Below are 55,459 nucleotides of genomic sequence, written 5' to 3' on the forward strand. Positions count from 1 at the left end.
AACAGAAGTTCGCCGGCGTCGTATTTAGGCCTTCGCGCCCTGGCGGGCGCCGAGCTCGGCGTCGAGGCTCAGCAATCCGTTGCCGTCCTCGCCGATCAGTCGTACGCGGCCAATGATCGCGTTGACCGTCGCCTCCTCCTCAAGCTGCTCCGACACGAACCAGCTGAGCATGGGTAGCGCGTCGATGTCGCCCTGCTGCTGCGCCGTGCGGTACAGGTTGCGAATGGCGTCCGACACCCGCTGCTCGTGCGTCAGCGACGATTCGAAAGCCTCCAGGACCGAAGTCGCGCTGACCGACGGCGCGTGCATCGCCCCGATGCGCGGGTGGGCCTCGCGATCCACCATGTGTGCGATGAACTTCTCCGCGTGCGCAATCTCTTCCTGTGCCTGCGTGCGGAACCATCCGGCGATGCCGGGCAGGTCCAGGAGCTCCATTTCGACGGCGAGCTGGCGGTAGACCATCGACGCCTCGAGCTCGAGGGTCACTTGGTCGTTGAATGCTGCTTCGAGCTGTCCGTTGAGGTTCATTCCATCAATCTACGGCGAATGTCCCCGAGGTTCACCGCAGTCTGGCCTTACTCACCGGGGCATCGATATTTCGGGCACACCGGCCTATCGCACCCTTTGAATGCTTGGCTAACCAAACACCGCTCACCCGTAGGATTGGTGGATGGGTCATATTGACGTCGCCGGGATTGACTACTTCCTCTCCGACGGAACACAACTGCTGAACGGTGTCTCCTTCAAGGTCGGAGACGGGAGCAAGACGGCGCTGATCGGCCCCAACGGAACCGGCAAGACGACCCTCTTCAAGGTCATCTCCGGCGACCTCGTCGCGGACGGCGGCACGGTGGGACGGTCCGGGAGCATGGGCATCATGCGCCAGTTCGTGGGCCAGGTCCGGGACGAGTCCACGGTCAGGGACCTGCTGGTCTCCGCCGCCCCGAAGTCGATTGCCGACGCGGCCGCCGAGCTCGCCGCCGCGGAGGACGCGATGCTCGCCGACCACGCGACGCCGGAGGCGGAGGAGAAGACCCAGATGCGGTACGCCCAGGCGATCGTGGACTGGGGAGACGCCGGCGGCTACGAACAGGAGACCGTCTGGGACGAGGTGTGCATGGCATCCCTCGGTATCCCCTACGAGCGCGCGCAGTACCGCGCGGCGTCCACCTTGTCCGGCGGCGAACAGAAGCGGCTGGTCCTCGAGGCGCTCTTCTCCGGCCCGGACCAGGTCCTGCTGCTCGACGAGCCGGACAACTACCTCGACGTCCCCGGCAAGCGCTGGCTCGAGGCCAAGCTCAACGATTCCAAGAAGGCCGTGCTGTTCATCAGCCACGACCGCGAGCTCCTGAACATCGCGGCGGAGCGCATCGTCACCTTGGAGCCCGGCGTCAACGGGGCCGGTGCCTGGATCCACGGCGGCGGATTCGGCACCTACGTCGAGGCCCGCGCCGACCGCAACGCCCGGTTTGAGGAACTGCGCAAGCGCTGGGACGAGGAGCACCTCAAGCTCAAGGAACTCGTCAACATGTACAAGAACAAGGCGGCGTTCCGGTCGGACATGGCCAACCGGTACCACGCCGCCCAGACCCGGCTGGCGAAGTTCCTGGAGATCGGACCGCCCGAGGCGCTGCCCATCGAACAGAACGTCAAGATGCGCCTGCGCGGCGGCCGGACCGCGAAGCGGGCCGTGGTCGCCGAGAAGCTGGAGCTCACGGGTCTGATGAAGCCGTTCTCGACCGAGATCTGGTTCGGCGACCGCGTCGGCGTCCTGGGCTCCAACGGTTCCGGCAAGTCGCACTTCCTGCGTCTGCTCGCCTCCGGGGGCACCGATCCGGAGCGCGAGCACGTTCCGGTGTCCGACGTCGTCATCGCGGAGGTTCCGCACGAGGGCTCCGTGAAACTCGGCGCCCGGATCCGCCCCGGCTACTTCGCGCAGACGCATGTGCGCCCCGACCTCGCCTCGCGGAGCCTGCTGGACATCCTGCACCGCGGCGACGAGCACCGCTCGGGCATGGCCCGGGAGGCGGCATCCGGCGCCCTGGACGGCTACGGGTTGGCGGCGCAGGCGGAGCAGTCCTTCGATTCGCTCTCCGGTGGCCAGCAGGCGCGGTTCCAGATCCTGCTGCTGCAGCTCTCCGGCGCGACGCTCCTGCTGCTCGACGAGCCCACCGACAACCTCGACCTGCACTCCGGCGAGGCACTGGAGCGAGCGATCGACGCGTTCGAGGGCACAGTCCTCGCGGTGACCCACGACCGCTGGTTCGCGAAGTCCTTCGACCGGTTCCTGGTCTTCGGGTCCAACGGCAAGGTCTACGAGTCCGAGGAACCGGTCTGGGACGAGGCGCGGGTACAGCGCGAGCGGTAGGGCACTCAGGCCAGCCCGGCGCGTTTGAGGGCCTCGGCCAGCGCCGTGTCGGCCGTCGGGGTCGCCGGCTTGCCAGGAACGGCCCGGGGACGTCCACGCACGACGTCGGCGCGCGGCACCTTCGTCCTCGGGCCCGCTTTCTCGATGGGCACGCCACCGACGTCGTTCCCCGGCGCCTTCGCGCCCGCCCCGCGTCCGGCGTCGTGCCGGGTTTTCCGTGCGTCGCCCACCTCGTCGTCGAGGCGCAGCGTGAGGGAAATGCGCTTGCGGGCCGCGTCGACCTCGAGCACCTTGACCTTGACGACCTGGCCGGACCGGACGACCTCCCGCGGATCAGAGACGAAGCCGTTGCTGAGCGCCGAGACGTGGACCAATCCGTCCTGGTGGACGCCGATGTCGACGAACGCGCCGAAAGCCGCCACGTTGGAGACCGTTCCCTCCAACACCATCCCGGGCGCCAGGTCGCCGATCTTCTCGACGCCCTCCTTCAGGGACGCGGTGGCGAAGTCGGGGCGAGGGTCCCGGCCGGGCCGGGAAAGTTCCGCCATGACGTCGCGGACGGTCGGAAGGCCGAACCTGTCGTCCACGAATCCGGCCGGGTCCAACCGCGCCAGCGCTTCGGAGGCCGTTCCCGGCGTGGCCCGGGCCACGGTCAGTCCGGCAGTGTCCAGGATCCGCTGGGCCAGGCCGTAGGCCTCGGGGTGGACGGCAGAGGCGTCGAGGCGGTTGCGCCCGCCGGCGACCCGCAGAAAGCCCGCGCACTGTTCAAGCGCCTTCGCGCCGAGCCGCGGCACCTTCTTCAGCTCCGCCCGCGAGGCGAAGGGGCCGTTGGCGTCCCGGTATTCCACGATGTTCCGGCTCAGCGTCCCGCCGACCCCGGCGACGCGCGCCAACAGCGCGGGCGACGCGGTGTTGACGTCCACCCCGACCGCGTTGACGCAGTCCTCGACGACGGCGTCCAGGGAGCGGTCCAGCTTGGCCGGCGAGAGGTCGTGCTGATACTGGCCGACGCCGATCGCCTTGGGCTCGATCTTCACCAGCTCGGCCAGCGGGTCCTGGAGCCTGCGCGCTATCGAGACGGCGCCGCGCAGCGACACGTCCAGGTCCGGGAGTTCCGCGCTCGCAAGTGCGGACGCGGAGTAGACGGAGGCCCCCGCCTCGGACACGATCACCTTCGCGGGCGCCGCACCCGCGGACGGGTCGGCGGCCGCCGGGCCGACGAAGGCCGGATTCTTGGCCAGCCGGGCCAGCAGCTCGCCGGCGAGCTTGTCGGTTTCGCGGCTGGCGGTGCCGTTGCCGACCGCCACCAAAGCCGTGGCGTGGCGGACGGCCAGTGCCTCGAGCGTCGCCAGGGACTCGTCCCACCTTTTCGCGGGAGCATGCGGGTAGATCGTCGCGGTGTCCACGACCTTGCCGGTTCCGTCGACGACGGCGACCTTCACGCCCGTGCGCAGCCCCGGATCCAGCCCGAGCACCGCACGGTTTCCCGCCGGGGCGGCGAGCAGCACGTCGCGCAGGTTCGCGGCGAAGACGCGGATCGCCTCGTCCTGGGCGGCGTCGAACAGCCGTGTGCGGAGGTCGGATTCGATCCGGGACAGCAACGTCCGCTTCCAGGCCAGCTTCACCGTCTGCGCCAGCCACTCGCCCGCGGGGCCGTCTGCCGGCCCGCGGATGCCCAGGGACCGCGCGACCGCGCCCTCACACCGCTGCCGGGCGGCGGCCAGCGACGCGTCGTCCCGGGGGTCGGCCTCGGCGATCTCGAGGGACAGCGCGCCGTCGCGCTCGCCGCGAAGCAGCGCCAACACGCGGTGGCTGGGCAGCTTGTCGGGCGCCTGGGCGAAATCGACATAGTCGGAGAACTTCGCGGCGTCCGCCCCGGCCTTGGGCGAGGCCTTGGGCGAGGCCTTCGAACGCAGCCGTCCCCGCGTCCATACCCGCTCGCGGAGTTCCGAGACCAGCGCGGCGTCCTGCCCTGCGCGTTCCGTGAGGATCGCACGGGCGCCCGCCAGCGCATCCGCCGGCGCCTCGAACCCGGGCGCCAGGTGGCGCGCCGCCGTCGTCTCCGGATCCAACCGCGCATTGTTGAGCAGCGCGTCGGCCAGCGACTCCAGGCCGGCCTCGCGGGCGAGCTGCGCCTTGGTGCGCCGCTTCGACTTGTAGGGGAGGTAGAGGTCCTCGAGTTCGGCCTTCGTGACGGCCCGTACGACGGCGTTGCGCAGGTCCGCGGTCAACGCACCCTGCTCTTCGATTGCCTGCAGGACGGTGGCGCGCCGGTCCTCCAGCTCGCGGAGATAGCGCAGGCGCTCCTCAAGGTCGCGCAGCTGGGCGTCGTCCAGCGTGCCCGTGGCTTCCTTGCGGTAGCGGGCGACGAACGGGACGGTGGCCCCGCCGTCGAGCAGCTCGACGGCGGCCCGGACGCGCCATAGCTCGACGCCGAGTTCGTCGGCAATGGTCTGTTCGATGCTGGCGGGACGCCCGGTGGCGGCTCGGTGCTGGGATTTCTCGGCGGTACTCACCCGGTCTAGTTTGCCGGAAGTATGGCTGGCAGACCGGAAACGGCGGTACGTCACCGGATCTGGCCGTACGAAGGCCGCCACAGGAATTGATGCACTTGCCCCTCAAACCTGTGGATAAGTCGATGTTCGTGTGGGATGGCCTGCCAGCATGGATCCATCGAAGGGAGATGGACATGGAGTTATATCGGGAAGGCACAGCCCCCGTACCGCCGCCCACTGACGATCGGAACGGCCAGCCGTGGACGGAAGAGGAGCATCTGCGGCTGTTGGGCCGTGTGCGCCAGGGAGCGGATATGGCTGACCTCGCCGAGGCGGTCCACCGGAAGCAGGTGGCGGTGACGCGGCGGCTTCGCCTCATGTTGCCACTCGAGCACCGCGGCTGCCCCGCCGACCAGGTGCTGGATGCGGCCAGACGGGCCTTGGCATCGGAGGACTACGACTGGCGGACGGCGCTGTTGCTCAGTCCTCCGCCGCGCCCCGTGGTCAATCCACCGCAGATTGTCCGGTCCGGGATCGCGGGACTCGAGGATGAAGACCTGGTGACCACCGCATTCGCTCTACTACGAACCCCGGGCCTGAGGTGCGGGCGCCTCCTGGGGGAAGTCGGCGCCGAGGTTGTCCGGCGCAGAGGCACCTTCCGCCAGTTGGTCGACATCGTCGAGGACCACCTCTGTCTCATGGGCGTGGGCGGCGCGGAGAACCTCGACCGCGCGGCCGTAGCGTGGATCCGGGCGGCGGAGGGTTGGACGGCGGAGACGCGTTGGGCCGACCCGTGGGGCAACGGCCACGACGAAACGGGGTGGGAGCGTGCCTCCGGTTGGTGACCGCCGTTCGCCGCGTCGCCGCCACCGCCTACGATTGATGCATGCTCCACATTTCGAAAAGCCTCGCACTGCCCATCCTTCTCGCCGCGGCCGGACTCGGGTTGGTTGGATGCGCCCAGGCCGAGGATGCCGTGCGCGATGCGGCAAGCGGAGCGGTGGACCAGGCCAGCGAAGCGGCATCGGAGGCAGCCGGCTCGGGGCGCGAGGCCTTGATCGCGCAATTGTGCAAGCCGGTCGAGGACGGCAAGGTCAGCGCCGAGGACGTCAGGCTGCTGGGTGGCCTGCTGGACGCCGGCCGGGCCGCGGGTCTGCCCGATGAGATCCTCGATCCGGCCCAGGGGCTGGCCGACTCCGGGGACCAGGCGGGTGGCGAGACCACCGCCGACCTGGAACAGTCGCTCAAGGACGCCTGCGCGAAGGCCACCGGCGGAGAAACAACAAACTAAGGCAGCCCCGCCTGACGACCAGGCAAACGCGAGCGGCCGCTACCTCGTGTCGAAACCGGACAAGTCGCCCTTGGGTTCCACCCAAAGAACCTCCACGGAACCGACCCGTCCAGGAGTCCGGTCCGATTCCAACCACTCTAGGAGCGCATCGAGTGCGCGCCGGGATCCCTCGGCCACCACGCGTACGGAACCGTTCCGCAGGTTGACCGCCTCGCCAACCAGCCCGAGGCCGACGGCCGTTTCCCTTGCCGTGTAGCGGAAACCTACACCTTGGACCCGCCCGGTCACGGTCGCCTCGAGGCGGATGTCCGCGTCGCCGTCCCGGCTGATCGATCCCTCGGATGTGTTCGCCATGCGACCAGTGTCGCACCGGGATTCGGGCCGATCGAGCGCGCCGAACACCGGATCCGTGCCGCGGCGCCGCTTGTTGCCGCGCGTCCGCTGGTGAAGAATGCACGCATGCCTACCTATGCGGTGTTTCTCCGGGGCGTCAACGTCGGCGGGATCCGCATCGCCATGCCGGATCTGCGGCGCGTCCTCACCGATGCGGGTTTCCACAACGTCTCCACGCTCCGCGCCACGGGCAACGTGGTCCTGGACGCCTCGATGCCAGACGCAAGCACGGTCAAGAAGGACGTGGAGGCGGCCCTCCGGACGGGACTCGACTACGACGCCTGGGTAATCGTGAAGACACCCGGACAGGTCGCCGAGATCGTCGACGGCTACCCGTTCACGGCTCCGGACGACGGCGTCGCCCGCCACGCGTACGCCATCCTGACCACGAGCGCGGAGACGGTCCGCGAGGCCGTCGCCGCCTGTCCCGAACCGTCGCCCGAGGAGCGCTTCAAGGGTGTCGGGGATGTCCTGTATTGGGAGGTTCCCCGGGGCAACACGCTCGATTCGAAGCTGGCCAGGCAGCTCGGCCGCGTCCGCTACAAACCGCTGGCCACGACGCGCAACCTGAACACGATGCGCAAGGTTTTGGCCAGATGCGAGCCCGCCGGTTCCTGACGCGCCGCCGGATCACCGATTCGGGTGTTCCCTACGTTCCGTGCCCACCGTGCCGCGCGGGCGGCGCGTCCTCGATCCGGCGCGGGCCGTTGATCATCGCCGCCCCGATCAGCAACACCACGATGCAGACGCCGAGCATCGAGAAGGAGGCGCCCCAACCGCCCGTTGCGTCGCGGACGACACCGAAAACCAGCGGGACGAGGGCGGCCCCGGCGTAGCCCAACCCCTGGCTGAACCCGGACAGCACGCCGGAACCGTAGGTGGTGCGCGACCGGAGATTCATCATCAACAGTGCCATCGCAAACGTTCCCTGGCCGAGCCCCGCGAAGGTCACCCAGACCCAGGTTCCCGATGTCGGCGAGAAGAAGTTTCCCGTGTGTCCCACGATCCAGCACGCCACGAAAAGTCCGACGGCGACGATCGGGTGGCGCATCCGCGGTACCCACAGCGGCACCAAGAGACTGACGGGCAACCCGAGGATGGCGAAATAGGCCAGCGCGCTGCCCGCCGTCGCCGGGTCCAGCCCCTGGGAGATCAGGTAGGGCGGGAGCCACGTGAAGTAGACGTACGTCTGGGCCGAATTGCCGGCCAGGAAGATGGCCAGGCCCCACGCCACCGGCGAGCGCCATGGGTTCAACTGGTCCTCCCGGGCGACGCGGACGGCCGCGGGCCGCGCCGGCGTGCCGCCACTTTGGTGCCGCCGGCGGTCGCCGAGGAGTTGGACGGCCCACGGCACGAGCACCACTCCGCTCGCCAGGGACCAGAAGGCGATCGAGAACCTCCAGTCGACGGCGTCGGCGAGGGGCACGGCGAACTGCGGACTCATGGCCGTTCCGATGGCCAGCATCGTGACGTATCCGGCCGTGACGACGGCCATGCGGTCCGGGAAATAGCGCTTCACCAGCGGCGGAAGCACCACGTTGCCGATCCCGTAGCCGGCCATCGTGACCGCCGATAGTCCCAGGAAAGGAACCACCCCGCCCACCATGGAGCGGCCAAGCTGTCCGAAGACGGCGAGCACCACGGCCCCGAGCAGGACGCGTTCCAGTCCCCACCGCGTGATCATCCGCGGCGTCGCCAACCCGAAGGCCGCGAAGACGATCGGGGCCAGCATGGCCAGCATCCCAATGCTGAAGGAGTCGAACCCCAACTCCGGGCCCAGCCGACCGAGCAACGGCGGCACGGCGACGACGGCGGCGCGCAGGCTCAGCGCCATCGCCAGGATGCCGAACAACGCCGCGATCCGCCCGCGCCATGGCTGGCGTGGCAGTCTGAACGCCACGTCAGATGCCCGACTTCAGGCGATCGACCTGATGCAGCAGGTCCTCCAGCGAACCGGTGGCCCTCCCGAAGTAGGGGGTCCCCGGCATGGTCGAGTGATAGTAGAGTCCCTCGCCGATCAGCATGATGGCCTCCGCCGCGTGCGGGTCGCCCACCTCGTGGCGAATCAGGTCGAACCACCCCCCGTGGACGGTGTCCAGCGCATCGGTGGCGGCTTGGAAGGAACCGGCGGCAAGCCGGAGCGCGGCGGCGTAGCTGGTGTCCAGCGTCGACCCCGTCTGCACGGAGGTCCTGACGAAGTACCGGGAAGCGCCTTCCTCGGCCGCGGCCATCGTCCGAACATCGTCGGCGGCGGCCTGAAGGAGTCGCTCGACGACGGCGTCGGCCAGCGAGTCCTTGGACTTGAAATGGTAGAGGAGCCCGCCCTTGGAAACCCCGGCGAGCGCGGCGGTGGCGTCCAGTGTGGCAGCCCGCTCGCCGTCGCTGCGCAGCAGTTCGCAGTAGGCGTCGAGGACCTTCTCCTTGGCCGCAGGTGGTCGAGACATGCCTGAAACTCTAGCCCGGCGGCACGTGTTCAACGTCATCGTCGGACATCTTGAACCATACCGTCTAGACGGTATAGTTATAGAGGGGCGCCCGCCCCGACTCCGCCACTTCGCACAGGACGCCTCGATGACCATCCGCCAGCCACCGCTCCGGCACGACGCTCCCCGGCACCCCCAACCGGGCCGGGTCCGCCGCTGGGCCGCGCTTGCCGTGCTGATGTTTCCCGTCCTTCTCGTCTCGGTCGACAACACGGTGCTCAGCTTCGCCGTACCCGCCCTCACGGCCGCGCTGAGCCCCACCGGCCCGCAGCTGCTCTGGATCATCGACGTCTACCCGCTGGTGCTCGCCGGCCTGCTGGTGCCCATGGGCGCGCTCGGCGACCGCTTCGGCCGCCGTCGGCTGCTGCTGATCGGCGGCACCGGCTTCGCCGCCGTTTCGGCTTTGGCCGCCTACGCGCCGGGCGCCGAAGAGTTGATCGCCGCCCGTGCCCTGCTCGGCTTCTTCGGAGCCATGCTGATGCCGGCCACGCTCTCGCTGATCCGCAACATCTTCGTCGACGCCCACGAACGGCGCATCGCGATCGCCGTTTGGGCTGCCGGCTTCTCCGGCGGCGCCGCCCTGGGACCGCTGCTCGGCGGATCCCTACTCGAACACTTCTGGTGGGGATCGGTATTCCTGCTGGCCGTGCCGATGCTGCTTCCGCTGCTGGTCGCCGGCCCGCTGCTGGTGCCCGAATCCCGCGACCCGCGGCCGGCCCCCGTGGATCCGGCGGGCATCCTGCTGGCCGTCGGAACCCTGGCCCCGATCGTCTTCGGCATCAAGGAGGCGACCACGGCCCATTCCGCACTGGTCCCGGTGCTGGCCATCACCGTCGGCGTGTCCTCCGGCACGCTGTTCGTCCGGCGCCAACTCGCCCGGCCCAACCCGATGCTGGACGTGCGGCTGTTCCGCAACCCCGTTTTCACCGGCGCACTCTCGGTGAACCTGCTGAGTGTGTTCGCGCTCGTCGGGTTCATCTACTTCCTCTCGCAGCACCTCCAACTGATCGCCGGCCACTCCCCCATCGAGGCCGGACTGCTGATGCTGCCCGGACTGGCGCTGACCGTCGCGTTCGGCTTCCTCGCCGTGCCGCTGGTGCGCCGTTTCCGCACGTCTTGCGTCGTCGTCGCCGGGTTGGGGCTGAACGCCACCGCCTACGCGATCGTTTTCGCGTTCGGTCAGTCCGGTTCCGTGCCGGCCCTGATGCTGGCCTTCAGCGTGCTCGGTGCGGGCGTCGGGATGGCTGAGACGATCTCCAACGACCTGGTCCTGTCGGCGGTTCCCCCCGCCAAGGCAGGGGCCGCCTCCGCGATTTCCGAAACCGCCTACGAGGTCGGCTCGGTCATGGGAACCGCGGTGCTCGGTTCGATCCTGAACGCCGTGTACACCGCCCGACTCGTGCTGCCCGGGGACCTCGCCGCCGCCCAGGCCGAGGCGGCCCGCCAGACGCTCGGCGGCGCCCACCGCGTGGCGGACGGGCTCGGTCCCACCCAGCCCGCCGTGGCCGAGCAGCTGCGCGACGCCGCCGCGCTGGCCTTCGACACCGGCGTCGTGTTCACCGCTGCGATCGCCGTGGTGCTGACGCTGCTGGCAGCGGTGATCGTTCACCGCTCATTGCGCGGGCAGCGACTCGCCGGGGACGAACTCGACGCCGGTCTTTGACGGGTCCGGAAAACCGTGTCATGGTGATGGCGGCGCGACCCGGCGCCGAGCCGTCGCGGTGTCCCCAGCACCCGCGTGACGGCAAAGGGGAGAGCATCCTCGGGTCGGACCCGCCCCTTGTTGTTCCATGTCGGGCTGTCGTAGCGCGCTGGGGGCGGATGCGCGGCCCCGAGGTGGAAAATGACAAGAGACCGCGACTTCAAGAATCTGGTCCGACGGCGCATGGCCGAGACCGGCGAGACCTACGCCGCCGCCCGGGCCAACCTCCGCCCCGACCGCGGTGCGGCGCCGGCCAACGACCCGGTGAAACTGCCCGGCGACGCCATCGACCATGCGCTTCTGGCCGCCCGAACCGAGCAGGACCGACTGGTCCGCCCCTACTTCGACGGCCCTCTCCTGCGCTCGATCCCCGCGCGCCGCAAAGCACGCGCCGCCGTCCTGTTGGACCTGCTCGCGGGTTTCCGACCCGGCCGAACCTACTCCGAAACCGAGGTCAACACGGTGCTGGGGCGCGCGCACAACGACGTCGCCTTCCTCCGCCGCGAACTCGTGAACTACCGATATCTCGCGCGCGACGGACGCGGCAGCTATTGGGTGTGCCGGCAGGTGCCCGAACGCGACTCCCAGGAAGCCCAGGAGACGAGCGGCTGGGAGAAGCTGTGGCTGCCCCGGTTCCTCGCCGGCCAGACAGCGGCACCGGCCGCGGAAACGGCAACAACGCCGGCACCGGCTACACGTTCAACCGGTACCCCCGCTTGATCACGGTGGCGACGAGCTTGCCCTCGGGGAGCGCCTGCCGCAGGCGGCTGACCGCCATATCCAGCGCGTGGTCGCCCTGCCCCTCGGGCAGGATCCCGACCAGCTCGCTGCGCGGCAGGACGGCGCCCTGCGCGTCGGCCAGCGCCCGGAACAACGCCAGCTGGGACGCGCTGAGTTCGCTCCGGACGCCGCCGAGCTCCACCGCGTTGCCGCGCACGCTGCACTGGCCCAGCGCGGTATCGATGCGGTGGGTCCCGCGCCCGGACAGGTGCTCGACGATCTGCCGGATCATCGCGCCCATCCGGTAGCGTTCGGGCACCAACGGCTCGATGCCCGCATCCAGCAGCGGCTGCGCCGTCACCGGGCCCACGGCGGCCGCGGTCAGCGTGGACTGGAACGCCTCCACCAACGGCCAGTAGCGGTCGCGTGCCTGGGCCGCGCTCCACAGCGCGTCGACGGCCGGCGCGGACGTGAACGTCATGACGTCGAGCCCGCCGCTGCACGCGGCGTCGATCAACCGGTCGACCTTCTCCTCGCTGTCCTCCGGGGCGACCCAGCGGTACGGCGACACCGTCAGCACCGTGGCGCCGGCCGCACGGAGACGCTCCAGCCCCTCGAGGTCGGCGTAGCCGTGGAGCTGGACCGCGACGGTCTTGCCGGAGACACCGGCGTCGATGACGTTCCGCACCAGCGTGGCGGTGCGTTCGTCCTCGCTGATCCCCTCGTCGTTGAAACCCGCCGCGCGCACCGCGCCGCGGGCCTTGGGCCCACGCACGTGGATCCTGGCCGTCTCCAGGACGTCCGCCAGCTCCTCCCCCATCCCATGGGCGTCCGCCGCCTCGATCCAGCGCCGCATCCCGTAGGCGGTGGTGACCAGCAGGAACTCCGGCTCCGCCGCGATGATCGCCTGGGTCTCGGCGACCAGCTCGGCATCCTCCGCCACGGGCTCGATCCGGAGCACGGGCGCGTGCAGCACGCAGGCTCCGCGGCGCACCAGAGCGTCGATCAGGTCCTCGGAGCGCCGATCGGACGTGACCCCGATCCGGAAGCCCTCCAGGCTTTGCTCACCGGGCACCCCCGGAACCACGCTCATCGCCGCGCCCCGACGGGAAACCCGGCAACCTCGGCGGCCTCCGCCGCGCCGCCGACGGCGACGACATCGCCGATCACCACGACGGCCGGGGACGAGCAGCCCGCAAGTGCCGCGGCGACGACCAGCCTGTCCAGGCGGGCCACCGTGCTGCGCTGCGTGTCGCTGAACCCGCGCTCGACGACGGCGGCAGGCGTCGCCGGGTCCAGCCCGTGCCGCAGCAGCCCGCCGACGGTCTGCGGCAGGGTGCCCACGCCCATGAGGATGACGATGGTGCTGCGCAGCCCCGCGAGGTGCTCCAGCTCCGACTCGCCGAACGGTTCGTGCCCCGAGGCGACCGTGAACATGCGGCTCACGCCGCGATGTGTCACGGGGATGCCGGACGCGCCCGGCACGGACACCGCGCTGGTGATGCCGGGAACCACGGTGACGGGGATCCCCGCCGCGACGCACGCCGCGACCTCCTCGCCTCCGCGCCCGAAGACGAACGGGTCCCCGCCCTTGAGCCGGACCACGGCCTTGCCGGTGAGCGCCGCCTCCACGATCATCGACTCGATCCGCGCCTGCGGCACCTTGTGGTGCCCCGGGAGCTTCCCGACGTCGACCAACTCGGCGCCGGGCGCCAGCGAGGCGACCGTGCCGTATGGTCCCAACCGGTCGTAGAACACGACGTCGGCGCGGCCGAGCGCCTCGGCGCCGCGCACGGTGACCAGGTCCGCGGCTCCCGGTCCCCCGCCGACCAAGGCCACGGTGCCGGTGGTGGCCGCCGCGGGTTCGCGGACCAGCATCAGGCGGCGTTCGCGGCACAGCGCCGGCAGGACGTCCCAGCCGGGCCGGCCGTCGTCGACCGCTACCAGCAGGCTGGCGCGCCCCAGGGTCGGCGACAGCGAGGCGAGGTCGGACGGGGCGACGGCGCTGCGCACGTCCGCGCCCATGGCCCGGTAGCGTGCGGTCGCGCGGCGGGCCGCCTCCAGGCGTCCGCAGACGACGACGGTGTGGCCGGTCAGTTCCAGCGTGCCGGCGATCACGGGGTCGCCCCGACGCCGGCGCCCTGCGGGCCCACCGGGATGGTGTCCCCGAGCGGCACGGGGCCGGCCGGCCGGCGCTGCCCGCGCTCTTCGACGTAGTCCAGCGAGTCGTCCTTCTGGTCCGGCGCGTTCACGAAGGAGCGGAAGCGGCGGAGCCGGTCGGGGTCCGCCAGGGTGGCCGCCCACTCGTCCTCGTAGGCGTCGACGTGGCGGGCCATGGCCGCCTCGAGGTCCGCGCCCAGGCCGAGCGAGTCCTCGACGACGACGGAGCGGACGTGGTCGATCCCGCCGTCGAGGTCCTCCATCCAGCGTGCGGTGCGCTGCAGCCGGTCCGCCGTGCGGATGTAGTACATCAGGTAGCGGTCGACGTACTTCAGCAACGTGTCGTCGTCGAGGTCCTTGGCGAGCAGCTGGGCGTGGGCCGGGTTGGCCCCGCCGTTGCCCCCGACGTAGAGGTTCCAGCCGTCGGCCGTGGCGATCACGCCCACGTCCTTGCCACGGGCCTCGGCGCACTCTCGGGCACAGCCGGAGACGCCCATCTTGAACTTGTGCGGCGCCCGCAGGCCGCGGTAGCGCAGCTCCATGGCGATGCCCATGGCGACCGAGTCCTGCACGCCGAAACGGCACCACGTGGATCCGACGCACGTCTTCACGTTGCGCAGCGACTTGCCGTAGGCCTGGCCGGATTCGAAGCCGGCCTCGACGAGTTCCTTCCAGATCTCCGGCAGCTGCTCCAGGCGGGCGCCGAACATGTCGATCCTGAGCGCGCCGGTGAGCTTCGTGTAGAGGTTGTACTTCCCGGCGACGCGGGCGATCACGCCCAGCTTCTCCGGGGTGATCTCGCCGCCGGGGATGCGCGGGACCACGGAGTACGTGCCGTTCTTCTGCATGTTGGCCAGCGCGCGGTCGTTGGTGTCCTGCAGTCCGCCGAGCCCGCCGTCGAGCGGGTAGCCGGAGTGCTGCGACGCGAGGATGGAGGCGATTGCGGGCTTGCAGATGTCGCAGCCCAGCCCGGTGCCGAAGCGCTCCATGACGGCGTCGAAGGACGCGAGGCCGGCCAGCTGGACGGCTTCGAAGAGCTCCGCGCGGGACAGTTCGACGTGTTCGCACATGGACTTGGAGACCTCGACGCCGCCCTTGACGAGCTCCTTTTCCAGAAGCTTCTTGAGCATCGGCACGCAGGACCCGCACTGGGTACCGGCGCGGGTGCAGGCCTTCAGCCCGCCGAGGTCCTGAACGGGGTCGTTTTCCTCGCAGGTCCCGCAGCCTCCCACGGCGTCGCGGATGGAGCCGGCGGAGACGTTGTTGCAGGAGCAGAGGATGGCGTCGTCGGGCAGTTCGGTGTCCGGGGCGTCCCCGCCTCCGGCGGCGGAGAGGTAGGCGCCGGGTTCGGCGGGGAGTTCCCGGCCCAGGAGCGGCCGCAGCGATGTGTACGGGGCGGCGTCGCCGACGAAGATGCCGCCGAGAAGGGTCTTCGCGTCGTCGGTGACGACGATCTTCTGGTAGACGCCGCGCGCCGGGTCGGCGTAGACGACCTCCAGCGCGCCGTCCGCCTTGGCGAACGCGTCGCCGAAGCTGGCCACGTCGACGCCGGAGAGCTTCAGCTTGGTGGCGGTGTCGAATCCGCCGAAGGAGGCGTCGCCGCCGGAGAGCCGGTCCGCGACGATCTCCGCCATCGTGTTGGCGGGGGCGACCAGGCCGATGCACAGGCCCCCGAAGTTCGCGACCTCGCCGACGGCCCAGACGTGCTCGACGTCGGTGGCGCAGGTTTCGTCGATGACGATGCCGCCGCGGGCACCCATGCGGAACACGGGGACGAAGTCCTCGTCGCCGAGTTCGTCCGCCGGCTTCCCGGCCGCCGCGGCGGCCTCTTCCTTGGCGCGGGCGTTGAGCGTGCGGGCGATCTCGTCGCGGGGCCGGACGCCGATCGAGACGACCACCATGTCGGCGTCGATGATGCGTCCGTCGGCCATTTCGACGCCGACAACGCGGGTTTCGCCGTCGTGTTCCTCGGTGAGCACCGCCTTCGGGAAGACGCCGCCGTGGACCTCCAGGCCCTTGCCGGCGACGAGCCTGCCCATGGCCTGACCGGCGCCCTCGTCCAGCTGCGTGCCCATGAGCCAGTTGCCGCCGTCGATGACGATGGGTTTCGCGCCGAGGGACTGCAACCCGGCGGCCGCCTCCAGCCCCAGCAGTCCGCCGCCGATCGTCACGGCGTTGATCGCGCGCCCGAGCTTTTCGGTGAGTTCGGCGACCTGCCCGTTGATGGACCAGACGTCCTCCAGCGTGCGGTAGACGTGGGTGTGCTCGTTGCCCGGGATCGGGAGCGTCGCCGCGTTGGAGCCGGTGGCGAGGACCAGCTCGTCGTAGGCGTGGCGCCCACCGTCGGCCGTGACGACCTCCCGCGCCGCGAGGTCCATGTCGACGGCGCGGGCACCGGTGACGAGCGTGACGGCGTCGTTGTCCCACAGGCTCCCGCCCAGGGTGAGGTCGACGCCCGGTTCGGTGAGGGCCTTGCTGAGTGCGACGCGGTCGTACGGGAGGTGGGTTTCCTCGGTCAGGACGGTGACCCTGGTTCCGTCGAGGCCGCGCGCCGCGATGGCCTCGGTGAAGCGGTGCGCCGCGGGGCCGCCGCCGATCACCACGATCCGGCGCTCGCCGTCCGTGCTGCCGAAGGTGCTCGTCTTGCCGGATGCTGTGCTCATGGTGTCCTCGCTCGTGGTGGTCCGTCTGGGGACAAGCCTAGGAAGCGGCGTTTGCCCCCCAATTACCCCCGCGTTTCATTCGCAATACATTGTTTTCCGGGATCCGCGGGTTTCCGGTGAACCGCCGGAAACAAGGCCGAAACAAGGGCGCCAAGCCGCCGCCGGAAGCCCTCACGGGCAGATTCGCCGGTGCGTGAGAGTGGATTTACCGGGCCGAAACGCCGGCCGGACGAACGCGTAACACCGCCTTCCTAGGCTCGGTGCAACGCCCAACGAAGAGGCAACGACCAACAAAGGAGACACGCCATGACCATCCTGATCGAGGAACACGCACCCGCCACGGCCGCAGGCACCCAGGACTGGCACGACGTCTGCTGGTTCGACGACCTGGAGACGGGCTGGGGCGAGGCCGCCTGGATCGACGGCAGGCAGGTGGCCCTGTTCCGGTTCGCCGACGGGTCGGTCCACGCCGCCGACCAGCGCTGCCCGGCGACCGGGTCCCAGGTGATGGCCCGCGGCATCATGGGCGGCCGTTCCACCGACGCGGGCCTGGTGCACACCATCGCCAGTCCGCTGCACAAGGAGACCTATCGCCTCGACACGGGCGAATGCCTCACCTCGCCGGGGCTCTCGCTTCCGGTGCACAGGGTCCGCGTGGAGGACGGCCGGCTCTGGGTCGGGTTCGGACTGTGACGGCCGCGATGCTGGAGAAGAACATGCTCGGGGAGGCCGCCGCCCCACTCGCCCCGGCGTTCAATTCCGCGTGGGGCGGCTGGGAGCCGCTCGTCCGGGCGACCACCCTCGTTGCGGCGTCGCACGGAACCAAGAGCCCGGCGGGCCGTGCCGCGATCACCGAGCTGGTCGACGCTGTGGCCGCCGCACGTCCCGACGTTCCCGTCGCGGCGGCGTACGTCGACGTGCAGACTCCCGGCGTCGATGTGGTGCTGGACGCCTGCGGGGGCAGCCCACGGATCGTGCCCCTGCTGCTGTCCACGGGGTTCCACACGCGCCACGACCTCGCCGGGTCCGCGGCGTCCGCGCCCGGGACGACGCTCTCCCGCGCGCTGGGCCCGGATCCGCGACTCGCGACCGTGCTGCAACGCCGGCTCGTGGAAGCCGGGCTGCGCCGCGGCGACCAGGTGATCCTGGCGTGCGCCGGGTCCACGGATCCGCAGGGCATCGCGGACTGCCACGCGATGGGACGCCTGCTGTCGGACCGGTTGGGAACGGGGGTGGAGACCGCGTTCGTCTCGGCGGCCGGACCCTCCGTCCCCGAAGCCGTCGAGCGGGCCTCGAGCCGGTCCCGCCGGCGCTGGTTCGCCCGCGGGCGCGTCGTCGTCGCCACGTACCTCATGGCGCCGGGGCATTTCGCCGCGATGGTGGCGGGCTGCGGGGCCGACGTCGTCTCCGCGCCCCTGCTGGTTCCCGGGACGGAAGTTCCGGCGGAACTCGTGGAGCTGGTTCTCGAACGATTCGACCGGCTGTAGGGCGATGCGGCGGGGTCCGTCCGCCGCGAATTGGTTCTGCGCGGGTCCTCCGGTATCGTTGGGCATGTAGTCGTAGTTTTCTCGTAGTAGTTTCAGTGCCAAGTCCCCGTTCGCGGGGCGTGTCTCTTTTTGACTCGCGGTAAATCTCGTAGCTGCATGGGGCCACCAAGTCCGGTGGTCGCAACCCCTACGTCCCCTGCGGACAGTCTGAAAGGACACATCATGGCAATTGGTACCGTTAAGTGGTTCAACGCTGAAAAGGGCTTCGGCTTCATCGCTCCGGACGACAACTCGGACGACGTGTTCGCGCACTACTCCGCGATCCAGTCCAACGGATTCCGCTCCCTCGAAGAGGGCCAGCGCGTTGAGTTCGAGGTGACCCAGGGCCAGAAGGGCCTGCAGGCCACCGACATCCGCGCTGTCTAAGTAGCGGATCAGTCCGAATCATCGGGCTCTTTCAACACCGCGAAGGCGGCACCCGCTGAGGGTGCCGCCTTCGTTCGTTAACCTCGCCCCCTGGCGGAGGTCGCCTTTTGGCCGGCTAGAGGTCGATGACGACCCTGGCGGGGCTCATGGTCCGGCCATCATCTCGGCATGTGTCGCTTGCCTCCGTGCCGGGCATCGCAACGCGGGAAACGCAGACGCACATCCTGTCAGCGGCGCGCTGTTGGCGTTCGCTGTAGAACACGTCGCGGTGGTCGATGCTGCCCCGCAGGTCCCGGACCTTGACTTCGCACAGTCCGCATTCCCCCTTGCGGCAGTCGAACATCACATCGACACCGGCATCCTCGAGGGCCTCCAGCATCGAGCGTTCCCTCCCGACCAGGATTTCGACGTCGCGGCTCGGAACCCGGACGATGAACTCCTCGGGATCGAACCAGCCCGAATTGCCGAATGTCTCGTAGCGCAGGCTCGGCACCGAACGTCCACTGGCTCCCCATGCCCGCCGCACGGCGTCCATCAGGCGAATGGGTCCGCACATGTACACCTCGGCGTCGGCGCGCATCCCCGCGACCAACGCGTCAACGTCGAGCCCCGTTCCCTCCGCGTCGACATGCGTGACGAGCCGGTCGCCGTGGGCCGTCTCGAGGGCCGCGAGGTACGCCATGGCTGCCCTGTTGCGGCCGGCGTAGACCACGCGATAGTCGGCTTTCACGCGCTTGAGCACGCTGGCCATGTTGGTGATTGCCGTGATGCCTATGCCGCCGGCGATAAGGACGTAGCTGGCGGCACCGACCCTCAGCGGAAAATTCTGCAGGGGCGCGGTGATGCGCAGCGTGTCGCCCACACGAACCGAGTGCATATGGATCGAGCCACCGCGCGAAGTACCCGAGAGGAAGACGCTGATGGCCAGGCGCCTGCCGCCGTCGATGGATTCGACGACTGAGTAGGAGCGCCGTTGACGCTGCCCGTCGATGTCGATGTCCAGGTCGATGTGCGATCCCGGCTCCGCGGCACGGACCAGCTCGGGCTCGATCACAATGCGGCGGATGCCCGTGGCGATGTCGGCGGTCTCCACGACGACGGCGTCCTGCCAGGTTTCCGTGGTGCTTGCTGCCATGTTGTTGTCCTTCGGATGCTCGGGCGGACGGATCAAACCCGCTCGCTCCCGCGGCCTTCGGCGGCGAGCATGCTCTCCAGTATGCGCCGGACCCACATGCCGCCGGCATCGATGTTCAGGCTGTAGAACTCATGGTCCGGGTTGGCGTCGATGGCTTCCTGCTGAGCCGTGAGCATCGCCTCGTCCTCCCCGAAGACTCCGTGGACGCCACTACGCAGTTGGGTGGTGATCAGCTGGCTGTCCAGACGGTAATTGCGCATGAAAGCCCAGAAGTAGAGGGACGACCGGTCGGTTTCCGGGGTAATGGTGTTCATGACGTAGCCGTTCACACCCTGACTACGGTCGCCCTTCTCGGCTCCGGTCCCGGCCTTCGCAACGCCGACATCGATGCGGATCGTGGAAGGTGCCTCGAAGTGGATGATCTGCCAACGGTCCACCCTTCCCTCGAAACCGGGGAACTTGTCGCGCATGTTTTTCAGCCAAAAAGGCGGGGCATCGATATCGAACATCCAACGGGCCACCGTGACAAGGTTGCCGTCACGCTTGGTCTCGAACTCGGACTCGCTGAGCTCCTCCTGGCCGATCGAGGACGCGTGGACGAATTCTTCGTGCGTCAAGTCCATGAGGTTGTCGAGGATCAGTTGGTAATTGCAGGCCGTACGGATGGTCTCGCCGTCCCCCGCCCACTCTTCCGAGGTCATTTGGGACATGTCCGGGACCAGCCCGGGGTCCGCGAGCGTGGGATCCCCCAGCCACACCCACACGTAGCGGTACCGCTCCACCACGGGAAAGGAGGGCACGGTGGCGCTCGGATTGAGCGTCTCCTGGGCCGGCATGGAAACGCACCGTCCGGCAGAGTTGTAAACGATCCCGTGATAGGGGCACTGAATGCCGTCCCTGCCCGCCGTCCTGCCCATCGACAGTGGCGCAAGCCTGTGCCAGCACGCGTCGGCGAGGGCAACGGCCCGCCCGTCTTCGGTGCGGTACATCGCGAGCGGACGGTTGGCTATGCGCCGCGCCATCGGCTTGCGTGTGACCTCGTGATCCCAGGCCGCTGCATACCAGGCGTTGAGCGGGTAGCCGAGTACCTTTGCGGCGCCGGCGCTTCTCGTCGCGGCTGTGGTCATGGTTGGTCCCTTCCGAAAGTGGGCTGCCGTGGCGGCAAGGACGGCTGCCAATCCCGTTGGACTGTGGTCCAGAACATAGAATACCTATGTACATAGTTAGTTGGCAAGCGACCGCTCTCCTTCCGAGAGTCGCGGCCAACCGAAGCGCGACATCCCATGGGGGCCACGTCGCTCGGCGTAGACATGCCACTATGTCGGTAGGTAGCCTAGGCGTGCCCCGGGTGGAGGTCGCGCCACCGTCGCGGCTACAGCACGTGCGCCGCGGCAGTGCGCGCACCCGGAACCGAAGGGCCCCAATGATGCTGTCCGATCAGCCTCCGCCAGACGAGACCGTCACCGGCTCCACGCAGCCGAAACCGCGCTCCGGCACTCCGACGCAGAACCTTCTCGCGGATTTCTCCTTGGAGATGACCGGGAAGGACATCCGCGCGCTTGAAGCCGCACGCGATGCCATCCCCGGGGGAACGCGCATCAACGTAACGTTCCTCGGCAACGAGGACCCGCCGATGCGCGTCGCCGCGGCCAGCGCGGTGAGGGCAGCGGGCTTCATTCCTGTTCCCCATCTTTCCGCTCGCCGCTTGGCTACCGCCGGAGAGTTGGAGGATTTCATCGCGGCGCTCGCAACGCGCGCACGTGCGAAACACATCTTCGTGGTGGGCGGGGATCCCGCCGAACCCATGGGGCCGTATCCCGACTCGCTGTCCGTCATCCGAAGCGGGGCCTTGTCCGGGCACGGGTTCGCCCACATCTCCGTCAGCGGCTACCCCGAGGGACACCCGAACATCGACGCGGACACTTTGTGGAGGGCGCTGGAGGACAAGGCGGCCGCCATTCGGGCCCAGGGACTCGACGGCACCATCATCACCCAGTTCGGCTTCGACACGGAGCCCGTGCTGCAATGGCTGGCCGAAGTCCGGCGACGGGGCATAGACCTACCCGTGCGCATTGGCGTTCCCGGACCGGCAGGCATCAGGCGTCTGCTTGCCTTCGCCCGCCGCTTTGGCATCGCGTCGTCTGCCGGCATAGCCCAGAAGTACGGATTCTCCATCACCAACCTCTTGGGCACGGCGGGGCCGGACCGCTTCATTCGGGACCTGGTCGATGGCTACGACCCGAAAACACACGGCACGGTGGGACTGCACTTTTATACCTTCGGCGGGCTCAAGGCGACCGCCGAGTGGATCGCGGACTTCCGGGAACGCATCGCATAGCGGCCAGGACGATCCCGCCCCGGCCGCAACCGCTCGAGCGGGTCTGCACCCGCGGCTGGGGCCGGACGCCCAGCGGCCGCCCGGCCCCATTGGGGTCCGCCCCCAGCTATTCGGCCGGAAGCAACGCCGTCATGTCCGGCACCTCGTCGATCAGTCCCCGATCCAGGGAGATCTGCGCGACCTCCTCGATCGAATCGGCATTGACCTCGGTCGGGAACTTCGGAAGGGTGAGCTTTTCGACGACGTTCGGCTCGAGCGAAGTGTAAGTCGGGAGAATCTCACGCACCCGATCCGGATTCGCATCGGCGAATTCCAGCGACGCCTTCATCGCCCGCACAAACTTTTCCGTGGTCTCCGGGTTTTGCTGCACGTACTGGTCGGACGTGAAGTACACGGCGACCGTGAGGTCTTCCACGGGTGCGGCATAGTTGGAGAACACCCGCTCGTTCCCGTCTCCCTCGGCGATCGTGACGAAGGGCTCGACAGCGGCGATCGCATCGACGTTTCCCTTGGCCAACTGCCCGACCATGTCGGGGAAGGGCATCTCCACGAAGTCGACGCCGGCCGGATCGCCACCGGCCTGCTTGACGGCCTCGGAAACGGTCGAGTCGGAGATGTTGTTCAGCGTGTTCACGCCAACCTTCTTGCCCACCAAATCGGCGACCTCCTTGATCCCGCTGTCCGGTTTGGTCATCACCGCTGCGAAGTCGTCTTCGACGTTGCCCGTCGTATTGGCTCCCGCTGCGACCATCTTCAGAGGCAATCCCTTGGAACGGGCGACGATCATCGAGGTGACATTCGAGAATCCAAAGTCCATCTGACCCGAGGTGATCGCGGGGACGATCGCGGCTCCGCCCTGCGCCAGCGTCAGGGTGAGCTCGAGCCCCTCCTTTTCGAAGAGCCCCTCCTCGACGCCGAGGTAGATGGGAGCCACGTCAACGATGGGAATCACGCCCACCTCTATCTGCTCCAGCTCCGACCCGCCGTCGGCTGTCCCGCTGGGGCTGGATGACGGCGATGCGCCTCCACAGGCCGCCAACCCCAGAATCGCCGCGCACGCGAGCGCTGCCTTAAGTGATTTCATGTGCTCTCCTGATGATCGGGGAGCATTTTTGGTGCCCCGTGTGATTCACCTCACACAATAACTACCCACATCGTTATTTCATAGGCCCTCCTGTCCATGCGTCCCGCGACCGGACCCCCTTCAGGCCAACTCCTCCGCGCCAACCCGGTCGCCCGGAACCCATGGCCGCCGACCAAAGCCACAGTGCATCCGGGCGAGCCGCGACCTCGCACCCCCGTGCTTGGCATCGACAACATCTCGACATGTCTACCCGCATAGTCATATGGTCAGGGTGCCGAGGTGAGCCAAATCACCATCGAGTCCCTGTCGCGTCTCGGTCCGCTGGCGTATTCGGGACAACCCATCAAAGGAAAGGGCCCACCGTGGAACCCACAAACCTCCAGGAAGTCCTCGACGCCGCGCCAAGCACCGTGGAACTTCTGCGCAATTCCCAGATCGGCGCGTATATCTACCCCGTCGTTGCGCCCGAGTACTCCAACTGGCGCAGCGAACAGCGCGCTTGGCGCGAAACGGCCGTGCTCTACGACCAGTCGCACCACATGGACAATCTGTTCATCAAGGGGCCCGACGCCCTCAAGCTGATTTCGGACACGGCCATCAACAGCACCGCGACCTTTCCGGTCAACAAGGCCAAGCAATACGTACCGACCACGCCCTCCGGTCATGTGATTGGCGACGGGATCCTCTTCCACGAGGCCGATGACGAGTTCGTCTACGTGGGACGGGCGCCCGCCGCGAACTGGCTACTGTTCCATGCCGAGACGGGCGGTTACGACGTCGAGGTGGTCGCGGACCGGCGTTCTCCCTCCCGCCCCATGGGCAAGCCGGTGCAGCGCAAGTACTGGCGGTTCCAGATCCAAGGCCCCAATGCGTGGCAGATCATCGAAAAGCTCAACGGCGGACCCGTGGAGCAGCTGAAGTTCTTCAACATGGACGAGATGGCGATTGCCGGCGAGACCGTGCGCACCCTGCGCCATGGCATGGCCGGCGCGCCGGGACTTGAGGTCTGGGGCGCGTACGACTCCTACGACAAGGTACGGGACGCCATCGTGGAGGCCGGCGCCGAGTTCGGAATGCTCCCGGTCGGCGCCCGCGCGTACCCGTCCAATACCTTGGAGTCAGGATGGATCCCGTCGCCGTTGCCGGCGATCTACACGGGGGACGAGTTGGGTGCTTACCGCCGATGGCTCGGCGCCGACAGCTATGAGGCGACCAACGCCGTCGCCGGAAGTTTCGTGTCCGAGAAGATCGAGGACTACTACCTCACGCCGTGGGAGCTTGGCTATGGTTCGTTTGTGAAGTTCGACCACGACTTCATCGGCCGGGACGCATTGGAGGGAATGGATCCGGCCTCTCAGCGCAAGAAGGTCACCTTGGCCTGGAACGCGGAAGACCTGGGCAGGATCCTCACCTCGGTTGTGGACACCAACGAGCGTCCCTACAAGTACTTCGATCTGCCCCTGGCGAACTACGGATCGTCGAATTACGACAAGGTTGTCGACGCCGGGGGGAACACCATTGGCCTCTCGATGTTCACCGGCTACAGCTCGAACGAACGGCGTGGGCTCTCGCTCGCCACCATCGATCCCGACGTTCCGGAGGGAACCGAATTGAAAGTCGTGTGGGGCGAACCGGGCGGCGGGACTCGTAAGACCACGGTCGAGCCGCACCGCCAGATGGAAGTCCGCGTGGTCGTCAGCCCGATTCCGTACTCCACGGTGGCGCGCCAAGACTACCGGGGCGGCTGGCGCACGTCCGCGGCGAGGTAGGCGGTCCCGGTTGCCTGCCCGCATAGGATGGGCAAACCGCCGACCCGTGTGGGCAGGCAACCGATGATTGAAAGGAGCCCGTTGAGCCTCCGCTATGCGCTGTTGGCCCTGCTGAACGTCGAACCGATGACCGGCTACGACCTGTACAAGGTCTTCGAATCCTCAGTCGGCCACGTTTGGTACGCCCCGGATTCCCAGATCTACCCGGAGCTGCGAAAGATGGAGCGCGACGGACTGGTCGTCGGCGAAGACGTCCCGTGGGGCAAGTCCGGCACCAAACGCCGCTACCACATCACTGCAGAAGGCAACGGCGCATTCACCGAGTGGATCAACGCGCCAATGGAGTTTTCGCGGGTCCGGGATCCGGCGCACCTCCGCGCGGCCTATCTGGAATGGGCCAGCCCCACCGCGGCCAGGAGGCAAATGCGGGCGCACATCCAACACAACACCGCCTTGCTGCGCCAGTGGGAACAGAAGGTCCGCGAGATCGACACCGGAACCAGCTCCATGCTGACCCGCCGGCTAAGCAAGACCGCCGAGCAGGACAAGGAACGAACGACGGCGTTCAAACGCTTTGCCTACGAAGGGCTTATCGCCCGGGCAGAAGCCGAAATCGCTTGGGCCAACCGCGGACTTCGCCTGGCGGATGAGCTCTACGGCGCGGAGGAGGCTTAGGGCGACGCGGGAATCACCCACGTTGCCGGCCTCCGCGGGAATGAACGCGTCGCCGAACGGGTTGCCGCCCTTGTGAGCATTCCACTTTCGGTCCTCGACCTCGCGCCCATCGCCCCCGGCGGCAGCGCCGCCCAGACCTTCGTCGAGTCGGTGAAACTCGCGCAGGCCGCGGAGGCATGCGGCTACACGCGCGTCTGGTACGCCGAACACCACAACATGCCGACCATCGCCTCCAGCGCCACGTCGGTCCTGATCGGCCACGTCGCGCACCACACCTCCACGATCCGTCTGGGCGCGGGCGGGATCATGCTGCCCAACCACTCTCCGTTGGTCATCGCCGAGCAGTTCGGGACTTTGGAGACGCTGTTTCCCGGCCGGATCGATCTCGGCCTGGGCCGCGCCCCGGGCAGCGACCAGGCGACCTTCCGCGCGCTGCGGCGCGATCCGGCGTCGGCCGATGCCTTCCCCCACGATGTCCTGGAGCTGAAGTCGTTCCTCGGCGCGGCCTCGCGCATTCCGGGCGTGAACGCCTACCCCGGACGCGGAACGCAGGTGCCGCTGTACATCCTCGGCTCGAGCCTGTTCGGCGCGCGCCTCGCCGCGCAGCTGGGCCTGCCGTACTCGTTCGCCTCGCACTTCGCGCCGGATTCCCTCGAACAGGCCGTCGCGCTCTACCGCGCCGAGTTCCGGCCGTCGGAGCAGCTGGCCGAACCCCATGTGGTGGCCGGTGTCGGCGTCGTGGCCGCGGAAACCAACGAGGAGGCGCAGCGGATCATGGAGGACGTCCGGCGCAGCCGCATCCGGATGATGCTGGGGCGCGGTCGCGAGCAGCCGTTCACCGACGACGAGGTGGACATGCTGCTCACCTCGCCCGCCGGGGAATCGGTGCTGCGGATGCTCGCCTACACGGCGGTCGGAACGCCGGACGCCGTGCGCGAGTACCTCGAGGGATTCGCCGACCACGCGCGGGCCGACGAGCTGATCACGGTCCACAACGCGCCGTTGCCGGAAGACCGGCTGGTCTCCCTGAGGCTCACCGCCGGGGCGATGGGTCTGGTGCCCTAGGGGGCTGTCGTCGCCGCCGGCATCGTCCTAGGCTGTGACTGAACGGAACACCGCTGGGCGACCAGTCCGGCCGGCCACGAGGAGGAACCCATGAGCGACGCATTCGACGACACCGTCTTCGACGAGCGTGCCGACGACGACCTGAACGGACCGGAGGACGGACGCGACGGCCAGCCCTACGAGGGATCCTCCGACGCCCCCGAATCCATGGATGGGGTCGACCCCCTGCACAAGCACAACTACCTGCTCGACGACGACCTCGAAACCGCGGCGGACCTCGACGACGAGGACGCCGAGGAGGAATGGGACGACGAGGAGCCGCGCGGGGAACGGGCGGACGCGGACGCCGAGTAGTCCGGGGGCACTAGGATGAATTAGCGTAAGCGCCCCTCACAGCGTCCAGCGCAAGGAGTCCTGATGGTCAACCCGGTGCACCTGCGCACCCTCCTCGAGGTCATACAGCAGGGTTCCTTCGCCTCCGCGGCCGCGCGGCTGGGATACACGGCCTCCGCGGTGTCCCAGCAGATGTCGGCACTCGAGCGCGACGCGGGCGTCTCGCTGTTCCGTCGTTCCGCGCGCGCGATCGAACCGACGGACGCCGCCACGACGATGGCCCGACACGCGAAAAAGGTCCTCACGGACATCGACGCCCTCCTCGCCGCAAGCCACACCGCCGGGGCCGGCCAGGACGGGGCGGGCGTCCGCGAACTGCGCCTCGGCATCTTCCCCTCCCTGGCCACATTCGCCCTGCCCAAGCTCCTCGGGTCACCCGACTGGCAGTCCCTGGGCATCAGCCTCCGCGTCAGCGTCGGCGAACCGCACCAGACGATCCAAGGTCTCCATGCGGGCGGGGAGCTGGACTTGGCGCTGGTGTTCCAAGTGGGACAGGCGGGTCTTGCGTGGCCCAACACCATCGACCGCCAGTGGATCGGGGACGACAACTTCCGGGTGGTCCTCCCCCGCTCGTGGCGGATCGCGGACGGGTCCGAGGTCACCGCCGAGCAGCTGGCGCACATGCCGTGGATCATGCACCACCCCGGGACGTCGGACGCGACCGTCATCTCCCGGCTGTTCGCCTCCTGCGACCTGCATCCGCGGGTGGTGGCCTACTGCGACGACTTCAACGCCTCGCTGCAGCTCGCCGCCGCCGGCCTTGGCGCGGCCCTGGTGCCTGACCTCGCCATGCAGGACCGGCCCGACGGCGTCGTGGTGGTCGACGTGCCCGAGATCCGGCTCGCGCGCAGCATCTTCGCGCTCCAGCTCAATGACCGGCGCAGCGCGCAGGTCGACGTGTTCATGGACCGTCTGGCCGCCGAGCTGCGGCGGATCAGCATCGGTCCCCGCCTGCGCTAGGGCTACCGCGCGACGAACGTGTCCACGTGGATGTGGTCGTAGTGCAGCGTGGTCGCGTTCCAGCCCCTCGGGCTCAGGTGCCGGCCCCACCCACCCATGGAATACGGGCCCCACTGCCGGTCCTGGCTCAACCAGATCCTGTCGCGCCAGATGATGTAGTCGATGGCCAGCGCCTTCTGGTTCCGGATCATGTAGTCCACGATCCTGTTGCCGTTGTCGATGCCGGATGCCGCGCTCCAGTTCGTGATCATGAGGTCCGCGCCCAGCCCGAGCCGGTGTCCCACCGACCCCTCCCGCACGGTCCCGACGGACGAGTATGCGGTCGGGAAGTTGCGCTTCACGGCGCCCAGCATGCGGCTGGTCACCGGCTGGAGGTGCGGCGGCGCCTTGGTGGCGAGGTTCGTCAGCAGCGTGCCCTTGACCCAGCCGGTCCCCCTCGAGGACTTGACCCTGGACCAGCCGTTCCGGGACTCAATCAGCGGCATCATCTCCCCGGCCGGGAGTACCCCCAGGCTGCGGTGGCCCGTGGACGGACCAGTCCTGATGTTGGACCGGTACATCGTCCACCGGTGGGACGACGACGGATAGATGGTGGCTCCGGTGTAGCGGGTGACGGACTTCGACAGCCCTCCCGTGCGGACCCAACCCGTGCCGCTGGGCGCGCGGACCTCGCTCCAGGTGCCCGAAGTCCGCAACACGGTGACCTTGGTTCCCCGGGAGTGTGCCATGAGGCGCTTCGACGAGTACGCGGGCCGCGTATATAGGGCCTGCGAGCCGGAGAACCAGCGGGTGGACGAGGCGCTCGGGGCCGGCGCGGGCGCTGAAGACGACGACACGACGGCCCGCAGGTAGGCGGAGCTGGACCAGCCCGTCTTGCCCCCGTACATGACCTCCCACCACGTCCCCGCGGTCCGGCCCGTCCGGGCGACGACGGTTCCCCGCGGTATCAGCGCCAGCGACGCGTACTGCGTTCCGGCACGCTGCCGCAGGTGCAGGTTGGCCGTGGTCCGCGCCGACTTCGTGGCGACCGCGGCCGGCAGGGGCTGCGCGGCGGCGAGGACGGGCTGCGCAAGCACGATGGCGGCGGCGGGCGCCTGGCGGTGCTGGGTCCCGGCGGCCGGGAGCGCGGAACCGGAGACGACGACGCCCAGTGCGAGCCCGACGGCCAAGCCGCGGAGCCCAAGGTGTTTCCAAGCCATTATTCAGATCCCCCGATGCGAAAGAGACTCCGGCTGGCATGGGCCGGACCCGCTACCTGCGCGGGCCGGGAGCCGCCGCCGAACTCAAGGTACGCAGACTCTATACCCGCGTCCGGGCGTCCGGCGGGTTTCGTCGCCTACGTTTGCGTAACGCCTACCGCTGCGAGCGCAGCGCCTCCTCGACCCGGTCCGCGGCCGCCCGGAGCGCGGGCAGCAGTTCCATGGCCGCCTCCAGCGGAGAGGCCGCGCCCGCGGCGCCGGACAGGACACCCATGGAGACGTTCAGCGCCGCCGCGACCGTCCCGTCCGGAGCGAAGACCGGCACCGCGAGGGACCGAAGCCCCAACTCGAGTTCCTGGTCGACGAGGCACCAGCCCCGTTCGCGGACCGCGGCCAGCTCCGCGCGCAGGAGCACCGGATCCGTCACCGTGTTGGGCGTCAGCGCGTCCAGGGGTCCCGTCGCCAGGGCCCGCTCCAGCGCGCCGGGTTCCAGATACGCCAGGAGGACGCGCCCCATCGACGTCGCGTAGGCGGGAAACCGGGTGCCGACGGCGATGCCGACGCGCATGATCCGGCGCGTGTGCACCCGGGCGATGTAGACGACGTCGGTTCCGTCCAGCACGGAGGCCGACGCCGACTGGTTGAGCTCGGCGGAGAGCTCCTCCAGCACGGGCTCGATCAGCTGCGGCAGCGAATGGCTGGAGAGGTAGGCGTAGCCCAACTGCAGGACCTGCGCCGTGAGCTCGAAGCGCTTGCCGTCCGTGCGCACGTAGCCCAGGTCCGCAAGGGTCAGCAGGAACCGGCGCGCGGTCGCGCGCGAGAGTCCCGTCAGCTTGGCGACCTCGGTCAGGGTCATGGAGTGGTGCTCGGCGTCGAAGGCCCTGATGACGTCCAGCCCCCGCGCGAGGGACTGGACGAACTTGCCGGCGGCGGCGCCGTCGGCCGGGACGCCTGGCGAGCCGTCGCCGTCGTACTCCATGAGGTCCCTTCCCGTGGTGCGCGGCCGGTGGGCCGCGCACTACATCCTAGGTCAGCGCGACGAGGCCTTCTTCACGGGGACCGGCAGCCGCTCGGCCAGTTCCTCGAACGTGGTGCCGTGGACCGAGCGGACCGTGACGCCGTCTTCGCCGATGAGGAAGACCGCGGACTCGGTGTAGATGCGCGAGACGCATCCGAGGCCGGTCGCCGGGTACGTGAGCGCCTCGACGATCTTGGACTCGCCGCCCTTGGTGAACAGGCTCATCATGACCCACGTGGCCTTGGCGCCGATGGCCAGGTCCATGGCTCCGCCGACGGCCGGGATGGCGTCCGGCGCGCCCGTGTGCCAGTTGGCCAGGTCGCCCTCCCGGGACACCTGGAACGCGCCCAGGACGCAGACGTCCAGGTGGCCGCCGCGCATCATCGCGAACGAGTCGGCGTGGTGGAAGTAGGACGCCCCGGGCAGCTCGGTGACCGGGATCTTGCCGGCGTTGATGAGGTCCCCGTCGACGTCGTCGCCCGTGGCGACCGGGCCCATGCCCAGCATGCCGTTCTCGGTGTGCAGGGTGACGCCCTGTTCCGCGGTGAGGAAGTTGGAGACGTTGGTCGGCTGGCCGATGCCGAGGTTCACGAAGGCGCCCCCGGGGATGTCGGCGGCGACGATCCGCGCCAGCTCGTCGCGGGTCAGTGCTGCCTCGGTGGAGGTGAATTCGCTCATTATTTCTCTCCTGGGATGGCTACGACGGTGTCCACGTAAATGCCGGGCGTGACGACGTTCTCGGGGTCGATCGCGCCGGTTTCGACGACCTCGTCCACCTGGACGATGGCCTGCTTCGCGGCGGCGGCCATGATCGGACCGAAATTGCGGGCGGTCTTGCGGTAGGTCAGGTTGCCCAGGCCGTCGGAGCGCAGCGCCTTGATCAGCGCGACGTCCCCGCGGATCGGCGACTCCAGGACGTAGCCCTTGCCGTCGATGACGCGGGTTTCCTTGCCCTCGGCCAGCATGGTCCCGTAGCCGGTCGGCGTGAAGAAGCCGCCGATTCCGGCCCCCGCGGCGCGGATGCGCTCGGCGAGGTTGCCCTGCGGGACCAGTTCCAGCTCGATCTCCCCGGCGCGGTAGGCCGTGTCGAAGTGCCAGGAATCGGACTGCCGCGGGAACGAGCAGATGATCTTCCCGACGCGGCGTTCCTTGATCAACAGGGCCAGCCCGGCGTCGGCCTGTCCGGCGTTGTTGTTGACGACGGTCAGGCCGCTCGCGCCGCAGTCCAGCAGCGCGTCGATGAGTTCCATCGGCTGGCCGGCGTTGCCGAACCCGCCGATCAGTACGGTTGCCCCGTCGTGGATGCCGGCAACGGCGTCCGCGGCGGAAGTGGCGATGCGTGGTGCCATGGGTGGCTCCTGCTTCCTAGTGTGTGGTTCGGGTGGGATCAGCGGTTGGATGCGGTGTTTTCGAGGACGACGGCGAGGCCCTGTCCGACGCCGATGCACAGGCTGGCGACGCCGTAGCGGGCGCCGGACTGCTGCAGGCGGCGGGCCAGCGTCCCGAGCACGCGCAGGCCGGAGGCGCCGAGTGGGTGGCCGATGGCGATCGCGCCTCCCCAGGTGTTGACGATGGCCTCGTCGATGTCCCACTGCCTGATGCAGGCGAGGGACTGGGCGGCAAACGCCTCGTTGAGTTCGACCGCGGCGACGTCGCCCCAGCCGATTCCGGCGCGCTTGAGCGCGAGGTTCGCAGCCTCGACGGGAGCCTCCCCGAAGTACTGCGGCTCGTTCGCGGCGGCCCCGCGGCCGGCGATGCGGGCGAGGGGCTCCAGACCGAGCAGGCCGGACGCCTTCTCGGAACCCAGCCACGCGGCGGAGGCTCCGTCGCTCATGGGGGACGCGTTGCCGGCGGTGACGGTGGCGTGCTCGCCGGTGCGGAAGACCGTGCGCAGGCCGCCGAGGGTCTCGGCGGTGGAGTCGGCGCGGACCGTCTCGTCGCGGGCGAGCTCGATGCCGCGCTTGGAGTTCGGCGGCACCGGGACCACGAGGTCCGCGTACTTGCCTTCGCCCCAGGCCTTGGCGGCCAACTGGTGGGAGTTGGCGGCGAACCCGTCCTGCTCCTCGCGGGAGATGCCGTGCTTCTCCCGCAACTGCTCCGTGGCCTCACCGAGGGAGACCGTCCATTCGGCGGGCATCTGCGGGTTCACGAGGCGCCAGCCGAGCGTCGTGTTGGCCAGTTCGAGGTTGCTCATGGGGAAGGGGCGCTCGGTCTTGGGCAGGACCCACGGCGCGCGGCTCATGGACTCGACGCCGCCGATGAGCATCAGGTCGGCCTCGCCGACCTCGATCTGCCGGGAGGCCATCATGGCGGCGTCCAGCGAGGAACCGCAGAGGCGGTTGACCGTGGTCCCCGGGAGCGACGTTGGGAGTCCGGCGAGCAGCGTGGCCATGCGGGCCACGTTGCGGTTCTCCTCGCCGGCGCCGTTCGCGTTGCCGAACACCACCTCGTCGATCGTTCCGGCGTCGAGGCCGGGCGCGCGCTTCACGATTTCGCGGACCACGTGGGCCGCGAGGTCGTCCGGGCGGTGGCCGGCGAGCGATCCGCCGATCTTTCCGAAGGGCGTGCGTACGGCGTCGTACACATAGGCCTGCTGCATGAACTTCTCCTGCTCCGTGGCGTAAAAGTGCACTATATGAACTTCTGTGCGTCCAATGAACTTTACCAGCGCGGTCCGGAGGCGACAAGGGCCCTTCCGGCATCCGTGTCGGGATACATGCGGGAATGGGCGCGGCTTTCCTACATGTATCCCGACACGGATGGGGGCTGGCGGGCAGGGTGTTCGGGTAGCGTCGAAAGCAGCATCCGTAGATGGAGGAACAAGTGGCAGAACACGTCATCGCGGCGGCCGGCGACGGACTCGGCGTCATCACGCTGAACCGGCCGGAGAAGATCAACGCGCTCACCCGCGAGATGGTCGCCGACATCGACGCGGCCTTCGAGGCGTGGCGGGCGGATCCGGCGATCGGGATCGTGGTCCTCCGCGGGGCCGGCGAGCGCGGATTCTGCGCAGGCGGCGACATCAAGGGCTTCTACGAATCGATCCGGTCCAACCGCCACCAGGACTTCCTCGACTTCCTGTCCGAGGAGTTCGAGGTGGACCGCAAGATCGCCACCTACCCCAAGCCGGTGGTCGCCCTGATGGACGGCCTGTGCATGGGCGGCGGGGTGGGCCTCGCCGGCCACGCCGCGGTCCGGATCGTGACGCCGCGCTCGAGGATCGGCATGCCGGAAACCCGCATCGGCTACTCCCCCGACGTCGGCGGCACCCACCTCCTCGGCCGGGCGCCCGGCCGCCTCGGGGAGCACTTCGGACTGACCGCCGCCGAGATGGGCGCCGGCGACGCCATCCTGGCCGGCTTCGCCGACTTCTGCGTCGCCGTGGACACGCTCGACGACGTCGTGGCCACCCTCCCGGACCTCGCGGGGCTCTCCGCGGCGGACGTCGGGGCCGCGCTCGAGGTGCTCCACGCCTCGCCGGCGCCCGCCGCCACCTTGGCCATCGCAGCGGACCGGCCGTGGATCGACGCGGCGTATGCGGCCGAGACGGTGGACGCGATCCTGGACCGCCTCGACGAGCTCCCCCATGCCGGCGCCGCCCGGGCCGCCGCCTCCATCAGGGCAAACTCCCCGCTCGCCACGGAGGCCGCGCTTCAGGCGATCCGCGCCGCCCGCGCCGATGACCACCTGGAAGAGGCCATGCGGCGCGAGCACCGGGTCGCCGCCTACCTGATGGCCCACCCGGACCTGCCGGAGGGCATCCGTGCGCAGGTCATCGACAAGGACCGCAATCCCGCCTGGTCGCCGGAGACCGCGGCCGGGGTCGACACCGCTGCGGTCGCCGCCATCATGCCGCACCCGGCGTAGGCCCCGGCCGTGGCCAACTCCCCGTCCGGAGACGCGATGTTGGACCGGCTGGTCCGCATCCTCGACGCGTTCGGCCCGGACCTGCGGTCGCTGACCGTCGGCGCACTGGCCCGCCGGGCGAACGTTCCCCGCGCCACCGCCTATCGGCTGGTCGAGGACCTGGTCGCGCACGGGCTCCTGGCCCGCGGCGCGAACGGCGAGATCCGGCTCGGCGTGAGGTTGTGGGAAATCGCCAACCGCTCCTCGGCCACCCGCGACCTGCGGCAGGTGGCCCTGCCGTTCATGGAGGACGTCAACCAACTGGTCCGCCAGAACACGCAGCTGGCCGTGCTCCACGAGGACGAGGTGCTCATCGTCGAACGCCTGTCCCGGCCGGATTCCGTGGTCAACCAGGCACACGTCGCCGGGCGCATGCCGGTCCACCTCACGTCGATGGGGATGGCGTTGCTGGCCTTCTCGTCGGGGCCAGTGCTGGAGGGGTACCTCGAACGGCATGCAGCGGCGGTCGCCGAGCGGCACGCGGACATCCGTCGCGAGCTCGCGCACATCAGGCTCCGGGGTTACGCGACCTTCGACGGCTTCATCGACGAGGAAACAACCGGCGCGGCCGTCCCGATCCTGGACGCGAGGGGACGGGCGGCGGCGGCGTTGGCCATCGTGGTTCCACGTGGTTCGGACCAGCTCCCGGCGGCGGTCATGGCCTTGCGGACGGCGGCCCGGGGCATTGCGCGCGGACTCGACGCGGGTGCCGAAAAGTAAAGACGGGATGTGCGCTGGTCACACTTTGCGGCGAAATGCCCCACGCTCTGGGGGTCTGGCGGCAACATGCTGTTCGACGGCGAGGACATCACCTCGGCGCCGGAGAAACGAATGATCGAATTGCGCGGGTCCCCCGATTGGCATGGCTCCGAAGGATCCGACCTCCAAGCTGAATCCGATGTCGCTGATCGGGTTCCAAGTGCGCGAGACCCTGCGCGCCAACGGGCTGCCGCCCGGTCACGTACCTGTTCATCACCCACGACCTCGCCGTGGTGCGGCAGATAGCGGACCACGTGTGCGTGATGGAGAAGGGCAAGCTGGTGGAGGTCGGGACCACGGACGACGTCTTCGACAATCCACAAACGTCCTACACGCGGGCGCTTCTGGACGCCATCCCGGGCGCAGGGCTGATGCTGCCCCCTGCGGTCGCCTAAGGCCGTTGCCGGCCCCGGGAGCCGCGGCTCCCGGGGCCGGCCGCGTCCCTACTTCGCGTCCCGGACGACCGAGGTGATGGCCTGCTCCGGGCGGTGCCCCTTCTTCGCGAGCTGAATCTGCTCGTAGACGTGGTGGCGCAGCTCGGTGAAGCGCGCCGCGGAGCGGGTCTCGAGCTGGTCGCGCTCCGCCGGCAGGTCGATTTCGATGTCCTCCTGCACCACGGTCGGCGAGGAGGACAGGATGATGACCCGTTCACCGAGGTACACGGACTCGTCGATGTCGTGGGTGACGAACAGGACGGTCATGCCCAGGTCCTTCCACAAACGGCGGACCAGGTCCTCCAGGTCCGCGCGGGTCTGCGCGTCCACGGCCGCGAACGGCTCGTCCATGAGCAGGACCTCGGGCTGGTAGGCGACGGCGCGGGCGATCGCCACGCGCTGCTGCATCCCGCCGGAGAGCTGCCACGGGTAGGACTTGGGGACGTGGTCCAACCCCACGGCCTCCAGCGCCTCGGCGACCCGGCGGGCACGCTCGGCCTTGGGGACCCCGGCGTTCTTCAGCGGCAGTTCGACGTTGGCGGCCACCCGCAGCCAGGGGAAGAGCGAGCGCCCGTACTCCTGGAACACCACCGCCATCTTCTTCGGCGGACCGGTGACCTTCTGCCCGTCCAGCAGCACCTCCCCCTCGGTGGCGCCGAGCAGGCCGGCGATGCACTTGAGCAGCGTGGTCTTGCCGGACCCGGACGGTCCGACCAGACAGGCCAGCTCTCCGCGTCCCAGATCGAACGTCAGGTTCCGGACGGCCTCGATGTCGCCGCCGTCGGTCTTGTAGACCTTCTTCAGGTTCCGGACCGAGAGCAACGCCGTCCCGGCGGGCATGGTGCGTCCCGACGGCGCAGGCGTCGCCGACGCTCCCGAGGGCTGGGCGATGTGGTCCGGCTGCGGTTTCTGGGTCTCAGGCTGCATTTTCTACCTCTTTCAGTCCGTGGTACCAGCGCAGGACGCGCCGTTCGGCCCACTGGAAGATGAACGACATGACGACGCCGATCAGTCCGAGCACGATGATGCCGGACCACATTTCGGGGATCGCGAAGGAACGTTGGAACTGCACGATGGTGAATCCGAGCCCCGAGGAGGAGGCGAACATCTCCGAGATCACCATCAGGATCAACCCGATGGACAGGCACTGCCGGATGCCGGCCATGATGGTCGGCATCGCCGAGGGCAGCACCTGGTAGCGGATGCGGGAGAATCCGCTGATGCCGTAGGAGCGGGTCGTCTCGTTCTGCACCGGATCGATCGAGCGCACTCCCTCGATCGTGTTCAGCAGCACCGGCCACACCGCCCCGGAGACGATGACCGCGACCTTCATCGAGTCGTTGACCCCGATCAGCAGCATCAGCACCGGAATCAACACCGGCGGCGGCAACGCGCGGAAGAACTCGAAGACCGGTTCCGTGATCGCGCGCAGCGTCCGGTTCAACCCGACCAGCAACCCCACGACCACACCCAGGACGATGGCGAGCAGGACGCCGACCACGAGCCGGCCCAGGCTGGGCACCACGTCCGAGACGATCCTGCCCTGGAACCACGTCGGACCGAAGGTTTCCACGAGCTGCGGCGGGGTGGGAACGAAGAAGTTCGGCTCCCCCGAGGTCCCGGCCCACCACAGCGCGAGCAGCAGAACCGGAAGGGCGAGGACATAACCGATGGACTTGAGCGTTTTCATGCGATGACCTCCCCGCGGACGGACGGGTGCCAGCCCAGCACCCGCTTCTCGACCACGCGCATGCCCGAGTTGATCAGCACCCCGAGCAAGCCCGTGGCGAGGATCAGCGCGTACATCCCCGAGATCGCTCCGCCGGACTGGGCCAGGGCGATCTCATGTCCCAGCCCGGGGGAACCGATGATCAGTTCGGCGGTGATCGCCAGGATCAGCGCGACGGCCGCCCCGAGCCGGACACCGGTCATCAGGTACGGCAGCACGGTCGGAAAGACGACGTCCTTGATCCGCTGCCAGCGGGTGAAGCCGTAGGACTGCGCGGTCTGCATGGCGACGTTGTCGACGTCCGCGACCCCGTAGAGGACCTGGATGAGGACCTGCCAGAAGCACGCGTAGACGATCAGCATCAGCGATGACTCGATCTTCACCCCGTACAGCAGCACGGCCAACGGAATCAGGGCAACCGACGGGATCGGCCGCAGGAACTCGATGGAGGAGTTGGTGAAGCGCCGCAGGAACGGCGACATCCCGATCACCAGTCCCAGCACCAGGGCCAGGGCGACCGCCATCGCCAGGCCGAGGGACCAGGCCAACAGGGTCTCGCCCACGGCCACCCAGAAGGCGGTGAGCCCGAAGTCGAGCACCAGCGCCACGATCACCTCCGACGCCGGCGGCAGGTACCTCGCCTCCACGACGCCGAGCGCCGGCAGGAGTTCCCACACCCCCAGGAAGACCACCACACCCGCCAGGCCGAGCAGCCATTTCGGCAGGGCCTTGGCCGGTCCCGCCTTCTTCCCGGCGCTCTGCCGCGCCGGCGCTTCCAGGGCGTGGGTCATGGCAGCAGCGCGTCGAGGTCGGGCGCCTCTTCCAGCGTCCCGTACTTCACGGCGGCGTCGCCGAGCTTCTGCGCCGCCTCGCGGCTCATCTCGACCTGGTAGCGGGGCAGCACGATCTCGGCACGGGTCGCCTCGTCGATCTTCGTGTAGGTGCCGACGATGTCGCGGACCTTGTCCGGGTTCTCCTGCGCGAACTCCAGTGACTTGTTCATGGCGCGCTGGAACTTCTCGGTCAGTTCCGGATCCTCGTCGAAGGTCGTCTGGCTGGTGAAGTAGGCGGCGATGTCCAGGTTCGGATCGAAGTCGGTGAAGTTCGCGCTGATGACCTTGGCCCCGTCGCCGACCGCCTGGCTCAGGAACGGGTCGAGGATCCAGGCCGCGTCCACGACGCCGTTCTCCAGCGCCGCCGGAGCGTCCGGGAAGCCGACCTCGACGAATTCGACGCCGTCCGGGTCCCCGCCGTCCTCCTCGACCACGGTCTTAATGGTCGTGTCTCCGATGTTGGAGAGGTTGTTCACCGATACCTTCTTGCCTGCCAAGTCCTTCGGCGAGGCGATGTCGGAATCGGCACCCACCACGACGGCGCCGAAGTCCTCCTGCGTTCCGGTGGTGGTGGCGCCGTTGGCGACGATCTTCATGTTCAGGCCCTTGTCGTTGGCGACCATGAGCGAGATGAGGTTCGAAAACGCGAAGTCGTAGCTGCCGGACTGGATGCCCGGGACGATGGCGGCACCGCCGGTCGCCGTCTGGATGTCCAGTTTCAGGCCCTCCTCGGCGAAGATCCCCTCGGCCTCCCCCAGCCAGATCGGGGCGGTGTCGACGATGGGGATGACACCCACCGTGACCGTCGTCAGATCGCCGGCTCCCGTGGACTCGCCGCCGCCGTCGGAACCGCTCGGGGATCCTCCCCCGCATGCGGCCAGCGCCAATACCGTAGCGGCCAATGCCGCGGACTTCGTGAGCTTTTTCATGGTTGACTTCCTTGTCGTGCATGGTGAACGGGTGTTGGCTGATGGGTCAAAGGTAGTGCGGTCCGGTGTGATTCAGAACACCGGACCGGTCTCGTTTCGAACATACGCTAGCCGTTGAATTGCCGCCTGACTTCGATCTTGCGAATTTTCCCGGATGCCGTGCGCGGCAGTTCATCGACGAACCGCACGGATTTGGGGATCTTGTATCTCGCCAGCCGCCCCTCCAGATGCGCGCGGATTTCCTGCTCCGACGGTTCCCGCCCCTCGGCGGGAACCACTACCGCCAGCGGAACCTCGCCCCAAGTGTCGTCCGGCGCCCCGACCACGGCGACCGCCGCGACCGAATCGAGTTCCATGACCAACTGCTCCACCTCGGCCGGGTAGATGTTTTCGCCGCCCGAAATGATCATGTCCTTGAGCCGGTCGGAAATGTAGAGGAAGCCTTCGTCGTCGACGTAGCCCATGTCGCCGGACTTGAACCATCCGCCTTCCGCAAAGGCCTCAGCGGTCGCCTCGGACCGGTTCCAGTAGCCGGGGACGACGTTGGGTCCCGAGACCAGGATCTCCCCCACGGCGCCTGCCGGCACGTCCGTACCCAGCGGATCCACGATCCGAATGTCGGTGAAGAAGTGCGGCAGTCCGGCCGATCCCGCCTTTCCGCGCGAACGTTCCGGCTGCAGGGACGTGGCGCCAGGAGCGGTCTCCGTCATTCCGTAGCCGCCCGAGAAGGACAGGCCCCGCTCCTCGTAGGCGTCAAGGACCCGCGCCGGAACGGCCGACCCGCCGCAGGTGAGCTTCGCCAGCGACGTCAGGTCCGCGCCGGCCCACGCCGGATGCTCGGCGAGCATCTGGAACGTGGTCGGGACTCCGGACAGCGATGTGACGCCGTGCCGCTCGATCGCCGCCAGCGCCGCTCCGGGATCGAAGCGGTCCTGCAGCACGAGCGTCCCGCCCTTGAGCAGCGTGGGCAGCGCCCCCATGCCGAGCGACGCCACGTGGAACATCGGCGCGATCATGAGCGCCACCTCGCGGCCGGTCACGTCGTAGTCGACCAGGACGTTGATGGCGTTCCACGTCAGGTTCCCGTGGGTCAGCACGGCCCCCTTGGGCTTGCCGGTGGTCCCCGAGGTGTAGAGGATGATCGCCGGGTCCTCCATGGCCACCGGGACATCCGGGTGCGCGTCGGCGCCGAGGGCCACCAACTCCTCGAACGGGCTCGATGGGCCGCCCACGCTCCAGCGGCGCGACACCGGGGCGCCCCCGACGCTGGCGGCGGCCAAGTCGTCGAACTCGGCGGCGTGGATGAGCATGCCGCTGCCGGAGTCCTCCAGTGCGTAGGTCAGCTCGCGTGGAGCCAGCCGCGTGTTCAACGGCACGAAAACGGCGCCGAGGAGGCCGCAGGCGAACAGCGTTTCGAGGAAGGCCGGGTGGTTGTTGCCCAGGTAGGCGACCCGGCTCCCGCGTTCCGCCCCGGCGTCGGCCAGCGCGTTGGCCAACCGGTCGATTCGGCCGGCCATCTCGGCGTAGCCGAGCGACCCGTCGGCTGATACGACCGCGATCCCCTGTGCGGACTTGACGCGGCGCTTGTGGATCCACGCGCCGATTCCGTTGTTGAGCACTCCGCGCCTCCGTTCCTCCGCGTCGCGGCTACTTGACCAGGATCGATTCGACGTCCGGCGCCTTGTCCACGAAACCGTATTTGAGCATCAGTTCGCCCATGGCGTTCATCTCCTCCGTGCGGATCTCAGCCGCGAACTCCTCCATGTTGATCTTCTGGGCCGCTTCTTCTTCGATCTTGAGGAAGCCCGCAACCGAGGTCTTCACGCCTTCGGCGTCGGCCTCCGCCGCTTCGAGGGTCTCGGCAAGGGCCGCCTGGAAGTCGGACACGGTCTGGGCATTCTCCTCGGCGTAGGCGCCCGAGGTGAACGCGACCATGGTCGGCAGTCCGGGGACGACGTCCTGGTAGTTGTATCCGAGCAACTCGTTCTCCCCGTCCGCCAGCGCGTTGGCCAGGAAGGGCTCCGGCAGCCAGGCCGCGTCGATGTTGCCGCGTTCGAGCTGCGCCGGCTGGTCCGGGAAGCTGATCTCGCTGAACTTGACGGCCGTCGCATCGGCTCCGTCCTGGGCGGCGGCCTCCATGATGGTGAGGTCGCCCTGGGTGTTCACCGCGTTCACGGCCACGGTCTTGCCGGCAAGGTCCTTCCAGCCTGCGATGCCCGAGTCCTTGCGCACCACGACGCCGGTGATGTCATCACCCTCGGCCTTGGAATTGGAGTAACCGGAGACGATCTTCATGTCCAGCCCCTTGTCCGCCGCGACGAGCACCGAGAGCGGGTTGCCGATGGCGAAGTTCATGGTGCCCGTGGAAACTGCCGGGAGCATGGCCGCCCCGCCCTGCCCGGTCTGGAAGTCGATCTCCAATCCATGCTCCTCGAAGATTCCCTCGTCGATGCCGTACTGCACCGCGGCGGACGGGGCGATGGACAGCACGCCGACACTGACCTTGGTCAACTCGCCATTCGCGTCGTCCCCGTCCCCGCCGCCGCTCCCGGAGGGCGAGCCCTGCCCGCAGCCGGTCAGCGCCAGGGCCACGACCGCTGCGCCCGCGAACATCGTGCCGAAGTGATTCCTCATGACTTGCTCCTTGTGTCCGGCGGGATTGGCAACCCCGGCCCGTTGGTTGATGTGATCCGCATCACGCCCGAATCGAATGTAAGTTCAATAGTTGAGAAAATCAAGACTTTTACGTCGATTGTGACAATCTTTTGACCGTCGGGGAGCGCGCTGCGGCTCGGTAGGCGTAGATGGCGAGTTAGGCGTAGAAGCGGTAGATCCCGCGTGAGACCACTGACGGCTTGGCGGCGCCCTCGACCTCGACGACTTGGTCGACGGCAATCTGGTAGCCGCCCTTGACCTCCTCGACCGCGGCGATGGTCGCCTTCATCCGGACCTGCGACCCGACGGGAACCGGCGCCGGAAAGCGAACCTTCTCCAGCCCGTAGTTGACCTTCGTCTTGACCCCGGACACCTGGAAGAGTTCGGTCCAGAACGCGATCTGCAGGGAAAGTGTCAGGTAGCCGTGGGCGATGGGTCCCCCGAACGGCCCCTCCTTGGCCTTCTCGGGGTCGGTGTGGATCCACTGGTGGTCGTCTGCCGCGTCGGCGAACGTGTTGACCTGTTCCTGGGTGATCGTGCGGTATTCGCTGTAGCCGAGATCGGTTCCGGCGGCGTTGGCGAGTTCCTCGTAGCTGATGACGGTCTGGCCCATGACGGGTTCCTCCTGTGGTGTTGGGTCGGTGGGAAAATCCAGGGTGTGCGGCCTAGGTGAAGGCGCCGACGCCGGTGACGGCGCGCCCGACGACGAGCGCGCAAATCTCGTGTGTGCCCTCGTAGGAGTAAATGGCCTCGGCGTCCGCGTGGAAGCGGGCGACGTCGTACTCGAGCAGAATGCCGTTGCCGCCGACGACCTCGCGTGCGAGCGCCGCCGTTTCCCGCAGGCTCTGCGCGGTGAACATCTTGGCCAGCGCGGAGTTCTCGTCCCGGTAGACCCCGGCCTCCTGCTGCTGGGTCTGCCGGACCACCATGCCGAGGCAGGCGGTCACGTTGGCCAGCATGCGGGCCAGCTTCTCCTGGATGAGCTGAAATCCGGCCAGGGGGCGTCCGAACTGCTCGCGCGTGGTGACATAGCGCAGGGCGGCTTCGTAGGCCCCGGCGGCCACGCCGGTGGCGATCCAGGCGACGTCCGAGCGCATGTTGCGCAGGCACGCGGCAACGTCCTTGAAGGAGTTGATGTTCGCGAGCCGCGCGGAAGCGGGCACCCTGACGCCATCGAACGTGATGTCGGCGTTTTGCATGATGCGCAGGGACGTCTTGCCGTGCATTTTCTCGATGGCCACACCGGGCGCACCGGCGGGAACCAGGAAACACTTGACCTGCGAGTCGGCCTCGTCGCGCGCGAACACGGCCAGCACGTCCGCGGTGGCGGCCCCGCCGATCCAGCGTTTGGCGCCGTCGATGACCCACGAGCCGCCGTCCTCGTCCGCCTCGAAGCGCGCGCGGGTCCGCAGCCCGCCGGCGATGTCGGAACCGTGCTCCGGCTCGGTCAGCGCGAAAACACCCGTGAGCCCGAAGGAGCGGATCAGCGGATCGAGCTCCGCGGCCTGCCCGGGGCTTCCGCCGAGGTTGACCGTGGTGCGGAACAAACCCGACTGCGCGTTGTAGAGCGTGGCCATGGACGCATCGGTGCGGCCCAGCTCGAAGTTGCGAAATCCGCCGTAGAGCGCCGAGGGGCGCCCGCCCTCCGCGCGGACCTCGGCCGGGTCCATGAGGTCCAGGTCGATCAGCGGCTTCAGCGTGTGGAACGGGAACTCGCCCCGTTCCCAGCTCTCGGCGAGCACGGGGCGGACGTCGCGGTCCAGGACCCCGCGGAGGCGCCCGAGCGCGGACAGTTCCCCGGGGGTGAGCAGCTCGGAGAAGCCGTAGCGGTCGCTCGGGTAGAAACCGGTCACCGCTGTCCCAGCCCCAGGAGGGCCGCCGCGTTGCCCTTGAGGATCCCCGGACGGACCTCGTCCCTCAGCGGCAGGGCCTCGAACGCGGACAGCCACTTCTCGGGGGTGATGAGGGGGAAGTCGGTGCCGAAGAGGAGCTTGCGCGAAAGGACGTTGTTTCCCAGCCGCACCAGCGACTCGGGGAAGTACTTAGGGCTCCAGCCGGAGAGGTCGATGAACACATTGGCCTTGTGCGTGGCGATCGAATTGGCCTCCTCCTGCCAGGGGACGGAGGGGTGCGCCATGATGATCGTCAGTCCCGGGTGCTCCGCGGCGACGTCGTCCAGCAGCAGCGGGTTGGAATAGCGCAGCTTGATGCCCCTCCCGCCCGGAAGCCCCGCGCCCATCCCGTTCTGTCCGGTGTGGAAGACGCACGGCAGACCGAGCCCCTCCAGCACGTCCCACAACGGGGTGAACTGGGCGGCCGAGGGGTCGAAGCCCTGCAGCGACGGATGGAACTTGAAGCCGCGCACGCCGAGCTCGCCTGCCTGGCGGCGGGCCTCGGCGATCGCTTCCTCGCCGGTCCGGGGATCGACGGTTCCGAAAGGGATGAGGACGTCGTTGTGGCGGGCTGCCCCGGCGACGAGGTCGTCGATGGAGTTCGGCAGGTGCCCGAACGCCGTCCGCGCGTCCACTGTGAACACGACCGCCGCCATGTTCAGCCCGCGGTAGATCCCGGCGATCCGGTCCATGGAGGGCGTGCGCTCCTCGGCCTTGAAGTACTTGGCCGACGCGTCGAAAAGGTCCTGCGGCATGGCCTGGTGCCCGTGCCCGTCGACCTCAAGATGGACGTGCATGTCGATCGCCGAGACCGCCTCGACGTCGATGGCCGATTCGTAGCGCATGACCGCCACCCCTACTTGCCGGCTTGCTCGGGGCGCAGCTCGGCGGGAAGCTCGGGAAAGTCCTCGCCAACGGTCTGCAGGTTCCCGGAAAACGGGAAGCCCGCCCGCAGCGATTCGTAGTCCCAGCCGCCGTCACGGAGTTCGCTGGCGATGGCCTCCGGGTGGCTCCAGAGCTGCAGCCGGTCGCCACCGACGCCGATGGCCTGGCCGGTGATGCCCGCCGCCTCGTCCGAGGCGAGGTAGGCGACGAGACCGGAAACGTCGTCGGCCGTCCCGAAACCGAGGTCCTTGCGGAAGAAGGCGGGCATCGGCTCGCCGTTGTCCTCGGCCTCGACCGCCTTGGCGAAGAACGGGACGGAGCGGGTCATGTCCGTCACGGCGACCGGAATGACGACGTTCGCGGTGACTCCGGCGCGCTTCATCTCCAGCGCCCAGGTGCGCACCATGCCGACGATGCCGGCCTTGGCGGCGGCGTAGTTCGTCTGGCCGAAGTTTCCGCGCTGGCCCGTGGGCGAGCCGATCGCGATGATCCGCCCCGCCACACCGTACTCCTTGAAATGGCCGAAGGCCTCGCGGACGCAGGTGAACGTGCCCCGGAGGTGGACGTTCACCACGAGGTCGAAATCCTCGTCGCTCATCTTCAGCAACGACTTGTCGCGCAGCACCCCGGCGTTGGTCACCAGGATGTCCAGGCCCCCGAAGTGCTGAATGGCGGCTCCGACGAGCACCCTGGCCGTCTCCGCGCTGCCCACCGGTGCCACGACGGCCACCGCTCGCCCGCCGTCGGCGGCGATGGAGGCGACGGCCGCCTCGGCGACCGCGGCGTCGACGTCGTTCACGACGACGGCCGCTCCCCGACGCGCCAGTTCCCGGGCGTAGGCGAGGCCGAGGCCCCGGCCGCTGCCGGTGACGATCGCCGTTTTTCCTGCGAGTGACATGTTGGCTCCTTTGCCTGCGTCCGCGTATTGCCGAGCGGCGCGCTTCCGTGGGATTCTTATCTCAAATACATGACAACTTATATTCTTGAGAAAGTCAACGAATATTCGACCCGCAGGACGGGTCGGCACCCCGACACGATCGGAGGGCTCATGGCCCCCAGTAATCCGGCCACCACCACCGGCGCCCCGCGCCTCATGGATTCCGACCTGGCCAGGGAGCCGAGCTTCCTCGTGGCGCGCACCCGCTCCCTCGGCTCCGCCCTGGCGAACGGGCGGCTGGCCGCGCTGGACCTTCGGGTCCGCTCCTACTCGGTGCTCTCGCTGGCCTGCGCGGAGCCCGCGCCGACCCAGCGGGAACTCGCGGACTTCCTGTCCCTGGACCCGAGCCAGATCGTGGCACTGGTCGACGCACTGGAACGCCGGGGACTGGTCGGCCGCGAATCCGACCCCTCCGACCGGCGCTCCAAGCTGGTGTCCGCCACCCTCGAGGGACGCGCCGTCTACCGCGAGGCCCGCAAGGCAACCGCGGCCGCCGAGGACGAGGCCCTCGCGGGGCTGGATGCGTCGGAGCGCGAAGTACTCCTGCGGCTACTGGCCAAGGCCGCGTTCGGCGGGGTTCCGCAATCGACATAGGCCCGAGGTCGACATAAATCTCATTGAATGAGACACCCTTGGCGCGGGGCCAGCGGCCGGGCACACACTGGATCCGTACACGACGGAACGCTCCGCCATCGACTTTCGATGGGTCGGCGCATCCGGTTGATCCCCGAAGGAGGCATCCGATGGTCGCGTCCCGCACCGTCGTCAAAACGAAGGTCGGCATCGTCGGCGGCGGGCCCGCCGGGCTCATGCTCAGCCACCTTCTCGCAAAAGCCGGCATCGAGAATCTGGTCGTCGAATCACGCGACCACGAGACCATCCGCAACACCCACCGCGCGGGCATCCTCGAGGCCGGTTCGGTCGCGATGCTTTCCGATTCCGGCGTCGACGGCCGGGTCCTGACCCACGGCGACGAACACGCGGGTATCGACCTCCGCTTCAACGGCGAATCCCACCCGCTCGACTTCAAGGACCTCGTCGACGCGACCGTCACGCTCTACGCGCAGAACGAGGTCTTCGTGGACCTCGCCGCGGCACGCGAACGCGACGGCGGCGACGTCAGGTTCGGAGCCGTCGTCGACGCGGTCTTCGACCTGGAGACCGACACCCCCAAGTTCCACTTCACGGACGAATCCGGCGCCGGGTTCGAGGTCCACTGCGACATCCTCGTGGGCGCCGACGGTTCGCGCAGCTTCTGCCGGCGCGCGGTCCCCGGCACGCAGGACTTCAAGACCGAGTACCCGTTCGCCTGGTTCGGGATCCTCACCGAGGCGCCCAAGAGCTCCCCCGAACTGATCTACGCCAACTCGCCCGACGGTTTCGCCCTCATCTCCCAGCGCAGCGAGACCGTGCAGCGCATGTACTTCCAGTGCGATCCCGAAGAGGACACCGCGGCGTGGTCCGACGACCGGATCTGGGCGGAGCTGCAGAAGCGCGTCGCCGGACCGGACGGGTTCGAACTGAAGACCGGCCCGATCTTCGACAAGACTGTCCTGGCCTTCCGCTCGTTCGTGCGGGAGCCGCTGAGCCACGGGCGGATGTTCCTGGTGGGCGACGCCGGCCACACCGTCCCGCCCACCGGAGCGAAGGGCCTGAACCTCGCCTTCGCCGACGTCCGGGTGTTGTTCGAGGCCATCGACTCCCACTACTCCACGAACAACCCCTCGCTGTTGGAGGGCTACTCCGACCGCGCCCTGAAACGGGTCTGGAAGGCGCAGAACTTCTCCTATTGGATGACCAGCATGCTGCACACGCCGCCGAACGGGGACCCGTTCATGCGCCGGCGGGCACTCGGCGAACTGGAGACGGTCACCAGCTCGCGCTACGGCAGGCAGTACCTCGCGGAGTCCTACACCGGGTGGCCGCACGCGGGCAGGCCCGCCTGAGCGCCCTGCCCACCCGGACATTGGAAAACCGCAACCGCACCACCACAGCGACAACACACCACCGAAAGGAGAGCCTTGTGGGTTCCGAGAAGAACGCCAACGAGTCCTTCGAAAACAGCCACGTGCTCGACCCCGCCGCGACGGCCCTTTCCCAGGAGGCGATCACCCGGGAGATTGAGGACCTCCATTCGGAGTACCGCGAAGGCGTCGCCGCGGGCCAGGCCGAGGAGGTCCAGCCGCGTATCGACTTCGCGCCCTACCGCTCGTCGCTGCTGCGCCATCCCACCAAGTCCCTCCACCACGCCGATCCCGAATCGATCGAGCTGTGGAGCCCCGCCTTCGGCGAGCGCGACGTCCACCCGCTCGAATCGGACCTGACCATCCAGCACAACGGCGAGCCGATCGGCGAGCGCCTGGTGGTCGCCGGACGCGTGCTCGACGGCGACGGCCGCCCCGTGGCCGGCCAGCTCGTTGAGGTTTGGCAGGCCAACGCGGCCGGGCGCTACATCCACAAGCGGGACCAGCACCCCGCGCCGATCGACCCGAACTTCACCGGCGTCGGCCGAGCCATTACCGGACCGAATGGCGAGTACCGGTTCACCACCATCAAGCCCGCCCCGTACCCGTGGAAGAACCACCACAACGCGTGGCGCCCGGCGCACATCCACTTCTCGCTGTTCGGCACGGACTTCACCCAGCGCATGATCACGCAGATGTACTTCCCGGGCGATCCGCTGTTCAGCCTGGACCCGATCTACCAGGCCATCACGGATCCTGCGGCCCGCGAGCGCCTCGTGGCCACCTACGACCACTCGCTGACCAGCCACGAATGGGCCACCGGCTACAACTGGGACATCGTCCTGACCGGCAGCAACCGCACCTGGATGGAAACCGAAGAGGAGGAGCACTAAATGGCTCAGGCACCCGGACTCAAGCTGACGCCCACGCCGGGCCAGACGATCGGCCCGTTCTACGGCTACGCGTTGCCCTTCGCCGACGGACACAAGCTCGTCGACCGCGCCCACCCCGGCGCCATCCGGCTACACGGCGTCGTCACCGACGGTAAGGGAGCGCCGATCCCCGACGCGCTGCTGGAGATCTGGCAGGCGGACGAGGACGGAAACGTCGTCCAGCGCGAGGGCTCCCTGATCCGCGACGGGCACACCTTCACCGGCTGGGGACGCGCCGCCGTGGACAACGTGGGCCGCTACACCTTCGACACCGTCAATCCGGGCGCGACCGAGGACGGCAAGGCCCCGTTCATCATGCTCACGGTGTTCGCCCGCGGCCTGCTGAACCGCCTGTTCACCCGGATCTACCTGCCGGAGGACACCGCGGCCCTGGCCGCCGACCCGCTGCTCGCCTCGCTGGACGCGGACCGCCGCAGTACGCTGGTGGCCACCCGCGAACCCAACGGGGACCTCCGCTTCGACGTCGGCCTGCAGGGCGACGGCGAGACGGTCTTCCTCGAGTACCCGCGCGGCGCCTGACCGCGAACAACAACCCCTGGGAGCACGAATGACCGATGCGGACCACGGCCTGCTGTCCCCCGCGTGGGCGGGAACCCCCGTCGCCGCGGCCACGGGCGACGCCGCGCTGGTCCAGGCGATGCTCGACGTCGAGGCGGCCTGGGTCGCGGTGCTGGCCGACGCCGGGCACTGCGGCCAGCCGGACGCCGACGCGCTCGACGCGGCGGCCGACGCCTCGCTCTACGACCTGCCGTCCATCGCGGCGCGCGGACGCGACGGCGGCAACCCGCTGATCCCGCTGCTCGCGGACCTGCGCCGCGAGTTGGGCAGCCAGGGGGCTCCGGCGTCGGCCGCCGCCGCAGTGCACCGCGGGGCCACCAGCCAGGACATCGTCGACACCGCGCTGATGCTGCTCGCCGTCCGGTCCGGAGCGATCATCCGCGCCGACCTCGCCCGCGCCGCCGACGCGTTGGAGGCCCTCGCCGCCCGGCACGCGGACACGCTCTGCGTCGCCCGCTCGCTCACCCAGCACGCGCTACCGACGACGTTCGGCCTGCGGGCCGCGAACTGGCTCTCCGGCGTCGTGCTCGCGGGCCGGCGCCTGGACGAGGCGCTGGACGCGGCCCCGCTGCAGTGGGGCGGCGCCGTCGGCACACTGGCTTCGCTGACCGACGCCGTCGGCCCGGATCCCGCGGAGGGCGCCGGCGTCGCCGACCTGACCGCGGCGCTGGCAGCCCGACTGGGCCTGGCCGATCCCGGGGCCCCCTGGCACACCAACCGGTTGCCGGTCACGGGACTCGGCGCGGCGCTGGCGGACGTCGCCGCCGCGGCCGGCAAGGTCGCCGCGGACGTGCTGGTGCTGGCGCGCCCCGAGGTGGGCGAGGTCGCCGAACCCGTCGCCGAGGGCAAGGGCGGCTCGTCGGCCATGCCACAGAAACGCAACCCGGTGCTGTCGGTCCTCTTGCGCAGCGCCGCCCTCGCCGCGCCGAACCACGCGGCGCAGCTCTTCCTCGCAGCCGGAACCGCGGTGGACGAGCGGCCCGACGGCGCCTGGCACAGCGAGTGGCCCGCCCTGCGGGAACTGTTGCGCCTGGCCGGCGGCGCCGCGGAGAAGCTCGCCGAGCTGGCGTCCGGCCTCACGGTGGACCCCGAGGCCATGGCCCGGAACGCGGCGATGGGCGGGGACCTGCTGGTGAGCGAGCGCATCGTGTCCCGGTTCGCCCCGCTGGTAGACGGCGGCAAGGCGGAGGTCCAGGCCCTGGTCAAACGCTCGCTGGAGGAGGGCACCGCGTTGCGTCATCTTCTGCGCTCGGCCGTCCCCGCCGATAGGCTCTCGGACAGTGAACTCGCCGAGGCGCTGGATCCGTCCGGCTACCTCGGCCAGGCCCGCACGTTCATCGACCGCGCCGCGGCCGGAAACGCCGCGTGGCAAGACCCCCGGAAGGAACCATGACCGAACCGCAGCTGACCGCGACCGCCCTCAACCACTCCGCCGAGGACCTGGCGGGCAAGCCCACCCTGGTGCTCGGCCCCTCACTCGGCACCGGAGCCGTGGCCCTGTGGGGACCGGCCGTGCCGTACCTCACCGAACACTTCCGGCTCGTTGCCTGGGACCTCCCCGGGCACGGCGCCAGCGCGCCCTCGACCGAGCCGTTCACGATGGGCGAGCTCGCGGCCGCCGTCGTCACGCTGGTGAAGGGGCTCGAGGAGGACGGCCGGCTCGATGCGGCGCTACCCGTCTTCTACGCCGGGGTCTCCGTGGGCGGAGCCACCGGAATCCAGCTGGGGCACGACTACCCCGGGCTGTTCAGCGCGCTCGCGATCGTGTGCTCGGCGGCCAAGATCGGCACGCCCGAGGCGTGGACCGAACGCGCCGAGCTGGTGGCCAAGGCCGGCACCCCGACAATGGTCGCCGGATCCGCGGAACGCTGGTTCGCCCCCGGGTTCATCGACGGCAACCCCGAGGTCACCACGGCCCTGCTGCACACCCTGCAGGAGGCCGACCGCTTCGCCTACGCCCACGCCTGCGGCGCCCTCGCCGGCTTCGACCTGCGCCCCGAACTCGGGAACATCACCGATCCGCTGCTCGCGGTCGCCGGCGCGCACGACGCCGTGTGCCCGCCCGCCGACGCCGAGGCCCTGGCCGCCGGCGTCGCGAAAGGACGCTCCGCCGTCGTGCAGTCCGCCGCGCATCTGGCCCCCGCCGAGGCTCCGGAGGAGATGTCCCGCCTGCTGGTCGACTTCTACCGCGACGCCGCCGGCGCCTGATTCCGAACCCCCTGGAGGTCCCCATGTCCGCTTCCGCACGCCTGCCCGGCGACCCGTACGACGCCGGAATGGTGGTCCGCCGCGAGGTCCTCGGCGCCGAGCATGTGGACCGCGCCAACGCCAACGCGGACGAGTTCACGGCCGAGTTCCAGGAGATGATCACCCGCTACGCGTGGGGCACGATCTGGACCCGCCCGGGTCTGGACCGCACCACGCGTTCCGCCGTCACGCTGACCGCCATGATCGCCGGCGGCTACTGGGAGGAGTTGGAGATGCACGTGCACGCGGCCCTGCGCAACGGCGTGGCCCCGGAGGAGATCAAGGAGATCTTCCTGCAGTGCGCCATCTACTGCTCGGTCCCGGCGGCGAACGTCGCGTTCAAGATCGGCAAGCAGGTGCTGGCGGAATACGCGGCCGAGACCGGGGAAGAAGCCTAGGGCTGCTCCGGGGCTAGATCGGCGTCACCTTGCCGGTGGCGCGCGCGTTGTAGACCACGGCCGATCCGTCCGCGGTCCGGCGCCGGAACTCGCCCAGCACGGCCAGCGACTCCTCGTGCAGGACGCCGTCGTCGACATCGATTCCCCGGGCGATGAGCTCTCCCTCCCAGTTGGCGGGCACGGGGCCCTCGTCGAAGCCCGTCAACGACTCGACCTCGCGGCTGCCCACCGCGAACTCCACCGCGCGCACGCCGGACCAGATCACGGCGCCGAGGCACATGACGCACGGCTGGGCGTTGATGCTCAGCCTCCGGCGGGCGCCGCCGGCCCCGAGGTCCCAGCCGCCGGTGGCGGTGTGGGCTAACTGCAGCGCGACGACCTCCGCGTGCATCGCGGACAGCCCGGAGTGGAGCACCAGATTGACGCCGGCGGAGACCACCAGCCCGTCCGGCGCCTCCGTGACGACCGCCGCGAACGGCCCGCCGGTGCCCTCTTCGACGTTCCGCAGAGCCAGGCGGTTCGCCGCGCGGATCCGGTCCTCCGGCGTCGGTAGCGCGTCCGGGAGCTCGGCGAGTGCGTCGGCGAGCCACGGGGGCGACTCGAGCACGAAGCCGGTGGGAAGGTGTGCCATGTGAACCTCCGGGTGGTTGGGGCGGAGCCGTCCTCCATCGTCCACCCGCCGGGCCCGCGCGGGCAACCGCCGCCAGGCGTCAGGAGCCGCCGGGCCGGGCCTCCGGCCGCACCGCGCTTCCGGTCACGCGCGGGGTGGTCCCGTGGGTGGTGTCCTTGACCTCCACCCGGCTGGGGGCCGGCACCGCGTCCGTGCCCTTGGCCGCGCCCGCGCGCCGTGCGGCACCCCAGTCCGCCACGGCGTCGTCGTACGCCTCCATCGGCTCCAGCCAGGGGGTCGGCGCGTGCTCGCCGAAATGATCGGCGTCGGCCTCCTCCCAATCCAGGCGCCAGCCCCGCGGCGGATCGACCAGGAGTTCGCCCGGGCGCAGCCAGTTGTAGATGGCTGCGTAGCTGCGCGTGGTGAGGTGGTCCACCCGGCGCCGCAGCATCCGCTGGTTCAGCCGCCCGGGCTCCGTGACTCCCATCGACGCCAGGATCTGCGTTGCCTCCCGCACGGTGAGCTTCTGGTAGTTGTGCACGCGGTTGCCCTTGTCCTCGACGTCGAGGGCGCGCACCAGGCGCGGATCCTGCGTGGCGACGCCCACCGGACACGCGTTGGTGTGGCACTTCTGGGCCTGGATGCAGCCGGTCGCCATCATCATGGCCCGCGCGCTCATCGTGAAGTCGGCCCCCTGGATGAGCCGCTTGACGATGTCGCTGCCGGTGGCGACCTTCCCGGCGGCGCCGATCCTGATCCGGTCCCTTAGACCGCACCCGACCAGGGCGTTGTGGACCACCATGAGCCCCTCGGTCAGGGGCGTCCCCACGTGGTCCTCGTACTCCAGCGGCGCCGCTCCCGTGCCGCCCTCCGAGCCGTCCACGATGATGTAGTCCGGCGCGACGCCGGTTTCCAGCATGGCCTTGCACATCGCCAGCACGTCCGTCCGCGACCCGACGCAGAACTTGTAGCCGATCGGCTTGCCGCCCGAGAGCCGGCGCAGCTCCGCGACGAAGCCCATGAGTTCGCGGGGCGTGCCGAACGCCGGGTGCGACGCCGGGGAGATGCAGTCCCGGCCGAGCGGCACCTCGCGCGCCTCGGCGATCTCCGCCGTGACCTTGGCGGCGGGCAGGACCCCGCCGAGTCCCGGCTTCGCGCCCTGGCTGAGCTTCAGCGTGATGCCCTTGACCTCGTTGCGCGCGGCCTTGGCGGCGAACCGCTCCGGGTCGAATCGCCCCTCGCCGTCGCGGCAGCCGAAGTAGCCGGACCCGATCTCCCAGAAGAGGTCCGCGCCGTACTCCAGATGGTACTTCGTGAGGCCGCCCTCGCCGGTCTCGTGGATGAAGCCGCCCAGCGCCGCGCCCTTGTTCATCGCCAGCACGGCGTTCTTGGACAGGGACCCGAAGCTCATCGACGAGATGTTCATCAGCGCGATGTCGTAGGGCCGGGCGCAGTCGGGTCCGCCGATGCGCACCTTGTGCGGTTCGGCCGCGGGAGCCTCGGGCGCCGTCGAGTGCAGGAGGAACTCGTAGCCGAGCGCGTTGACATCCCGCTCCGTGCCGAACGCCTTGTGGCTGTCCGCGCCCTTCGCCCGGGCGTAGACCAGTGAGCGGGTGTCGCGGTCGAACGGCTTGCCGTCGTAGTTCCGCTCGATGAAATACTGCTGGATCTCCGGGCGGATGGACTCCAGGAGGTAGCGCATGCGGCCCAGCACCGGGAAGTTGCGCAGGATGGCGTGCTTCGTCTGGAGCACGTCGTGGATGCCCAGGACCAGCAGCGCGACCAGCACCGCGGACAGGATCCACCATCCGGCGGACCCGAGCGCCGCGGCCACCATGGTGGCGAAGCCGAGGGCCAACAGCAGGGCAAGGATCAGGAAGCGCGCCATGGCCCGAGCATACCGCCGCGTGGCGGGCGGGGCCGTGGAGGGCTTGGCGGGCCGTGCGGTGGCGGGCCGGGAGACCGCGGGAGCAACGGCGTCGTGCCGGTCAGTACACGAAGATCCGGATCCACTGCGGGTTGTGGGCGTGGATGAGCACCAGGAACAGCACGAAGTCGAAGAGCAGGTGCACGCACACGATGTAGGACAGCGATTTGGTGGCGCGGAAGATCAGCGCCTGCACCACGGCGAACGGGAAGATGAACAGCGGCGCCCACGCGTGGAAGCCCAGCTCCCACAGGAACGACGTGAAGAGCACCGCCTGGAGCACGACTGCCTGCCAGTCCGGAAGGTGCCGGCGCAGGAGGGCGAAGACGGTGCAGATGAAAAAGAGCTCGTCCCAGATGCCCAACGCGTTGGTCCCGGCGAACAGCCGCAGGATCCCATCTGCGTCGTCCACCGCGGGCCAGTTCCGGTAGACCCCGGTGCCCACCATGTACACCGGCAGCAGCGCGTATCCCACGGCCGGGACCGCGAGCAGGTACCACCACTCCGCGCGCGTCCAGCGCTTTCCGGTCATCACGGGGAAGCGGATGGCGTGGTCGCGGAACAGGAAGCGCGATACCGCGTACGGGATGCCGACCGCGAGGATCATGGCGGCGCCCATCACGATCATGTGCTCCGTGCTGATGTCCGTGGTGATGGGCACTGTGCTGATGATCGCCAGGCCGAACGCGATCAGCAGCAGGTCCTTGAACAGGGGCCGATCGATGGCCACCGCGACGACGAGGGCGAGCGCCAGCACGCCGAGGCCGATCGCGCGTTCCTCCGGCACGAAAATCAGGAATCCAGCCAGTGAAACCAGGGCGGAGGGCACCAACTTGGGCGAGGCCGTCCGTCGTTCCATTCCCGCCATCTCCTTCACCTAGTCGCTCCTCCCACCCCCCGAAGTGGACAATACCTCGGTTGGTTACATACCGGTAATGTCCACTTCGGGGGGCGGGGAGGGTGTGAGGGCGCCTTCGCGGACCAGGGCGATCGCCGAGTGCAGGGCGCCGGCCAGCACGACGCCGTCTCCGTGTTCGGAGGCCACCAGTTCGGCCCAGGAGAGCGTGCTGTCCCGGCCCATGAGTTCCCGCGTGCGCTTGAGCACCGGCCCCACGGCCGGCGCGATGGCGCCCGCGACGATGATCCGCTCCAGGTCCAGCAGGCCGGACAGCAACATCGCCACCGGGGCGAGGCGCCGCGCCAGGACGTCGACGATCTCAAGTGCGAGCGGGTCGCCCAACTCCGCCGCGGCGAAGACGTGCTTGGCGTCGGGCTCCATGTCCGGGCATGCCGCGAGCATCCCGACGAGCCGGCCCGCCGCGGCGGCGTTGCGCAGTTCGGCGCGGGCCTGGTGCGCGAGCCCATCCGCCGAATCCACACCCACCACGAGATCCAGGACCCGCAGCTCTCCCACGGCGCCGCGCTTGCCGCGCATCAGTTGCCCGTCGATGACGACCCCGGCGCCGAACCGTTCGCCCGAGAGGAGCGTAGCGAAGCCCCGCACGCCGGCATCCATGCCGGTCGCGGACTCCGCGAGCGCGGCCAGGTTGGCGTCGTTGTCCACGACGACGTCCCAGTCGCGGTCCCCAAATACGGTGATGAATTCCGGGTTCATGCGGTTCCAGAAGTTGTCCAGCCTGTCCTGCGGCGACCTTCCCGACGCGTCCACGGGTGCGGGCACGCCGACGACGACGGCGGCGACCGCCTCGGGAGCGACTCCTGCTTGGGCCAGCACGTCGAGCACCAGGGATTCCAGGGCCGCGCGGCGGTCAAGGCCGGAGGCCTCGGGGTCCGAAGCGCGCCGGATCCGCGCCAGTTCTGTGCCCGCGAGATTGACGACGGCGGCGGTCAGGGAATGTGCGCCGGCGTCGACTCCGACGGCGTAGCGGCAGTCCGGCCGGAACGCGTACCTCCTCGCCGGACGGCCCTTTTCGTAGTCGCCGGCCGCGCGGGCATCGGCCAGTTCGCCCAGCCAGCCCGCGGAGACCAGGTCCTTGCACACCGACAGGACGGTGGCGC

Annotated in this window: 54 protein-coding genes and 1 pseudogene (1 of these 55 cut by a window edge); 25 read left to right on the plus strand and 30 right to left on the minus strand. The window is 69.1% G+C overall.

Going from position 1 to position 55,459, the window contains the following annotated elements; translation table 11 throughout:
- Positions 1–24: 24 nt before the first annotated feature.
- Entirely contained in the window at positions 25–528 is a 504-nt protein-coding gene (locus ACHAAJ_RS11680; RefSeq protein ID WP_435728320.1) for a ferritin, read from the minus strand.
- Between the two features lie 142 nt (positions 529–670).
- Between ACHAAJ_RS11680 and ACHAAJ_RS11685 the strand changes: the two genes are divergently transcribed.
- Entirely contained in the window at positions 671–2,368 is a 1,698-nt protein-coding gene (locus tag ACHAAJ_RS11685; protein WP_435728321.1) for an ABC-F family ATP-binding cassette domain-containing protein, read from the plus strand.
- Between the two features lie 5 nt (positions 2,369–2,373).
- Here ACHAAJ_RS11685 and ACHAAJ_RS11690 read toward each other — a convergent pair whose 3' ends face one another.
- The gene (locus ACHAAJ_RS11690; protein WP_435728322.1) at positions 2,374–4,884 is read right to left on the minus strand and encodes a Tex family protein; all 2,511 of its coding nucleotides are present in this window, start codon (positions 4,882–4,884) and stop codon (positions 2,374–2,376) included.
- Between the two features lie 293 nt (positions 4,885–5,177).
- Between ACHAAJ_RS11690 and ACHAAJ_RS11695 the strand changes: the two genes are divergently transcribed.
- Together ACHAAJ_RS11695 and ACHAAJ_RS11700 are read left to right on the plus strand one after the other, a co-directional pair.
- Complete coding sequence (locus ACHAAJ_RS11695; RefSeq protein WP_435728323.1) at positions 5,178–5,708, plus strand: hypothetical protein; 531 nt, start codon at positions 5,178–5,180, stop codon at positions 5,706–5,708.
- A gap of 41 nt (positions 5,709–5,749) precedes the next feature.
- Complete coding sequence (locus tag ACHAAJ_RS11700; RefSeq protein ID WP_435728324.1) at positions 5,750–6,154, plus strand: hypothetical protein; 405 nt, start codon at positions 5,750–5,752, stop codon at positions 6,152–6,154.
- Between the two features lie 39 nt (positions 6,155–6,193).
- Here the strand turns inward: ACHAAJ_RS11700 and ACHAAJ_RS11705 are convergent, their stop codons facing one another.
- The gene (locus tag ACHAAJ_RS11705) at positions 6,194–6,508 is read right to left on the minus strand and encodes an acylphosphatase (RefSeq protein WP_435728325.1); all 315 of its coding nucleotides are present in this window, start codon (positions 6,506–6,508) and stop codon (positions 6,194–6,196) included.
- Positions 6,509–6,613: 105 nt separating this feature from the next.
- Here ACHAAJ_RS11705 and ACHAAJ_RS11710 point away from each other — a divergent pair, with 105 nt between their 5' ends.
- Positions 6,614–7,165 carry a DUF1697 domain-containing protein gene (locus ACHAAJ_RS11710; protein WP_435728326.1) on the plus strand — a complete coding sequence of 184 codons (552 nt, stop codon included), beginning with the start codon at positions 6,614–6,616 and terminating at the stop codon, positions 7,163–7,165.
- A 31-nt stretch (positions 7,166–7,196) separates the two neighbouring features.
- Here ACHAAJ_RS11710 and ACHAAJ_RS11715 read toward each other — a convergent pair whose 3' ends face one another.
- Together ACHAAJ_RS11715 and ACHAAJ_RS11720 are read right to left on the minus strand one after the other, a co-directional pair.
- Entirely contained in the window at positions 7,197–8,447 is a 1,251-nt protein-coding gene (locus tag ACHAAJ_RS11715) for an MFS transporter (protein ID WP_435728327.1), read from the minus strand.
- A gap of 1 nt (position 8,448) precedes the next feature.
- A complete protein-coding gene (locus ACHAAJ_RS11720) occupies positions 8,449–8,991 on the minus strand; it encodes a TetR family transcriptional regulator (protein WP_435728328.1) in 543 nt (180 codons plus the stop codon).
- Positions 8,992–9,118: 127 nt separating this feature from the next.
- Here ACHAAJ_RS11720 and ACHAAJ_RS11725 point away from each other — a divergent pair, with 127 nt between their 5' ends.
- Together ACHAAJ_RS11725 and ACHAAJ_RS11730 are read left to right on the plus strand one after the other, a co-directional pair.
- Positions 9,119–10,693: an MFS transporter gene (locus ACHAAJ_RS11725; RefSeq protein WP_435728329.1), complete on the plus strand. Its 1,575-nt coding sequence runs from the start codon at positions 9,119–9,121 to the stop codon at positions 10,691–10,693.
- 180 nt (positions 10,694–10,873) lie between these two features.
- Positions 10,874–11,452, plus strand: coding sequence for a DUF2087 domain-containing protein (locus ACHAAJ_RS11730; protein WP_435728330.1), 579 nt, complete (start codon positions 10,874–10,876; stop codon positions 11,450–11,452).
- Here ACHAAJ_RS11730 and ACHAAJ_RS11735 read toward each other — a convergent pair.
- From ACHAAJ_RS11735 to nirB, 3 genes are read right to left on the minus strand one after another with little or no spacing between them, the layout of a single operon-like run.
- Positions 11,424–12,545: a uroporphyrinogen-III synthase gene (locus tag ACHAAJ_RS11735; RefSeq protein WP_435728331.1), complete on the minus strand. Its 1,122-nt coding sequence runs from the start codon at positions 12,543–12,545 to the stop codon at positions 11,424–11,426. The genes ACHAAJ_RS11730 and ACHAAJ_RS11735 overlap by 29 nt on opposite strands.
- A complete protein-coding gene (gene cobA, locus ACHAAJ_RS11740) occupies positions 12,542–13,570 on the minus strand; it encodes a uroporphyrinogen-III C-methyltransferase (protein WP_435728332.1) in 1,029 nt (342 codons plus the stop codon). Before cobA ends, ACHAAJ_RS11735 begins: the two co-directional genes overlap by 4 nt.
- A complete protein-coding gene (gene nirB, locus ACHAAJ_RS11745; protein WP_435728333.1) occupies positions 13,567–16,275 on the minus strand; it encodes a nitrite reductase large subunit NirB in 2,709 nt (902 codons plus the stop codon). The genes cobA and nirB overlap by 4 nt, the downstream gene beginning before the upstream one ends.
- Before the next feature lie 306 nt (positions 16,276–16,581).
- Here nirB and nirD point away from each other — a divergent pair, with 306 nt between their 5' ends.
- The 3 genes from nirD to ACHAAJ_RS11760 all read left to right on the plus strand — a co-directional run bounded on the left by nirD (position 16,582) and on the right by ACHAAJ_RS11760 (position 18,188).
- On the plus strand, positions 16,582–16,968 hold the full coding sequence (gene nirD, locus ACHAAJ_RS11750; protein ID WP_435728334.1) for a nitrite reductase small subunit NirD: 387 nt from the start codon (positions 16,582–16,584) through the stop codon (positions 16,966–16,968).
- Entirely contained in the window at positions 16,965–17,762 is a 798-nt protein-coding gene (locus ACHAAJ_RS11755; protein ID WP_435728335.1) for a sirohydrochlorin chelatase, read from the plus strand. Before nirD ends, ACHAAJ_RS11755 begins: the two co-directional genes overlap by 4 nt.
- Positions 17,763–17,984: 222 nt before the next feature.
- Positions 17,985–18,188 carry a cold-shock protein gene (locus ACHAAJ_RS11760; RefSeq protein WP_343901574.1) on the plus strand — a complete coding sequence of 68 codons (204 nt, stop codon included), beginning with the start codon at positions 17,985–17,987 and terminating at the stop codon, positions 18,186–18,188.
- Between the two features lie 115 nt (positions 18,189–18,303).
- Here ACHAAJ_RS11760 and ACHAAJ_RS11765 read toward each other — a convergent pair whose 3' ends face one another.
- Positions 18,304–19,323 carry a PDR/VanB family oxidoreductase gene (locus tag ACHAAJ_RS11765; protein ID WP_435728336.1) on the minus strand — a complete coding sequence of 340 codons (1,020 nt, stop codon included), beginning with the start codon at positions 19,321–19,323 and terminating at the stop codon, positions 18,304–18,306.
- Positions 19,324–19,355: 32 nt separating this feature from the next.
- Positions 19,356–20,450, minus strand: a complete 1,095-nt coding sequence (locus ACHAAJ_RS11770; protein ID WP_435728337.1) for an aromatic ring-hydroxylating oxygenase subunit alpha — start codon at positions 20,448–20,450, stop codon at positions 19,356–19,358.
- Positions 20,451–20,746: 296 nt separating this feature from the next.
- Here ACHAAJ_RS11770 and ACHAAJ_RS11775 point away from each other — a divergent pair, with 296 nt between their 5' ends.
- Positions 20,747–21,661, plus strand: coding sequence for a methylenetetrahydrofolate reductase (locus ACHAAJ_RS11775; protein WP_435728338.1), 915 nt, complete (start codon positions 20,747–20,749; stop codon positions 21,659–21,661).
- Positions 21,662–21,767: 106 nt separating this feature from the next.
- On the opposite strand, the gene ACHAAJ_RS11780 is transcribed toward ACHAAJ_RS11775, so the two are convergent.
- The gene (locus tag ACHAAJ_RS11780) at positions 21,768–22,745 is read right to left on the minus strand and encodes an ABC transporter substrate-binding protein (protein WP_435728339.1); all 978 of its coding nucleotides are present in this window, start codon (positions 22,743–22,745) and stop codon (positions 21,768–21,770) included.
- A 362-nt stretch (positions 22,746–23,107) separates the two neighbouring features.
- Between ACHAAJ_RS11780 and ligM the strand changes: the two genes are divergently transcribed.
- The 5 genes from ligM to ACHAAJ_RS11805 all read left to right on the plus strand — a co-directional run bounded on the left by ligM (position 23,108) and on the right by ACHAAJ_RS11805 (position 27,607).
- On the plus strand, positions 23,108–24,514 hold the full coding sequence (gene ligM / locus ACHAAJ_RS11785) for a vanillate/3-O-methylgallate O-demethylase (protein ID WP_435728340.1): 1,407 nt from the start codon (positions 23,108–23,110) through the stop codon (positions 24,512–24,514).
- 81 nt (positions 24,515–24,595) lie between these two features.
- Positions 24,596–25,189, plus strand: a complete 594-nt coding sequence (locus tag ACHAAJ_RS11790; protein ID WP_435728341.1) for a PadR family transcriptional regulator — start codon at positions 24,596–24,598, stop codon at positions 25,187–25,189.
- Positions 25,190–25,261: 72 nt separating this feature from the next.
- Positions 25,262–26,254 (plus strand): LLM class flavin-dependent oxidoreductase, encoded by a 993-nt coding sequence (locus tag ACHAAJ_RS11795; RefSeq protein ID WP_435728342.1) that lies wholly within the window; start codon positions 25,262–25,264, stop codon positions 26,252–26,254.
- Between the two features lie 90 nt (positions 26,255–26,344).
- The gene (locus ACHAAJ_RS11800) at positions 26,345–26,608 is read left to right on the plus strand and encodes a hypothetical protein (RefSeq protein WP_435728343.1); all 264 of its coding nucleotides are present in this window, start codon (positions 26,345–26,347) and stop codon (positions 26,606–26,608) included.
- Positions 26,609–26,671: 63 nt separating this feature from the next.
- The gene (locus tag ACHAAJ_RS11805; protein ID WP_435728344.1) at positions 26,672–27,607 is read left to right on the plus strand and encodes a LysR family transcriptional regulator; all 936 of its coding nucleotides are present in this window, start codon (positions 26,672–26,674) and stop codon (positions 27,605–27,607) included.
- A gap of 2 nt (positions 27,608–27,609) precedes the next feature.
- Here ACHAAJ_RS11805 and ACHAAJ_RS11810 read toward each other — a convergent pair whose 3' ends face one another.
- The 5 genes from ACHAAJ_RS11810 to ACHAAJ_RS11830 form a co-directional block, all read right to left on the minus strand.
- Positions 27,610–28,806: an SH3 domain-containing protein gene (locus ACHAAJ_RS11810; RefSeq protein ID WP_435728345.1), complete on the minus strand. Its 1,197-nt coding sequence runs from the start codon at positions 28,804–28,806 to the stop codon at positions 27,610–27,612.
- A 154-nt stretch (positions 28,807–28,960) separates the two neighbouring features.
- Positions 28,961–29,785, minus strand: coding sequence for an IclR family transcriptional regulator domain-containing protein (locus tag ACHAAJ_RS11815; protein WP_435728346.1), 825 nt, complete (start codon positions 29,783–29,785; stop codon positions 28,961–28,963).
- A gap of 51 nt (positions 29,786–29,836) precedes the next feature.
- Positions 29,837–30,502: a CoA-transferase gene (locus ACHAAJ_RS11820; RefSeq protein ID WP_435728347.1), complete on the minus strand. Its 666-nt coding sequence runs from the start codon at positions 30,500–30,502 to the stop codon at positions 29,837–29,839.
- Positions 30,502–31,173 (minus strand): 3-oxoacid CoA-transferase subunit A, encoded by a 672-nt coding sequence (locus tag ACHAAJ_RS11825; RefSeq protein ID WP_435728348.1) that lies wholly within the window; start codon positions 31,171–31,173, stop codon positions 30,502–30,504. The genes ACHAAJ_RS11820 and ACHAAJ_RS11825 overlap by 1 nt, the downstream gene beginning before the upstream one ends.
- Positions 31,174–31,211: 38 nt before the next feature.
- On the minus strand, positions 31,212–32,423 hold the full coding sequence (locus ACHAAJ_RS11830) for a thiolase family protein (RefSeq protein WP_435728414.1): 1,212 nt from the start codon (positions 32,421–32,423) through the stop codon (positions 31,212–31,214).
- Between the two features lie 224 nt (positions 32,424–32,647).
- Here ACHAAJ_RS11830 and ACHAAJ_RS11835 point away from each other — a divergent pair, with 224 nt between their 5' ends.
- The 3 genes and pseudogenes from ACHAAJ_RS11835 to ACHAAJ_RS11845 form a co-directional block, all read left to right on the plus strand.
- Positions 32,648–33,691: an enoyl-CoA hydratase/isomerase family protein gene (locus tag ACHAAJ_RS11835; protein ID WP_435728349.1), complete on the plus strand. Its 1,044-nt coding sequence runs from the start codon at positions 32,648–32,650 to the stop codon at positions 33,689–33,691.
- A 9-nt stretch (positions 33,692–33,700) separates the two neighbouring features.
- The gene (locus ACHAAJ_RS11840) at positions 33,701–34,450 is read left to right on the plus strand and encodes an IclR family transcriptional regulator (RefSeq protein WP_435728350.1); all 750 of its coding nucleotides are present in this window, start codon (positions 33,701–33,703) and stop codon (positions 34,448–34,450) included.
- A gap of 236 nt (positions 34,451–34,686) precedes the next feature.
- Positions 34,687–34,884 (plus strand): annotated as a pseudogene (locus ACHAAJ_RS11845) (ABC transporter ATP-binding protein); the annotation flags it as partial.
- A gap of 48 nt (positions 34,885–34,932) precedes the next feature.
- Here the strand turns inward: ACHAAJ_RS11845 and ACHAAJ_RS11850 are convergent.
- The 10 genes from ACHAAJ_RS11850 to ACHAAJ_RS11895 all read right to left on the minus strand — a co-directional run bounded on the left by ACHAAJ_RS11850 (position 34,933) and on the right by ACHAAJ_RS11895 (position 44,744).
- A complete protein-coding gene (locus tag ACHAAJ_RS11850) occupies positions 34,933–35,763 on the minus strand; it encodes an ABC transporter ATP-binding protein (RefSeq protein WP_435728415.1) in 831 nt (276 codons plus the stop codon).
- 76 nt (positions 35,764–35,839) lie between these two features.
- Positions 35,840–36,613: an ABC transporter permease gene (locus ACHAAJ_RS11855; protein ID WP_435728351.1), complete on the minus strand. Its 774-nt coding sequence runs from the start codon at positions 36,611–36,613 to the stop codon at positions 35,840–35,842.
- Positions 36,610–37,443, minus strand: coding sequence for an ABC transporter permease (locus ACHAAJ_RS11860; RefSeq protein ID WP_435728352.1), 834 nt, complete (start codon positions 37,441–37,443; stop codon positions 36,610–36,612). Before ACHAAJ_RS11860 ends, ACHAAJ_RS11855 begins: the two co-directional genes overlap by 4 nt.
- Complete coding sequence (locus tag ACHAAJ_RS11865; protein ID WP_435728353.1) at positions 37,440–38,414, minus strand: ABC transporter substrate-binding protein; 975 nt, start codon at positions 38,412–38,414, stop codon at positions 37,440–37,442. Before ACHAAJ_RS11865 ends, ACHAAJ_RS11860 begins: the two co-directional genes overlap by 4 nt.
- A gap of 107 nt (positions 38,415–38,521) precedes the next feature.
- Positions 38,522–40,033 (minus strand): o-succinylbenzoate--CoA ligase, encoded by a 1,512-nt coding sequence (gene menE, locus ACHAAJ_RS11870; protein ID WP_435728354.1) that lies wholly within the window; start codon positions 40,031–40,033, stop codon positions 38,522–38,524.
- Between the two features lie 28 nt (positions 40,034–40,061).
- The gene (locus ACHAAJ_RS11875; protein WP_435728356.1) at positions 40,062–41,048 is read right to left on the minus strand and encodes an ABC transporter substrate-binding protein; all 987 of its coding nucleotides are present in this window, start codon (positions 41,046–41,048) and stop codon (positions 40,062–40,064) included.
- A 178-nt stretch (positions 41,049–41,226) separates the two neighbouring features.
- Positions 41,227–41,682 (minus strand): MaoC family dehydratase, encoded by a 456-nt coding sequence (locus ACHAAJ_RS11880; RefSeq protein ID WP_435728358.1) that lies wholly within the window; start codon positions 41,680–41,682, stop codon positions 41,227–41,229.
- 52 nt (positions 41,683–41,734) lie between these two features.
- Positions 41,735–42,922, minus strand: coding sequence for an acyl-CoA dehydrogenase family protein (locus ACHAAJ_RS11885; protein ID WP_435728360.1), 1,188 nt, complete (start codon positions 42,920–42,922; stop codon positions 41,735–41,737).
- Positions 42,919–43,806: an amidohydrolase family protein gene (locus ACHAAJ_RS11890; RefSeq protein WP_435728361.1), complete on the minus strand. Its 888-nt coding sequence runs from the start codon at positions 43,804–43,806 to the stop codon at positions 42,919–42,921. Before ACHAAJ_RS11890 ends, ACHAAJ_RS11885 begins: the two co-directional genes overlap by 4 nt.
- Before the next feature lie 11 nt (positions 43,807–43,817).
- On the minus strand, positions 43,818–44,744 hold the full coding sequence (locus ACHAAJ_RS11895) for an SDR family oxidoreductase (RefSeq protein WP_435728362.1): 927 nt from the start codon (positions 44,742–44,744) through the stop codon (positions 43,818–43,820).
- Positions 44,745–44,894: 150 nt separating this feature from the next.
- Here ACHAAJ_RS11895 and ACHAAJ_RS11900 point away from each other — a divergent pair, with 150 nt between their 5' ends.
- The 7 genes from ACHAAJ_RS11900 (at position 44,895) to pcaC (ending at position 50,903) form a co-directional block, all read left to right on the plus strand.
- On the plus strand, positions 44,895–45,377 hold the full coding sequence (locus ACHAAJ_RS11900; protein ID WP_435728364.1) for a MarR family winged helix-turn-helix transcriptional regulator: 483 nt from the start codon (positions 44,895–44,897) through the stop codon (positions 45,375–45,377).
- A 149-nt stretch (positions 45,378–45,526) separates the two neighbouring features.
- Positions 45,527–46,729 carry a 4-hydroxybenzoate 3-monooxygenase gene (locus ACHAAJ_RS11905; RefSeq protein WP_435728366.1) on the plus strand — a complete coding sequence of 401 codons (1,203 nt, stop codon included), beginning with the start codon at positions 45,527–45,529 and terminating at the stop codon, positions 46,727–46,729.
- A gap of 77 nt (positions 46,730–46,806) precedes the next feature.
- Complete coding sequence (gene pcaH / locus ACHAAJ_RS11910) at positions 46,807–47,640, plus strand: protocatechuate 3,4-dioxygenase subunit beta (protein ID WP_435728368.1); 834 nt, start codon at positions 46,807–46,809, stop codon at positions 47,638–47,640.
- On the plus strand, positions 47,641–48,219 hold the full coding sequence (pcaG, locus tag ACHAAJ_RS11915) for a protocatechuate 3,4-dioxygenase subunit alpha (protein WP_435728369.1): 579 nt from the start codon (positions 47,641–47,643) through the stop codon (positions 48,217–48,219). It begins immediately after the preceding gene.
- A gap of 28 nt (positions 48,220–48,247) precedes the next feature.
- Positions 48,248–49,651 (plus strand): lyase family protein, encoded by a 1,404-nt coding sequence (locus tag ACHAAJ_RS11920; protein WP_435728370.1) that lies wholly within the window; start codon positions 48,248–48,250, stop codon positions 49,649–49,651.
- Positions 49,648–50,466 carry an alpha/beta fold hydrolase gene (locus ACHAAJ_RS11925; RefSeq protein WP_435728371.1) on the plus strand — a complete coding sequence of 273 codons (819 nt, stop codon included), beginning with the start codon at positions 49,648–49,650 and terminating at the stop codon, positions 50,464–50,466. The genes ACHAAJ_RS11920 and ACHAAJ_RS11925 overlap by 4 nt, the downstream gene beginning before the upstream one ends.
- Positions 50,467–50,489: 23 nt before the next feature.
- The gene (pcaC, locus tag ACHAAJ_RS11930) at positions 50,490–50,903 is read left to right on the plus strand and encodes a 4-carboxymuconolactone decarboxylase (protein WP_435728373.1); all 414 of its coding nucleotides are present in this window, start codon (positions 50,490–50,492) and stop codon (positions 50,901–50,903) included.
- Positions 50,904–50,916: 13 nt separating this feature from the next.
- Here pcaC and ACHAAJ_RS11935 read toward each other — a convergent pair whose 3' ends face one another.
- From ACHAAJ_RS11935 to ACHAAJ_RS11950, 4 genes are all read right to left on the minus strand, one after another.
- Positions 50,917–51,534: a tRNA-specific adenosine deaminase gene (locus tag ACHAAJ_RS11935; RefSeq protein WP_435728374.1), complete on the minus strand. Its 618-nt coding sequence runs from the start codon at positions 51,532–51,534 to the stop codon at positions 50,917–50,919.
- Between the two features lie 79 nt (positions 51,535–51,613).
- Entirely contained in the window at positions 51,614–53,401 is a 1,788-nt protein-coding gene (locus ACHAAJ_RS11940; RefSeq protein WP_435728376.1) for an FMN-binding glutamate synthase family protein, read from the minus strand.
- Positions 53,402–53,501: 100 nt separating this feature from the next.
- On the minus strand, positions 53,502–54,299 hold the full coding sequence (locus tag ACHAAJ_RS11945) for a CPBP family intramembrane glutamic endopeptidase (protein ID WP_435728377.1): 798 nt from the start codon (positions 54,297–54,299) through the stop codon (positions 53,502–53,504).
- A gap of 63 nt (positions 54,300–54,362) precedes the next feature.
- A protein-coding gene (locus ACHAAJ_RS11950; protein WP_435728378.1) for an ROK family protein crosses the window boundary here: on the minus strand, positions 54,363–55,459 show its 3' portion. Its footprint extends 175 nt past the window's final position; 1,097 of the gene's 1,272 nt are visible here — the last part of the coding sequence; its start codon lies off the right edge, out of view; the stop codon is at positions 54,363–54,365.

Origin of the sequence: Arthrobacter arnarulunnguaqae, from assembly GCF_051262515.1 — a bacterium.
Classification (GTDB): Bacteria; Actinomycetota; Actinomycetes; order Actinomycetales; family Micrococcaceae; genus Arthrobacter_N.

What these genes read in the sequence shown, in the direction of transcription:
- ACHAAJ_RS11680 (WP_435728320.1), bottom strand. Translation starts at nt 528, where the DNA reads ATGAACCTCAACGGACAGCTCGAAGCAGCATTCAACGACCAAGTGACC.
- ACHAAJ_RS11685 (WP_435728321.1), top strand. Translation starts at nt 671, where the DNA reads ATGGGTCATATTGACGTCGCCGGGATTGACTACTTCCTCTCCGACGGA.
- ACHAAJ_RS11695 (WP_435728323.1), top strand. Translation starts at nt 5,178, where the DNA reads ATGGCTGACCTCGCCGAGGCGGTCCACCGGAAGCAGGTGGCGGTGACG.
- ACHAAJ_RS11700 (WP_435728324.1), top strand. Translation starts at nt 5,750, where the DNA reads ATGCTCCACATTTCGAAAAGCCTCGCACTGCCCATCCTTCTCGCCGCG.
- ACHAAJ_RS11705 (WP_435728325.1), bottom strand. Translation starts at nt 6,508, where the DNA reads ATGGCGAACACATCCGAGGGATCGATCAGCCGGGACGGCGACGCGGAC.
- ACHAAJ_RS11710 (WP_435728326.1), top strand. Translation starts at nt 6,614, where the DNA reads ATGCCTACCTATGCGGTGTTTCTCCGGGGCGTCAACGTCGGCGGGATC.
- ACHAAJ_RS11720 (WP_435728328.1), bottom strand. Translation starts at nt 8,991, where the DNA reads ATGTCTCGACCACCTGCGGCCAAGGAGAAGGTCCTCGACGCCTACTGC.
- ACHAAJ_RS11725 (WP_435728329.1), top strand. Translation starts at nt 9,119, where the DNA reads ATGACCATCCGCCAGCCACCGCTCCGGCACGACGCTCCCCGGCACCCC.
- ACHAAJ_RS11730 (WP_435728330.1), top strand. Translation starts at nt 10,874, where the DNA reads ATGACAAGAGACCGCGACTTCAAGAATCTGGTCCGACGGCGCATGGCC.
- ACHAAJ_RS11735 (WP_435728331.1), bottom strand. Translation starts at nt 12,545, where the DNA reads ATGAGCGTGGTTCCGGGGGTGCCCGGTGAGCAAAGCCTGGAGGGCTTC.
- nirB (WP_435728333.1), bottom strand. Translation starts at nt 16,275, where the DNA reads ATGAGCACAGCATCCGGCAAGACGAGCACCTTCGGCAGCACGGACGGC.
- nirD (WP_435728334.1), top strand. Translation starts at nt 16,582, where the DNA reads ATGACCATCCTGATCGAGGAACACGCACCCGCCACGGCCGCAGGCACC.
- ACHAAJ_RS11760 (WP_343901574.1), top strand. Translation starts at nt 17,985, where the DNA reads ATGGCAATTGGTACCGTTAAGTGGTTCAACGCTGAAAAGGGCTTCGGC.
- ACHAAJ_RS11765 (WP_435728336.1), bottom strand. Translation starts at nt 19,323, where the DNA reads ATGGCAGCAAGCACCACGGAAACCTGGCAGGACGCCGTCGTCGTGGAG.
- ACHAAJ_RS11770 (WP_435728337.1), bottom strand. Translation starts at nt 20,450, where the DNA reads ATGACCACAGCCGCGACGAGAAGCGCCGGCGCCGCAAAGGTACTCGGC.
- ACHAAJ_RS11775 (WP_435728338.1), top strand. Translation starts at nt 20,747, where the DNA reads ATGATGCTGTCCGATCAGCCTCCGCCAGACGAGACCGTCACCGGCTCC.
- ACHAAJ_RS11780 (WP_435728339.1), bottom strand. Translation starts at nt 22,745, where the DNA reads ATGAAATCACTTAAGGCAGCGCTCGCGTGCGCGGCGATTCTGGGGTTG.
- ACHAAJ_RS11800 (WP_435728343.1), top strand. Translation starts at nt 26,345, where the DNA reads ATGAGCGACGCATTCGACGACACCGTCTTCGACGAGCGTGCCGACGAC.
- ACHAAJ_RS11805 (WP_435728344.1), top strand. Translation starts at nt 26,672, where the DNA reads ATGGTCAACCCGGTGCACCTGCGCACCCTCCTCGAGGTCATACAGCAG.
- ACHAAJ_RS11810 (WP_435728345.1), bottom strand. Translation starts at nt 28,806, where the DNA reads ATGGCTTGGAAACACCTTGGGCTCCGCGGCTTGGCCGTCGGGCTCGCA.
- ACHAAJ_RS11815 (WP_435728346.1), bottom strand. Translation starts at nt 29,785, where the DNA reads ATGGAGTACGACGGCGACGGCTCGCCAGGCGTCCCGGCCGACGGCGCC.
- ACHAAJ_RS11820 (WP_435728347.1), bottom strand. Translation starts at nt 30,502, where the DNA reads ATGAGCGAATTCACCTCCACCGAGGCAGCACTGACCCGCGACGAGCTG.
- ACHAAJ_RS11825 (WP_435728348.1), bottom strand. Translation starts at nt 31,173, where the DNA reads ATGGCACCACGCATCGCCACTTCCGCCGCGGACGCCGTTGCCGGCATC.
- ACHAAJ_RS11830 (WP_435728414.1), bottom strand. Translation starts at nt 32,423, where the DNA reads ATGCAGCAGGCCTATGTGTACGACGCCGTACGCACGCCCTTCGGAAAG.
- ACHAAJ_RS11850 (WP_435728415.1), bottom strand. Translation starts at nt 35,763, where the DNA reads ATGCCCGCCGGGACGGCGTTGCTCTCGGTCCGGAACCTGAAGAAGGTC.
- ACHAAJ_RS11855 (WP_435728351.1), bottom strand. Translation starts at nt 36,613, where the DNA reads ATGAAAACGCTCAAGTCCATCGGTTATGTCCTCGCCCTTCCGGTTCTG.
- ACHAAJ_RS11860 (WP_435728352.1), bottom strand. Translation starts at nt 37,443, where the DNA reads ATGACCCACGCCCTGGAAGCGCCGGCGCGGCAGAGCGCCGGGAAGAAG.
- ACHAAJ_RS11865 (WP_435728353.1), bottom strand. Translation starts at nt 38,414, where the DNA reads ATGAAAAAGCTCACGAAGTCCGCGGCATTGGCCGCTACGGTATTGGCG.
- ACHAAJ_RS11875 (WP_435728356.1), bottom strand. Translation starts at nt 41,048, where the DNA reads ATGAGGAATCACTTCGGCACGATGTTCGCGGGCGCAGCGGTCGTGGCC.
- ACHAAJ_RS11880 (WP_435728358.1), bottom strand. Translation starts at nt 41,682, where the DNA reads ATGGGCCAGACCGTCATCAGCTACGAGGAACTCGCCAACGCCGCCGGA.
- ACHAAJ_RS11890 (WP_435728361.1), bottom strand. Translation starts at nt 43,806, where the DNA reads ATGCGCTACGAATCGGCCATCGACGTCGAGGCGGTCTCGGCGATCGAC.
- ACHAAJ_RS11895 (WP_435728362.1), bottom strand. Translation starts at nt 44,744, where the DNA reads ATGTCACTCGCAGGAAAAACGGCGATCGTCACCGGCAGCGGCCGGGGC.
- ACHAAJ_RS11900 (WP_435728364.1), top strand. Translation starts at nt 44,895, where the DNA reads ATGGCCCCCAGTAATCCGGCCACCACCACCGGCGCCCCGCGCCTCATG.
- ACHAAJ_RS11905 (WP_435728366.1), top strand. Translation starts at nt 45,527, where the DNA reads ATGGTCGCGTCCCGCACCGTCGTCAAAACGAAGGTCGGCATCGTCGGC.
- pcaG (WP_435728369.1), top strand. Translation starts at nt 47,641, where the DNA reads ATGGCTCAGGCACCCGGACTCAAGCTGACGCCCACGCCGGGCCAGACG.
- ACHAAJ_RS11920 (WP_435728370.1), top strand. Translation starts at nt 48,248, where the DNA reads ATGACCGATGCGGACCACGGCCTGCTGTCCCCCGCGTGGGCGGGAACC.
- ACHAAJ_RS11925 (WP_435728371.1), top strand. Translation starts at nt 49,648, where the DNA reads ATGACCGAACCGCAGCTGACCGCGACCGCCCTCAACCACTCCGCCGAG.
- pcaC (WP_435728373.1), top strand. Translation starts at nt 50,490, where the DNA reads ATGTCCGCTTCCGCACGCCTGCCCGGCGACCCGTACGACGCCGGAATG.
- ACHAAJ_RS11935 (WP_435728374.1), bottom strand. Translation starts at nt 51,534, where the DNA reads ATGGCACACCTTCCCACCGGCTTCGTGCTCGAGTCGCCCCCGTGGCTC.
- ACHAAJ_RS11940 (WP_435728376.1), bottom strand. Translation starts at nt 53,401, where the DNA reads ATGGCGCGCTTCCTGATCCTTGCCCTGCTGTTGGCCCTCGGCTTCGCC.
- ACHAAJ_RS11945 (WP_435728377.1), bottom strand. Translation starts at nt 54,299, where the DNA reads ATGGAACGACGGACGGCCTCGCCCAAGTTGGTGCCCTCCGCCCTGGTT.